At 45.2% G+C, this 57,671-nt stretch carries 42 protein-coding genes, 3 rRNA genes and 3 riboswitches (2 of these 48 running past the window's edge); of the genes, 36 read left to right on the top strand and 9 right to left on the bottom strand.

Translation table 11 applies throughout. From position 1 onward, the window contains the following. Both ACN6KS_RS03155 and ACN6KS_RS03160 read right to left on the bottom strand, forming a co-directional pair. Positions 1-84, bottom strand: partial view of a Fe-Mn family superoxide dismutase gene (locus ACN6KS_RS03155; protein ID WP_440961321.1) — the 5' end (the start) only. Its footprint begins 1,095 nt before the window's first position; only the first 84 of its 1,179 coding nucleotides appear in the window; its start codon is at positions 82-84; the stop codon falls past the left edge of the window. Positions 85-272: 188 nt separating this feature from the next. After that, positions 273-1,313 (bottom strand): alpha/beta hydrolase, encoded by a 1,041-nt coding sequence (locus tag ACN6KS_RS03160; RefSeq protein WP_076285877.1) that lies wholly within the window; start codon positions 1,311-1,313, stop codon positions 273-275. A 271-nt stretch (positions 1,314-1,584) separates the two neighbouring features. Here ACN6KS_RS03160 and ACN6KS_RS03165 point away from each other — a divergent pair, with 271 nt between their 5' ends. Beyond that, entirely contained in the window at positions 1,585-2,328 is a 744-nt protein-coding gene (locus tag ACN6KS_RS03165) for an IclR family transcriptional regulator (RefSeq protein WP_094870720.1), read from the top strand. 479 nt (positions 2,329-2,807) lie between these two features. Here the strand turns inward: ACN6KS_RS03165 and acnA are convergent, their stop codons facing one another. Beyond that, a complete protein-coding gene (gene acnA / locus ACN6KS_RS03170) occupies positions 2,808-5,549 on the bottom strand; it encodes an aconitate hydratase AcnA (protein WP_094870719.1) in 2,742 nt (913 codons plus the stop codon). Between the two features lie 270 nt (positions 5,550-5,819). Between acnA and ACN6KS_RS03175 the strand changes: the two genes are divergently transcribed. The 9 genes from ACN6KS_RS03175 to ACN6KS_RS03215 all read left to right on the top strand — a co-directional run bounded on the left by ACN6KS_RS03175 (position 5,820) and on the right by ACN6KS_RS03215 (position 13,528). After that, positions 5,820-6,851: an amidase domain-containing protein gene (locus ACN6KS_RS03175; RefSeq protein ID WP_440961322.1), complete on the top strand. Its 1,032-nt coding sequence runs from the start codon at positions 5,820-5,822 to the stop codon at positions 6,849-6,851. Positions 6,852-6,873: 22 nt separating this feature from the next. Continuing rightward, positions 6,874-7,965: a D-alanine--D-alanine ligase gene (locus ACN6KS_RS03180; protein ID WP_280788342.1), complete on the top strand. Its 1,092-nt coding sequence runs from the start codon at positions 6,874-6,876 to the stop codon at positions 7,963-7,965. Positions 7,966-8,012: 47 nt separating this feature from the next. After that, complete coding sequence (locus tag ACN6KS_RS03185; protein WP_094870716.1) at positions 8,013-8,330, top strand: hypothetical protein; 318 nt, start codon at positions 8,013-8,015, stop codon at positions 8,328-8,330. Further along, positions 8,327-9,334, top strand: coding sequence for a UV DNA damage repair endonuclease UvsE (gene uvsE / locus ACN6KS_RS03190; RefSeq protein ID WP_094870715.1), 1,008 nt, complete (start codon positions 8,327-8,329; stop codon positions 9,332-9,334). The genes ACN6KS_RS03185 and uvsE overlap by 4 nt, the downstream gene beginning before the upstream one ends. Positions 9,335-9,575: 241 nt before the next feature. Next, positions 9,576-10,460, top strand: coding sequence for an inositol monophosphatase family protein (locus tag ACN6KS_RS03195; protein WP_094870714.1), 885 nt, complete (start codon positions 9,576-9,578; stop codon positions 10,458-10,460). Positions 10,461-10,475: 15 nt separating this feature from the next. Further along, complete coding sequence (locus ACN6KS_RS03200) at positions 10,476-10,736, top strand: hypothetical protein (RefSeq protein WP_094870713.1); 261 nt, start codon at positions 10,476-10,478, stop codon at positions 10,734-10,736. Positions 10,737-10,863: 127 nt separating this feature from the next. Continuing rightward, on the top strand, positions 10,864-12,156 hold the full coding sequence (locus tag ACN6KS_RS03205) for a stalk domain-containing protein (protein WP_440961323.1): 1,293 nt from the start codon (positions 10,864-10,866) through the stop codon (positions 12,154-12,156). 100 nt (positions 12,157-12,256) lie between these two features. Beyond that, the gene (def, locus tag ACN6KS_RS03210; protein WP_094870731.1) at positions 12,257-12,808 is read left to right on the top strand and encodes a peptide deformylase; all 552 of its coding nucleotides are present in this window, start codon (positions 12,257-12,259) and stop codon (positions 12,806-12,808) included. A 174-nt stretch (positions 12,809-12,982) separates the two neighbouring features. Next, on the top strand, positions 12,983-13,528 hold the full coding sequence (locus ACN6KS_RS03215; RefSeq protein WP_440961324.1) for a hypothetical protein: 546 nt from the start codon (positions 12,983-12,985) through the stop codon (positions 13,526-13,528). A gap of 146 nt (positions 13,529-13,674) precedes the next feature. Here ACN6KS_RS03215 and ACN6KS_RS03220 read toward each other — a convergent pair whose 3' ends face one another. Together ACN6KS_RS03220 and ACN6KS_RS03225 are read right to left on the bottom strand one after the other, a co-directional pair. Then, positions 13,675-14,991 carry a glutamate-1-semialdehyde 2,1-aminomutase gene (locus ACN6KS_RS03220; protein WP_440961325.1) on the bottom strand — a complete coding sequence of 439 codons (1,317 nt, stop codon included), beginning with the start codon at positions 14,989-14,991 and terminating at the stop codon, positions 13,675-13,677. 122 nt (positions 14,992-15,113) lie between these two features. After that, positions 15,114-16,166 (bottom strand): LCP family protein, encoded by a 1,053-nt coding sequence (locus ACN6KS_RS03225; RefSeq protein WP_094870709.1) that lies wholly within the window; start codon positions 16,164-16,166, stop codon positions 15,114-15,116. A 105-nt stretch (positions 16,167-16,271) separates the two neighbouring features. On the opposite strand from ACN6KS_RS03225, the gene bcp reads away from it, so the two are divergent. Further along, positions 16,272-16,739, top strand: a complete 468-nt coding sequence (bcp, locus tag ACN6KS_RS03230; protein WP_440961326.1) for a thioredoxin-dependent thiol peroxidase — start codon at positions 16,272-16,274, stop codon at positions 16,737-16,739. Positions 16,740-16,862: 123 nt separating this feature from the next. Next, a complete protein-coding gene (locus tag ACN6KS_RS03235; RefSeq protein ID WP_440961327.1) occupies positions 16,863-21,146 on the top strand; it encodes an acyl-CoA dehydratase activase-related protein in 4,284 nt (1,427 codons plus the stop codon). Positions 21,147-21,227: 81 nt separating this feature from the next. On the opposite strand, the gene ACN6KS_RS03240 is transcribed toward ACN6KS_RS03235, so the two are convergent. Together ACN6KS_RS03240 and ACN6KS_RS03245 are read right to left on the bottom strand one after the other, a co-directional pair. Next, entirely contained in the window at positions 21,228-21,539 is a 312-nt protein-coding gene (locus ACN6KS_RS03240; RefSeq protein ID WP_094870706.1) for a zinc ribbon domain-containing protein, read from the bottom strand. Between the two features lie 91 nt (positions 21,540-21,630). Beyond that, a complete protein-coding gene (locus ACN6KS_RS03245; protein ID WP_094877181.1) occupies positions 21,631-22,581 on the bottom strand; it encodes a helix-turn-helix transcriptional regulator in 951 nt (316 codons plus the stop codon). Positions 22,582-22,732: 151 nt separating this feature from the next. Between ACN6KS_RS03245 and ACN6KS_RS03250 the strand changes: the two genes are divergently transcribed. Beyond that, complete coding sequence (locus ACN6KS_RS03250; RefSeq protein WP_440961328.1) at positions 22,733-24,004, top strand: MFS transporter; 1,272 nt, start codon at positions 22,733-22,735, stop codon at positions 24,002-24,004. Positions 24,005-24,017: 13 nt separating this feature from the next. On the opposite strand, the gene ACN6KS_RS03255 is transcribed toward ACN6KS_RS03250, so the two are convergent. Beyond that, a complete protein-coding gene (locus tag ACN6KS_RS03255; RefSeq protein WP_280788334.1) occupies positions 24,018-24,686 on the bottom strand; it encodes a DedA family protein in 669 nt (222 codons plus the stop codon). Positions 24,687-24,793: 107 nt separating this feature from the next. Here ACN6KS_RS03255 and ACN6KS_RS03260 point away from each other — a divergent pair, with 107 nt between their 5' ends. The 8 genes from ACN6KS_RS03260 (at position 24,794) to ACN6KS_RS03295 (ending at position 36,306) form a co-directional block, all read left to right on the top strand. Further along, complete coding sequence (locus ACN6KS_RS03260; RefSeq protein ID WP_440961329.1) at positions 24,794-26,206, top strand: polysaccharide deacetylase family protein; 1,413 nt, start codon at positions 24,794-24,796, stop codon at positions 26,204-26,206. 58 nt (positions 26,207-26,264) lie between these two features. Beyond that, positions 26,265-27,680 carry a DUF58 domain-containing protein gene (locus ACN6KS_RS03265; RefSeq protein WP_440961330.1) on the top strand — a complete coding sequence of 472 codons (1,416 nt, stop codon included), beginning with the start codon at positions 26,265-26,267 and terminating at the stop codon, positions 27,678-27,680. Continuing rightward, on the top strand, positions 27,649-30,057 hold the full coding sequence (locus ACN6KS_RS03270) for a transglutaminase family protein (RefSeq protein ID WP_440961331.1): 2,409 nt from the start codon (positions 27,649-27,651) through the stop codon (positions 30,055-30,057). The genes ACN6KS_RS03265 and ACN6KS_RS03270 overlap by 32 nt, the downstream gene beginning before the upstream one ends. A gap of 161 nt (positions 30,058-30,218) precedes the next feature. Beyond that, on the top strand, positions 30,219-31,757 hold the full coding sequence (guaA, locus tag ACN6KS_RS03275) for a glutamine-hydrolyzing GMP synthase (protein ID WP_440961332.1): 1,539 nt from the start codon (positions 30,219-30,221) through the stop codon (positions 31,755-31,757). A 241-nt stretch (positions 31,758-31,998) separates the two neighbouring features. Next, entirely contained in the window at positions 31,999-32,715 is a 717-nt protein-coding gene (gene deoD, locus ACN6KS_RS03280) for a purine-nucleoside phosphorylase (protein ID WP_440961333.1), read from the top strand. A gap of 129 nt (positions 32,716-32,844) precedes the next feature. Then, a complete protein-coding gene (locus tag ACN6KS_RS03285; protein ID WP_440961334.1) occupies positions 32,845-34,254 on the top strand; it encodes an MFS transporter in 1,410 nt (469 codons plus the stop codon). A 1-nt stretch (position 34,255) separates the two neighbouring features. Next, positions 34,256-35,434, top strand: a complete 1,179-nt coding sequence (gene deoB / locus ACN6KS_RS03290; protein ID WP_440961335.1) for a phosphopentomutase — start codon at positions 34,256-34,258, stop codon at positions 35,432-35,434. Positions 35,435-35,562: 128 nt separating this feature from the next. Further along, positions 35,563-36,306 carry a GntR family transcriptional regulator gene (locus ACN6KS_RS03295; RefSeq protein ID WP_440961336.1) on the top strand — a complete coding sequence of 248 codons (744 nt, stop codon included), beginning with the start codon at positions 35,563-35,565 and terminating at the stop codon, positions 36,304-36,306. A gap of 93 nt (positions 36,307-36,399) precedes the next feature. Here the strand turns inward: ACN6KS_RS03295 and ACN6KS_RS03300 are convergent, their stop codons facing one another. After that, the gene (locus ACN6KS_RS03300; RefSeq protein WP_440961337.1) at positions 36,400-37,977 is read right to left on the bottom strand and encodes a carboxylesterase/lipase family protein; all 1,578 of its coding nucleotides are present in this window, start codon (positions 37,975-37,977) and stop codon (positions 36,400-36,402) included. 320 nt (positions 37,978-38,297) lie between these two features. On the opposite strand from ACN6KS_RS03300, the gene ACN6KS_RS03305 reads away from it, so the two are divergent. The 15 genes from ACN6KS_RS03305 to ACN6KS_RS03375 form a co-directional block, all read left to right on the top strand. Next, on the top strand, positions 38,298-38,762 hold the full coding sequence (locus tag ACN6KS_RS03305; protein WP_094870687.1) for a hypothetical protein: 465 nt from the start codon (positions 38,298-38,300) through the stop codon (positions 38,760-38,762). A gap of 187 nt (positions 38,763-38,949) precedes the next feature. Beyond that, a riboswitch (purine riboswitch) is annotated at positions 38,950-39,049 on the top strand. A 123-nt stretch (positions 39,050-39,172) separates the two neighbouring features. Further along, positions 39,173-40,573 (top strand): NCS2 family permease, encoded by a 1,401-nt coding sequence (locus ACN6KS_RS03310; RefSeq protein ID WP_042184716.1) that lies wholly within the window; start codon positions 39,173-39,175, stop codon positions 40,571-40,573. A 154-nt stretch (positions 40,574-40,727) separates the two neighbouring features. Continuing rightward, positions 40,728-42,707, top strand: a complete 1,980-nt coding sequence (locus ACN6KS_RS03315) for a hypothetical protein (protein WP_440961338.1) — start codon at positions 40,728-40,730, stop codon at positions 42,705-42,707. After that, positions 42,704-44,752 carry a glycosyltransferase 87 family protein gene (locus tag ACN6KS_RS03320; protein WP_440961339.1) on the top strand — a complete coding sequence of 683 codons (2,049 nt, stop codon included), beginning with the start codon at positions 42,704-42,706 and terminating at the stop codon, positions 44,750-44,752. The genes ACN6KS_RS03315 and ACN6KS_RS03320 overlap by 4 nt, the downstream gene beginning before the upstream one ends. Next, complete coding sequence (locus tag ACN6KS_RS03325) at positions 44,749-46,527, top strand: phospholipid carrier-dependent glycosyltransferase (RefSeq protein WP_256990520.1); 1,779 nt, start codon at positions 44,749-44,751, stop codon at positions 46,525-46,527. The genes ACN6KS_RS03320 and ACN6KS_RS03325 overlap by 4 nt, the downstream gene beginning before the upstream one ends. A 100-nt stretch (positions 46,528-46,627) precedes the next feature. Next, on the top strand, positions 46,628-47,608 hold the full coding sequence (locus ACN6KS_RS03330) for a glycosyltransferase family 2 protein (protein ID WP_094870685.1): 981 nt from the start codon (positions 46,628-46,630) through the stop codon (positions 47,606-47,608). Further along, positions 47,595-48,002 (top strand): GtrA family protein, encoded by a 408-nt coding sequence (locus ACN6KS_RS03335; protein WP_256989838.1) that lies wholly within the window; start codon positions 47,595-47,597, stop codon positions 48,000-48,002. Before ACN6KS_RS03330 ends, ACN6KS_RS03335 begins: the two co-directional genes overlap by 14 nt. Before the next feature lie 33 nt (positions 48,003-48,035). Next, complete coding sequence (locus ACN6KS_RS03340) at positions 48,036-48,686, top strand: class D sortase (protein WP_094877170.1); 651 nt, start codon at positions 48,036-48,038, stop codon at positions 48,684-48,686. Positions 48,687-48,810: 124 nt separating this feature from the next. Next, a riboswitch (cyclic di-GMP riboswitch) is annotated at positions 48,811-48,891 on the top strand. A gap of 108 nt (positions 48,892-48,999) precedes the next feature. Next, positions 49,000-49,080, top strand: a riboswitch (cyclic di-GMP riboswitch). Between the two features lie 13 nt (positions 49,081-49,093). Further along, positions 49,094-49,903: a transglutaminase-like domain-containing protein gene (locus ACN6KS_RS03345; protein ID WP_440961340.1), complete on the top strand. Its 810-nt coding sequence runs from the start codon at positions 49,094-49,096 to the stop codon at positions 49,901-49,903. A 413-nt stretch (positions 49,904-50,316) separates the two neighbouring features. Beyond that, positions 50,317-51,874 (top strand): 16S ribosomal RNA (locus ACN6KS_RS03350). A 264-nt stretch (positions 51,875-52,138) separates the two neighbouring features. Beyond that, positions 52,139-55,067: ribosomal RNA gene (locus ACN6KS_RS03355) — 23S ribosomal RNA — on the top strand. A gap of 127 nt (positions 55,068-55,194) precedes the next feature. Beyond that, positions 55,195-55,311, top strand: a 5S ribosomal RNA gene (gene rrf / locus ACN6KS_RS03360). Together the 16S, 23S and 5S rRNA genes form the textbook arrangement of a ribosomal RNA operon. A gap of 238 nt (positions 55,312-55,549) precedes the next feature. Next, positions 55,550-56,305 (top strand): acyl-[acyl-carrier-protein] thioesterase, encoded by a 756-nt coding sequence (locus ACN6KS_RS03365; RefSeq protein ID WP_440961341.1) that lies wholly within the window; start codon positions 55,550-55,552, stop codon positions 56,303-56,305. Between the two features lie 183 nt (positions 56,306-56,488). Next, a complete protein-coding gene (locus tag ACN6KS_RS03370; RefSeq protein ID WP_440961342.1) occupies positions 56,489-57,076 on the top strand; it encodes an RNA polymerase sigma factor in 588 nt (195 codons plus the stop codon). Then, a protein-coding gene (locus tag ACN6KS_RS03375) for a DUF4179 domain-containing protein (protein ID WP_440961343.1) crosses the window boundary here: on the top strand, positions 57,051-57,671 show its 5' portion. It continues 570 nt past the right edge of the window; only the first 621 of its 1,191 coding nucleotides appear in the window; it begins with the start codon at positions 57,051-57,053; the stop codon falls past the right edge of the window. Before ACN6KS_RS03370 ends, ACN6KS_RS03375 begins: the two co-directional genes overlap by 26 nt.

The following is a 57,671-nucleotide window of genomic DNA, read 5'->3' on the forward strand; positions in this document are numbered from 1 at the left end:
AGTATGCTCTTTCTCTTGAGTTTTCCAAAATCCGATTTCTTCCAGAATACGTACTGGCAGCATCGGCCCGTATACATATAGCATGCCAAGAAAACCTCCCGTGATATGTCTTTATCAGTCCATTATATGAACGGTCTTGGAAGGTTATGAAGAACATAAACTTAGAGTGACTCTTGGGCTTCTTTTTTTCCTGGGGATGAAAACAGCCTCTTCCTAGGATATATTTCTTTCTGTCCCTGGAAGAGGCTGTTCGTATGGTTATTAGAACTTAGTTAGTTACTTGCCATCGCTGGCTGATCGCCATTATTATTTTTGGCCAAATGGACATTCCCTAAGAAAGCGGAGACCCGCCGCAAATACTCACGGGGATGCTCGCGGAACAACAGCTCATGATGACTACCCTCGATGATCCAGGAATCAGAGAACGGATTGTTCTGATTTGCTGCTAGTTCTTCGGCAATAGGATAAGGGGCTTTATCGTCTTTGGTTCCATGCATGAATAGGATAGGGAAAGGATAATCTTTGGACTTAACCTTGGCATAAGGAATTTGATCTAGTCCCGTACCGTTCAGTACCGGGAACAGCATTTCCATGATCGCCAGGGAAGGTTGGCGCGGCAGATCGATATTCTGCTTGATATTATGATACAGCGTGTCTGGTTCTAACAAAAAGGTGCTGTCCAGAATCATCGCGTCGATGTCCTCAGATACTAATCCTGCCTGCAGTGCTGTGCCAGCACCCATGGAGAAGCCCCAAACAACTAGCTCTTTCGCCCCGCGTTCCTTTGCGAAATCAATGGCGCCTAGAAGCTGCTGGGATTCTTTTTTGCCGCCGGTTGCAATATCCTTATTACCTTGGGCAGCAAATCCGTAATCAAACATTACGACATTGAAATTCAGACTGTGTGCATAGTGCGCGAGATCGTACATAGGTACCCAAGACTCTTCGCGGTTGGCACCATAGCCATGACTGAACACGATAGTCTTAGTGGCATCCTTGGCTGGAATATACCAGCCGTTCATCATGCGACTGCCATCCTTAGCTGGGAAGGTTACATCCTCGTAGGCGAGGCCTTTGGCCATCATAGGATTGGAATACAGTGGCGCAACGGTTGGATTGGACAGCACCCAAGCGATGTAGCCATGAAGCGAGACAAAACAAAATGCTAAAAAGAAGAATATAGATAATAGCAATGCAACGATAATATGCTTAACACGGATCATCCGCAGCGATAGTCGTGATGAACTGCCCTGTTTAGGTAGTTTAGGACGACGGGAGACTGACGTGCCTGCTCGGCTGGTTGTCAGATCCATAAGGTCCCCTCCTAAGTATGATGTGAGTACTAGTGCCTAGGATATTTTGTCGAAAATGATACTAAAGCATTAGTATATTTAATATGTTTATCGTAAGTTGAAGCACTTACAAAGTCAATGAATTGGACCGTTTTGTAATGTAACTGTAAAGTGCGGACCAGTCTTTTTCGGCTCAGTGAATATACTGGACTTTCCGTAGAGTTTTGCACTAAGATAGAGTTAATTATAATGTAACCGCGTTTCACTTGATGAAACACGAGGGGGGATTACTGTGGAGGACCGAAAGCTAACGGTACGCGCGGTAGAACGTGCGCTCGACATATTACTTTGTTTTACGCAGGACAGTGATTTAGGGTTAACAGAGATCGCATCAAAGATTGACTTACATAAGAGTACAGTCCACAGATTGCTGGCAACACTCGAGGAAAAGGGCTTTCTTATTCGCAATCCGGCGACAGAAAAATACAGGCTGGGTATACGCATCTGGGAGTTGTCTACGCATCTGCCTGCTTTTGACGAGTCGGCAGCGGTATTGCTGCCATCTATGGAACGGCTGAGAGATCGACTCGGAGAGACGGTAAGTCTTTACTTACGGGATGGTATTGAACGCGTACGTATTCAGGCGGTACAGAGCCAGCAGGCGATTCGTAGAGTCGCACAGATCGGTGCGAGGCTGCCATTATCCGTAGGTGCGTCGAGTAAGGTGTTAGCGGCGTATGCACCGCCTGAGGTGTTGAGAGCGCTGCTGGAGAGTTCGGAGTGGCCGGATTACGTTGAGAAGAGTGTATACAAAGATCAGCTTAATGAGATCATCCGGTTAGGGTATGCTACTAGTTTCGAAGAACGTGAGTCTGGTGCGGCCGCTGTGGCTGTACCTGTCACAGGCCGTAGTGGAAATGTGATTGCGGCATTATCGCTGTCAGGGCCGGTCAGCCGCTTGTCTAGGGATACGTTAGTGGAGTATGCCGCCATCTTGAAGGAAGCAGCAAGTGAAATGGGTATGATGATTCCATAGGAAAAACAGGGTGGTCTCATAAAGTGTGTTTTTCGCTGAATGAGACAGACCGTTAAGAAGCAGAACAGCGATCTCTCCGTTATTGGAGGATCGCTGTTTGTTTTTTTGAGTAAGGGGGGCTTGATTTTGTCGAATAATGGGTACCTGACGACTAACCGAGCTCAGTGTTGCCTTTGGCAATCCACTGCTTACTATGCTGAGATGCTCAGAAGCGCGTAACGTCGTAATACCAGAGCTGGAACACTAGAGTAAAAACGCCGTAACCCGTTCTAGTTTACCAGTAATCTAGGTTGTTCTTCTGATATCTCCCGAGCCATCCGGACTCAGAAGACGCTAATCTACCCCTGAACCCCTAGACTCAGGGCAAGGGTCCAAGCAAACAAAGAAGCCCCAGCAGCCAACAATCGGCTACTGGGGCGCTCCAGCGACAAGGAACTGCCTCACAGCCACTCGTGGACGCGAGACATTCCTTATTAAACCTATTCTACCGATACAGCCGAAGAATCTGTGGCATCTGCCAGCATTTGACGAAGTACAGTTTGTAGAATACCACCATTGCGATAATAATCAATATCAACCGTGCTGTCGAGTCGTGCAGTAACAGGGAAGTCAAATTGAGTACCGTCTTCACGGGTAGCGGTAACAGTTAGATCTTGGCTTGGCGTCACCTCGTTATCGAGACCGGTAATGTTGAAGGTCTCGCGTCCGGTCAGTCCCAAGCTGCTCCAGCCGTGGCCTTCCTGGAATTGCAGTGGAAGCACACCCATACCAACCAGATTGCTGCGGTGAATCCGCTCAAAGCTCTCAGCAATAACAGCTTTAACACCTAACAGAAGTGTGCCCTTGGCAGCCCAGTCACGTGAGCTTCCTGTGCCGTATTCTTTACCGGCGATAACGATGAGATTCTGTCCAGCGTCCTGATACAGCATGGAAGCGTCATAGATGGACATGACTTCGTCACTTGGCAGGAAGGTTGTAACTCCGCCTTCTGTACCTGGAGCTACTGCGTTACGAATCCGGATATTAGCGAATGTACCACGCATCATGACTTCATGATTTCCGCGGCGTGAGCCGTAGGAGTTGAAGTCTGCACGTTCTACACCATGATCGCGTAAATATTCGCCGGCAGGACCAGAGGTAGAGATATTACCTGCAGGTGAGATATGGTCGGTTGTTACGGAATCAGCAAGCAACGCCAGAACGCGTGCATCCTTGATATCCTTGATGTCTCCCAGACCGTCTGCCAGATGCTCAAAGAATGGCGGATTCTGAATATACGTGGAGTTATCGTCCCACTCATACAGCTCGCCTTGTGGAACAGGGATAGAATTCCAACGTTCATTAGCAGTGAATACATTCTCGTATTTACGACGGAACATCTCCGGACTAAGGGAGAGACCAATGGCTTCACGAATTTCAGCAGTGGTTGGCCAAATATCCTTCAGGAATACTGGCTCACCTTGTGGATCAAATCCGAGCGGTTCAGTCTGTAAATCGATATTTACAGTGCCAGCCAGTGCGTAAGCAACTACGAGCGGCGGTGAAGCCAAGTAGTTGGCTTTGACCTGAGCATGTACGCGGCCTTCAAAGTTACGGTTACCGGAGATTACAGCAGCTACGGTCATATCGTTATCAGTGATGGCTTGGCTAACCTCTTCAGGCAATGGACCGGAGTTACCGATACAAGTAGCACAGCCATATCCCGCCAAGTAGAAGCCCAGTGCTTCAAGTGGCTTCAGCAGGTCTGCTTTTTCCAAATACTCAGTAACTACCAATGATCCTGGAGTCAAGCTGCTCTTCACGTATGCTGGTTTGGTCAGACCACGTTCCACAGCTTTTTTCGCCAAAAGACCTGCACCAAGCATAACGCTAGGGTTGGAAGTATTCGTACAGCTTGTAATCGCTGCGATCACGACCGCGCCTGTGCTTAGCTTGCTTTTGGTGCCATTTTTATGTTCTATTTCTACAACTTGGGCGATTTTCTCATCGCTGAGACCATAACCGCCTTTGTCTACAGGTGTACGGATAATTCCTTCGAAATTCTCTTTCATATGCGTAAGCTCGATCCGGTCTTGCGGACGTTTTGGTCCAGCTAAGCTTGGGACGACAGAAGCTAGGTCAAGTTCAATGAAATCGCTGAACTGAGGGTCTGGCGTATTCGAAGTACGGAACATGCCTTGTGCTTTGTAATAAGATTCAACGAGCTCGACCAGATCATCTGGACGACCTGTGCTGCGAAGATAAGCAAGTGTCTCTTCATCTACAGGGAAGAAACCGATCGTTGCTCCGTATTCCGGCGCCATGTTAGCAACCGTTGCCCGGTCAGCAAGACTGATGTTAGCAAGACCAGGACCGTAGAATTCGACGAATTTGCCGACTACGCCTTTTTTACGCAACATTTCAGTAACTGTCAGTGCCAAGTCTGTTGCTGTAGCCCCTTCGATAAGGCTGCCTGTAAGCTTGAAGCCCACTACATCTGGTGTAACAAAATAGAGCGGTTGTCCGAGCATACCTGCTTCAGCCTCAATACCACCTACACCCCAGCCTACAACACCAAGTCCATTGATCATAGTAGTGTGGGAGTCCGTTCCAACAAGGGAATCTGGATAAACGACAGTTTCACCATCGATAGTTTTAGTAGTGGCTACGGAAGCCAAATACTCCAAGTTCACCTGATGAACGATACCGGTAGCTGGAGGAACTGCGCGGAAGTTATTGAAAGCGGTCTGTGCCCAGCGAAGGAAACGGTAACGTTCCTCGTTACGCTCAAACTCCACGTTCATATTATATTCCAAAGCGTCTGCCGTACCGAAAGCATCAACCATAACAGAGTGGTCAATGACAAGGTCAACGGGAACGAGCGGGTTGATCTGTTTAGGATCTCCGCCGGCTTTCTTTACAGTATCACGCATAGCAGCCAGATCTACGACTACCGGAACACCGGTAAAGTCCTGAAGTACGATACGAGCAGGGATAAACGGAATTTCTTTATTGCGATCAATGTCGCCTGACCAATCAGCCAATTGTTTCACATGTTCTTCTGTAATCGCCCGTCCATCAAATTGACGAACAGCCGCCTCAAGTAATACTTTGATCGAGAAAGGAAGGGAAGAGATAGAGCCCAATCCTTGTTCCTCAAGGGAGTTAAGATCATAATAGCGATAAGATTTGCCACCTGATTCCAGGGTGCGGGCCAACGAGAAATGATCCTTGCTTGGCATATGTGCGCCTCCTTGTTTCATCTATTGAAACTCAATTTCACATTGCATGTTATTTAATTATAACGGTTACAAAGAGGGGAGTAAAGTTTTTTTTCCTATATATAAAGCCCGAATATCGCATCTCAGAAACCATTTAGAGTTACCTCTAAAACGTAAGCTATAAGCAAAGCATATGCCCTACCATGTAAATTGAAGCGATCTGTATAGCGGCCTGTTTCCTTTCATATACATAGAGCAGTAGTTAAAAGGGAATGAAGGGGTGCGAGTATAATGGAACAACAGTGGAAGCAGAGTCTATATGTATATGTAGATCAAGTGAATAAGGCCAGGGTGGAACCTAAGTCCTCATCGCAAACAGTTTCCGTATCCGTTAAAGATCCGCGTTTTCTGGTGGAGCAAGGGGAACGTTCACGCCGTATCGCTGAATGGTATACCGCTCGTGGAATCACTCCGCTGCGTGGGGAAACGGGTGTAAAGACTTTACGGACCGTCCGGCAGACTCCGACTGAGGTGGTAGCAGAGGTTACGCTGCATAGTGCACTTTATTATGAAAAAGGAGGCGTAAACCACCGCGAGGATAGGGTTGAGCTGGAGCGGTTGACCTTTGTGCGGGACGGAGGGGGCTGGGAAATCGCTGCTATAGAACGAACCATTCCCGAAAGGAATACAGTTCATAGAGCTGAGGCGGAGTTATCAGGCAGGTTGTCCAAATGGGGGGAAGCTTTACCTGCTCCGCTGCCATCACAGCCCCTTCTAAACCGGAATATTCTTGGGGAGATTTCTGGTTCAAGAGAGGTTCGCTACAATCGTGAAGAAGCGGTGGCTTATGCCGACCGTTGGTGGAAAGACGGGAATCCGGAGTTCGAAACATTTGAGGTGGATTGTACGAATTATGTCTCCCAATGCCTCTTTGCAGGGGGCGCGCCTATCAACTATACTGGTAAAAGAGAAACGGGCTGGTGGTACAAAGGCTACCAAGGAAAACAAGAATGGTGGAGTTATAGCTGGGCTGTATCAGACAGTCTGCAGCGCTATTTGAGCGTTAGCCGGAGCAGTGGCTTGCGTGCGGAAGTTATGGAGCGGCCGGAGCAATTGATGCTGGGCGATATCATTCAATATGACTGGGATGGTAACGGGCAATATCAGCACAGCACGATCGTCACAGCCTTTGATGCTGGTGGCATGCCGCTTGTGAATGCACGTACCGTTAGCAGTCGTCATCGCTTCTGGGACTATCGTGATTCCTACGCATGGACGGATCAAACGAAATACCGTTTTTTTCATATTAACGACTATTTATAAGACAGAAAGAGGTTATAAAGGTATGGGGAACGCAAAACTAACCGTAGGGCTGGCGTACGGGGGCAAATCCGGAGAACATGAGGTATCACTACAGACGGCTTTTGCCGTGATGAACTCATTTGATTACGATAAATATGAGATTATCCCTTTTTATATCTCAAAACAGGGCTTGTGGAAAGTCGGAGAGACGTTATCGGCACCTTACAGTAAGGTAGAGCAGCTTAAGCTTTCAGATGCAACGGAAGATATGGGCACAGCTCTGAATGTAGTATTTAGTGGACTATCCGGTGCGGATAAAGCGGTGGACGTCATGTTCCCACTATTGCACGGCACGTATGGCGAGGACGGTACAATTCAAGGGTTGTTCGAAATGGCGAATATTCCTTACATTGGGGCTGGTGTTCTTGCCTCTTCGGCAGGGATGGATAAGGTTGTTATGAAGAAGCTATTCGCTGATGCAGGTCTGGATCAGTGTGAATATTGCTATTTTAATATCAGTGCTTGGAAAAGAAAAAGTCATGAGTTGATTGTGGGTGTAGAGGATAAACTGGGGTATCCAGTATTCGTAAAGCCTGCTAATCTGGGCTCAAGTGTAGGTATTTCTAAGGCTTCTGATAAGGAAAGTCTTGTAAAAGCTATAGACTTCGCCTTCCGTTATGACACCAAAGTCATTATTGAGGAATTCGTGGATGCTCGTGAGGTAGAGGTCGGTGTGCTCGGAAATGATGAGCCAGAGGCCTCTGTTCCGGGTGAAATCGTTTCTTCTGGAGAATATTATGACTACGCAGCTAAATATACGGACGGTAAATCGCAAATGATGATTCCTGCGCCAGTAGATTCTGAAGTTGCCGATCATTTGCGGGAGTCCGCGATAACCGCTTTTCGAGCGATTGAGGGTAGCGGGATTACCCGGGCGGACTTCTTCCTGCGGAGATCGGATGGTAAAATTCTAATAAACGAAGTGAATACGATGCCCGGCTTCACGCCTTACAGCATGTATCCATTATTGTGGCGTGAGACAGGTGTGTCCTATAGAGCTCTGCTAGACCGTATGATTGAGTTAGCTTTAGAGCGCTATAATTTCAAACAAGGTCTTAAGTATGACAATGAGTAATTGAAGCTACCAGCGGGTTTATACCGACTAGAAAGGGGCGAAAAAATATGGGTTTTCAAACTGAATTCAATTCCGTCTGTAAGTTCAAAAATGAACAAGAGCTGTACGAGCTGCTGGAGTACGGGCGTACCAAAATGGTGAAGCAGGGCTTTCGCGTATATCCGACAGGTCAGAAGGTGATTGCCTACACGCCTGAGAATGTAGCTGTAGCGATTGTCAAAATCTCTGCTTCGATTGCAGAGATTAATTTTCAGGGGCATGAGGTTACAGCGGTCGAAATGGAACTCGTGCGTAAACTGAATGAAGAAGAATCCAAAGTACAGACTGCACTAGCAGATGAAATGTTTTTTGGATCGCAGGGATGATAGTCCGATTTGGATATGTAGCGATGTCCACCGTTATTAAAGACTGCTCTCCATCCAAAACCATGACGATGGCCTCCTTCAAGAAGCTGGATGACCGTGAAGCGGCACTTCGTCGTCTGGAGAACCTGGCTCGGATGAATCTGCATAATACACTGCGACTAATGAAGCATAATGTGGGTTCGGACATCTTCGTGTATCGTCTCACTTCTAAGCTGATTCCTCTAGCGACGCATCCTGATTTACAGGATTGGAATCCGTTTGCTGCGCTCGCTGAGGAATTCGCGGAAGTGGGGCAATATGTGAAAAAGCATGGGATGCGGGTGTCTTTTCATCCAGATCACTTTACAGTGCTTAGTACACCCCGTCCTGAGGTGCTAGTAAGTTCCATCCGGGATTTGCAGCACCACACGGACATGCTGAATGCCATGGGTCTTCCTGCCATGGCGAAGAACAATATTCATATCGGCGGAGCCTACGGGGACAAGCCGGTGGCAGCCAAGCGGTTCGAGGAGCATTTCCGCGAGCTACCAGCAGCGCTGCAGGCGCGGATTACGCTGGAGAATGATGATAAGACCTTCACAGCCCCGGAGACACTGGCAGTCTGCCAGAATGTAGGTCTGCCGATGGTGCTGGATATTCACCATCAATGGGTGAACAATGAAGGAGAGCTCCCTTGGGAGCTGTGGCCTGACATTCAGCAGACATGGCGGAGCGAGCTTGCGCAGAAGGATGTTCCATCGGGAGAGCTTTTGCCGCCTAAGATTCATGTATCTAGTCCGCGCAGTCCGTCTGATCCACGCAGCCATGCAGATGGTGTGGAGCCTGCGCCATTGGTAGCTTTTTTAAAGCGAATAGCTGCAGATACCCCTGCTCTCGATGTTATGATTGAGGCAAAACTAAAAGATGGTGCGTTATTTGGATTGATGGAAGCAATGAAGGAGCTGGCTGATGCCGGTAACGGAATTTCCGTATTAAATGGGGCAAGTGTGAATATTGAACCTTAAACAATGAAAATAAGGCGATAGGTCCCGAATACGAGCCCTATCATGACTTGATATGTAACTTGAAATAGGGTACGTTGAATGAAACTTTATTACGATTAGATTAACATTCAAGGGATCATAGAAATGGGTATCCCTATGGCGGAACTTTGAGAACGTTTTGGCGTATTGAACGGTATTGTGAATAGGATTGCTAAAAATTTCATGCCAATGGCGATTATGTTCAAGGAAGCGGAGTGAAGATATGAGTCCTATAAAACCAGAGGGTAAGACCGAACGTGAACCCTATGTAGTAACGAGCAAGGGACATACGGCGGTAGCCATTAATGCTGCTGCCAAAGCAGGAGAGTGGATAAAGAGCAGACAGGGTCTGGTGAATGAACTTAGTACGAAAACATCGGCTCAGGATCTGGTTACGGAAGTAGATAAAGGCGTTGAACAGATGATCCGCCGATTGATTCTGACACATTATCCAGATCATGCGATCCTTGGTGAGGAAGGCGTATCCCCGGGAGCAGCAGCAGCGACGGCTGCATTGGAAGAAGCTCGTGAGCATGAATATCTGTGGATTGTAGATCCTGTAGATGGTACGACTAATTTTGTACACGGATTTCCGTTTTACTGTGTCTCCATTGCTTTGGTGATTCGTGGAGAATTATCGGTTGGTGTAATTTACGATCCGATTCGTGATGAAATGTTCGTTGCTGAAAAAGGTAAGGGAGCCTACATGCATGGTGTTCCTACCTCAGTATCTACAGAGAACGTTTTTGGAGATAGCTTGATTGCTATGGGCTTTCCGCCGGACCGTGAATTTGCGCAGCCTGTCAATATGGCAGGACTACAGAGCATTCTTCCACAGATTCGTGGTATTCGCGCAGGAGGTTCAGCTGCTCTACACTTGGCTTATGTGGCGGCAGGTCGGGTAGATGGATACTGGGAAGTAGGCTTAAGCCCCTGGGATTGTGCAGCAGGAGTACTTCTAGTGCTGGAATCAGGGGGCAGAATTACGGATACGCTTGGGCGTCCATATGATATTGGCACTCGTCATATAGTTGCAAGTAATGGTCATATTCACGAATATTTGGTTTCGTCACTGAAGAATGCTGAAGCAACAGGATATAAGCTTTAGGGAGGACGATGCATCATGAGCGAGAAGGATGATCTTGAACGCAAGCTAAGCGAAATGTTGGTTGATGGAGAGATGGAACAGGGTGACCGTATAGCTAAAGAAATCCGTGAGATCTCTCCGAAGTATGAGATTCGTATCCAGACCACAATGGATCCTATTGTGGAGGAGACGCTGCGGTACCGTAAGATTGGACGTGAACTAGACGAGCGTTATGATAAATATCTGGAACGTGCCGGGAAAAATTTGAATTCACAAGAGGATTCCAATAAAGAATAAGACATTCGTTGCTAGCTGTGATAATAATTGTGATTATCAGAGCGGTTTCCCGAATATGGGTGGCCGCTCTTTTGCGTTGCTATCAGGGATGGTAGAATGAGAATTAGAACATTTTGGGAGGGATACGATGCTAAGCAAGTGGAGAAGAATTTTAGCAGCCAGCACAAGCAGTATGCTTTTGTTATCTGTGCTGATTGGCGTAGGTGCCGGATCGGCAAATGCAGCTGACACGTCTGCAACACAAGATGCAAGTCAGGATGTCTTTCGCATCGTAGCTCTTGGCGATTCGATTACTGCCGGATATGAGCCGGGAATGACGGATGTGAATACCAAGCCTTACGGCTATGCGGAGCGACTACTGGAGCAGGGTTGGTATCATGGCAGGAGCGAGCTTACCAATTATGGTATTTTAGGACTGACTACTGCTGGATTACGTAATTACACAGGGGCAATCAAGGATGGCTCAGTGATTACGGCTGAAGGTATTCAGTCAGGTCTTCCAGATCCGCGGATAGACCAATTCATAAAATTAACCCCTCAGATTGCATCAGAGCTGAAGGAAGCCGATCTGATTACGATTACAATTGGGGGGAATGATGTAAGCCGTCTTTTCTTACAGGTTAAGGAGCTGACAGATACAGATTTCGAATCTCAGCTGGAGCAGAAGCTGGCGGATTACAATACGAATGTGAAGGCAAGTCTTGAGAATATTCGTGCGATAAATCCACAAGCAACAATTATACTGGCTGATCAATATCAGCCTGCTCCTAAGATCGCTCTTGGTGCGATGTACACTAAATTGATGACCGCAGCAGCGAAATTTACGGATTCGGCAGATCGTGTGGCTGCAAGTATGAATCAAGAAGGAGCAAATGTAGTAGTAGCTCATGTAGCGGCAAAGTTTGCCGGCTCAGAGGGATCACTCACGCATATTATCGGGGCCGGACAAGCGGATTTTCACCCTACGCAGCTCGGATACGAGATCATTGCAAAAGTATTTGCTGAATTACAATGGGGGGAATACCGCATTCCCACTGTAATGGCGATGGCTGCAGATACTGTACCGATGTCGATTGTTGTAAAGGGTGTAGAGTTAAATACGCCGAATAAGCCCATCCTTAAGAATGGTCAGAACTTCTTGGCGCTTAAAGATATTCTAAATGCCGTAGGCGCTAATGGAAAGTGGGATAATAAGACCTCCAGTGCGACTATTGAATACGGTGGACGGACTGTTGTAATCACGATCGGCAGCAAATTTATTAAGGTGAATGGACAGAATGTAGCCATTGATACCCCTGCTTTTCTGCAAAAGGTAGGCAAAGAAGATAAAACTTATCTTCCCCTTGCCGCATTGGCGACCGGACTTGGATTTGATGTTAATTATAGTAGCAAACTGCGAACGGCTTTCATAAATCCATAAATCTGCATACTATACCATAAGTACTTTAAATTAAGCCCGTAAGGCAAAGGTGGATGGAATATTGTCTAGTTCAAAATTTAGTGCTGAATATATCATCACAATGGATGATATTGTACGGGAAGGTCATCCCGTGCTTCGTACCGTGGCACAGCCGGTGGAGCTTCCTTTACAGAAGGAGGATCGTGAGACTCTGCAATGTATGCTTCAGTTTCTGAAGAACAGCCAGGATCCGGAGATCTCCGAAGAATACAATTTACGTTCGGGCGTAGGTCTGTCAGCGAATCAAATCGGACTGTTGAAGCGTATGTTCGTGATGTATTCTACGGACGAGAGAGGGAGAATTGTAGAGCATGCTTGGGTTAATCCTAAGATCATCAGTCACTCACTAACCATGGTGTACTTACCGGAGAGCGAGGGGTGTCTGTCCGTTGATCGGCCGGTGCATGGATTTGTACCTCGTTATGAATCTGTGAAGGTAAAGGGATATGATCTTGAGGGGAAGGAAGTGGTCCTTAAATTTAAGGGCTACCAAGCCATCATCATCCAGCATGAGATTGATCATCTCGATGGGATCATGTTCTACGACCGAATCAACAAGGAAAATCCATTCAAGCTTCCTCAGGGAGTGGAAATCCGTAACTTGTACGAGTAAAAGAAAATCTCCGAATCATAAAGCGTGTGGTCTTGCAGCATTAAGCTGAGGGGCACATGCTTTTTTTCTATCTGCAAGATTGAATGATTTCAAATATTTTACAAATTAATCCAAAGGAGGTACCATGTAGCTAATGGGTAGAAATTAATTTTATTATCAGAAGGAGGTTATGAAATGGGGTGGGGTAGAATGCCAATAAGAGGCGTGGTCAACGAATATAATGATGAGGTTAAGCAGATTGATGAGCAGATTTTGACTCTGATTCAGGAACGTAAAGCTATAACAGGCAAAAAACGGTTCTCCCCCGAAAGTGAGCTCCTTGAGGAGTGGTCAACTAGATTCGAGATGGACACTGCTCAGATTGTACAGTATATACACAGTCTGAATGAGGCTGTGCCCAGACGGAAATATTGGGAAGAGCCCGGTTTACTGCTCGGCGTTCTTCCAATTGTGAAGCGGACAGTCCTCGAAGATTGCGAGTATACACTTACACATGCTATGCAGTATGAAACGCTCAGTATAGTTACTGTGGAGATTAAGTATTTAAAAGAAACAGTGGAGCACGTTTATCTTAAACCGGCTCTAACATTGGAGATTTTGAGCGAGGCAGCCTATGAAATCCAGCCGCATGGAGGTCACGGAGGGGGCGCTCATACACAAATGCAATTCTTGGTCTCGCCACCGCTGCCAGCGGATCTGGATACGGTTCAATTGCCTTAATACCCGGAGGAGACCAAATGTTTCGACCTACCATGACAGAGATTATATTGGACAAGCAAATTGAATTCGAATAGTGCCAATGCAAAAAAACCTACCACCAAGCTTGGTGGTAGGTTTTAGTATGTTTAGTGGCTGTAAATAACGTCTTATTTCTCAGCCGCCATAGCGCGTAATGAATCTTCTGCTGCAATCAGCGTAGCGTCGATATCCGCATCTGTATGTGCTGTCGTTAGGAACCAAGCTTCATATTTCGAAGGGGCGAGGTTAATCCCTCGGTTCAACATGTGACGGAAGAAGCTACCGAACAATTCGCCATCTGTATCCTGTGCCTCATCGTAATTCGTAACTGGATGCTTACAGAAATGAGTAGAGAATGAACCACGGATGCGGTTAATCGTCAGTGGAATGCCATGACGGTCAGCAGATTCCTGGAGTCCATCGACGAGGCGAATCGCAAGACGTTCCATCTCATCGTATACGCCTTCTGCGCTCAGCACTTCCAGACAGGCAATCCCTGCGGAAATGGAAGCAGGATTTCCCGCCATTGTTCCCGCTTGGTAAGCTGGTCCTAGCGGTGCTACTTGTTCCATTACATGCTTACGACCACCGTAAGCACCGATCGGCAGGCCGCCACCGATGATTTTGCCGAGGGCTGTAAGGTCAGGAGTAATGTCTTCATGATTATCCAGTCCTGCATACGTCTGTGTGGAACCATAGTGGAAGCGGAAGGCCGTAATGACTTCGTCATAGATAACGAGGGAGCCGTTAGCATGAGCCAGCTTGCAGAGCCCTTCTAGAAAGCCTGGTTTAGGCATCACCATACCGAAATTACCGACGATCGGTTCAACCATTACCGCTGCGACATCTTCGCCCCATTTCTCCAGTGCCTCTTGCAGGCTTTCCAGATCATTAAAAGGAACGGTGATTACTTCTTGTGCAATACTGCTTGGAACACCGGCGCTGTCCGGAATGCCAAGTGTAGAAGGTCCTGATCCTGCTGCTACGAGCACCAGATCGGAATGACCATGGTAACAGCCAGCAAATTTTACGATTTTGCTGCGCTTTGTATAAGCACGAGCTACACGAATGGTAGTCATAACCGCTTCGGTACCGGAATTGACGAACCGCACCTTATCCATTGAGGGAATGGCTTCTTTTAGCATTTTCGCAAGTTTGATTTCGAGCTCTGTTGGAGTTCCGTAAAGAACACCATTTTCTGCTGCTGTAGTAATTGCTTTCGTTATATGCGGGTGAGCATGGCCGGTAATGATCGGTCCATACGCTTGGAGATAATCGATATATTCATTGCCATCTACATCCCAGAAGTGAGATCCACTGGCACGTTTCATAAATACAGGTGCTCCGCCCCCAACGGCTTTGAAAGAACGGGAAGGGCTATTTACACCTCCAACAATATGTTGAAGGGCTTCGTGATAAAGTTGCTCAGATGTGGAACGATTCATAATGTGATCATCCTTTCGATTGTTGATGCTCATGGCAACGGGCGAACAACGGTGTTTCCGCTGTCCGCCCGTATTATACCATTGCCTGTAGTGTCTACTTGTGAACGTTGCTTGTCAGATCTTTATTGGGTTCCGCTAGTACTACTATTTGAAGTAGTTTCTGATGAAGGTGATGGTGTAGGCGTTGGCTCAGGACCATTTAAGGTATCCTGCACAAATTCCCTTAACTTATTTTCACTGCGAATGCCGATAACCTGTGATCCGTCACTTGTAGTTTCCTCTTTGAGCAGATCCATCGGCGGAATTTGCTCACTACCGCCCATAGTACTGTCGTACCCGACGGTTGCCAGCTTCCACATATCATTTACTGACAGATTGGTTTCGATATAAGGCGTAACTTGAGACAGGATACTCGGTAGCTTGATTATGGATGTGGTCTGGATCAGTTTGTCAGCCACAACCTTGAGAAATGCACGCTGGCGCTCGGTCCGAGTGAAGTCGGAGGTAGCGTCATGCCGAAAACGTACATACTGCAGAGCTTTATTACCGTCGAGATGCTGATATCCTTTTTTAAGATCAATGTCATACTCGGGACCATCTGCAATGGTCTTGTACACCATGTCTTTCTCGACTTCATAATCTACACCACCAACGGCATCTACTAGCTTGATGAATCCTTGGAAGTCCGTGTAGACATAATATTGAATCGGGATGCCGAGCAGGTCGCTTACAGTCTGCATCGCCGTGTTAGGCCCATAAATGATAGCTGAATTAATACGTTTTTCTCCGTGATCTGGAATCGGAACGTAAGTATCTCTAAGAATTGAGAATACGGTGATTTTCTTCTTCACGGGATCAAGTGAGGCGACGAGCATTGTATCGGAACGAGGAATTTCCCCCTTCTTGACACCGCGGGCATCCACGCCCATTAGTAGTATATTAACAGGCTCTGTACCTTCCCACTTTGGAGGTTCTGGCGTGTCAACATCAACAGTCTCGGCATTTTTAAATGGTGAATCCTCGGTGTTCGACATGCTGCCAAGCTCATTGACAATGGAAGTAAAGTAATAAATGGCTCCACCGATAATAAGTAAGAGTATAATGGCCAGTGTCCAAAGCAGAGGTTTCTTTTTTGACTTACCAGTCTTTGCGTGCCTTTTCTTTCTAGGTGGCATTTCTCGTTCTTCCTTTCGCATTCACATTCTCTACATTATAATTTCTTTTGGGGATACGCGCAATTCATGCTCGATCCTCCAATATCAAGAAGGAGTGGATATAACTTGAACGTAGTAGCTATTGGACAAAAAGTACCGAATTTCACCCTTCCGTCCTCTACTGGACAAGAGGTTAGTTTAAGTGATTACTTGGGCCAAAAGGTCATTGTATACTTTTATCCTAAAAATATGACACCAGCCTGTACGCAGGAGGCCTGCGAATTCCGTGACGCCTATGATCAAATTTCTACGCTTGGTGCGGTTGTTCTAGGCATCAGCCCAGATCCCTTGGCGTCGCATATCCGATTTACGGAGAAGAATAGTCTGCCATTTCCACTGTTGTCTGATGAAGATCATAAGGTTAGTGAAATGTTTGGAGTATGGCAGCTTAAGAAGCTTTATGGTAGAGAATTCATGGGCATTGTACGTTCTACTTTTTTGATTGATGAGCAGGGGATCTTACTTCAAGAATGGCGGAAAGTACGAGTGAAAGGTCATGTAGCATCCACCATAGCAGGGATTTCCAAATCATAAAGTTTGTTAATAACTTTTTGTAAAAGTCTGTTACATTTTTAACAGCTTTCATTAGGTGTTGTCATGATATAGTTTCCTCATAATTGCTTCAAATTTGGAGCAAGACGAGGTGGTGTAGTGATCATGCTGCGTATTGGCCTTGATATCGGATCAACGACTGCGAAATTGGTTGTCATAGAGCGTAACACTATTGTTTATCAGGACTATGTAAGACATTATAGCGATATAAAAAAAGCTGCCCTCTCTCTATTAGCTGACGTACAAGTCAGATTTCCAGAGAGAGGAGCAGTCCTTACTGTAAGCGGTTCCTCAGGCTTATCTTTATCCAAACTGGGAGGCGTACCGTTTGTTCAGGAGGTGATCGCCTGTACGAAGGCGATTGGCGAGCTGATTCCAGAATGTGATACGGCGATTGAACTGGGTGGTGAGGACGCCAAGATCATCTATCTCCGGGGCGGCATTGAACAGCGTATGAATACGGCTTGCGCGGGCGGAACGGGAGCATTCATCGATCAGATGGCTTCGCTGCTACAGACCGACCCAGGGGGATTAAATGCATTGGCAGAGAAGCATGAGCGAATCTATCCTATCGCTTCACGCTGCGGTGTATTCGCCAAAAGCGATGTGCAGCCGCTACTAAACGAGGGGGCTCGCCGGGAGGATGTGGCGGCTTCAATCTTTCAGAGTATTGTTAATCAGACGATCAGCGGTCTCGCTTGCGGACGTCCAATTCGTGGACGGGTGGCTTTCCTTGGTGGCCCATTAACCTTCCTGCCAGCTCTGCGTCAGCGTTTTGCGGAGACGCTTGAACTTGCGGAGTCAGATATTCTTTTCCCCGAGCGGTCACAGTATTTCGTAGCGATTGGATCTGCTCTATCCGAAGTAAATCCGACGATCTTGCCTCTCTCAGGTTGGCTCGCGCGAATAGCAGCCGTGGATTTTTCAGCAGATCGGGCAGCAGATGCTGAATTACCACCGCTGTTTGAGAACCCTAATGAGCTTGCTGAGTTCCGGAATCGCCATGGTAAAGCTTCTGCTGCCAGATCAGACCTGGCTGTGTATCGTGGCCCTTGCTATCTGGGGATCGATGCGGGTTCGACAACAACCAAACTCGTATTGACCGGCTCTGCTGACGAAATTCTATATACCTTTTATGGCAGCAACAAGGGGAATCCCTTGTATTCTGTCAGTGAGGCACTGAAGGGAATGTATCGGGTTCTACCGGAAGGCTGTTATATTGCAGGTTCTTATGTAACAGGTTATGGAGAGGGATTAATCAAAGCCGCTTTATGGACGGACGGCGGTGAAGTGGAGACGGTTGCTCATTACAAGGCCGCATCTAAGTTCATGCCGGAGGTAGATTTTATTTTGGATATCGGCGGACAGGACATGAAATGTATCAAGATCCGCGGCGGTGCTATCGACAGTCTAATGCTCAATGAAGCCTGTTCGGCAGGCTGTGGCTCTTTTCTGGAGAGCTTTGCTTCTGCGCTTGGATTAGGTATTGAGGAGTTTGCCAAATCAGCTCTGGAAGCGGTCAAACCGGTTAACTTGGGTTCCCGCTGTACGGTATTCATGAATTCTAAAGTGAAGCAGGTTCAGAAGGAAGGTGCGTCGCTGGCCGATCTTTCGGCAGGGCTTGCGTATTCTGTGATTAAGAATGCCCTGCAAAAAGTAATTAAAATTCGCAACCCTGAGGATTTAGGGCGAAATATTATTGTTCAGGGCGGCACCTTCTATAACGAAGCTGTATTGCGGGCTTTTGAGCGCCTAACGGGGAGAACGGTAGTCAGACCGGATATTGCTGGCGTTATGGGAGCGTACGGTTGTGCACTGATTGCCCGTGAGCAAGCAGGGGCTGACGGAAAAAGCACACTGCTTGGACCGGAGGAAATAGCAGGCTTTAAGTACGAGGTATCTTCAGGTCGCTGTGGCCGCTGTGGAAATAACTGTGCGTTAACGATCAGTCGGTTCCCGGACAAGAGCTTCTACGTTACAGGCAACCGCTGCGAGCGTGGTGCAGGAGGCAGGAAAGAGAAGAACGTATTGCCAAATTTGATGCAGTATAAGTACGAACGTTTCTTTGATTATGAAGCATTACCAGAGGCAGGTGCAGCACGGGGCACCGTTGGCATTCCACGTACGATGAATATGTTCGAGAATTACCCGTTCTGGTACACTTTTTTCACTAAATTGGGCTACCGGGTGATTCTCTCTCCTAAATCAAGCAAGAAGCTCTACGAAAGCGGGATGGATACGATTCCTTCAGAATCGATCTGCTATCCAGCAAAGATGGCGCACGGACATGTGCAGAGCTTGATTGGTAAAGGCGTCGATTTTATTTTTTATCCTGCGGTGGTGTATGAGAAGAAGGAAGATGAAGCAGCGGATAATCATTTCAATTGTCCGGTGGTCGCCTCTTATCCTGAGGTCATTCGCAACAATATGGATGGGCTTAGGGAAAATGGAATCACGCTGGTCAGCCCGTTTCTGACCTTCGACGATAGATCTGCGTTAACCAAGGGACTCGTGAAGACATTTACGGGGATTCCGAGAGAAGAGATAACGTTGGCTGTGCAGGCAGGACTTGCAGAAGCTGATCGTGCCAAAAGTGATGTGCGAACCAAAGGTGAAGAGACGCTTGCGTATCTTGCCAGCACTGGGAACAAGGGAATACTTCTCTGTGGTCACCCTTACCATGCAGATCCTGAAATTAATCATGGCATAGCAGATATGATTACCGGTATGGGCCTCGCCGTGCTAACAGAAGATTCTGTCTGCCATCTGGACCGAAGTGAAGGGGATGTGGCGGTAGTTAATCAGTGGACCTATCATGCCCGAATGTACCGCGCAGCCCGCCTTGCCGCAGTACGAACCGACCTGGAGCTTGTTCAATTGACATCCTTCGGTTGTGGGATTGATGCGATTACATGTGATGCCGTGCAAGACATTATGGAAAGGCATAACAAAGTATATACGCTGATCAAAATCGATGAGATTAGCAACCTTGGCGCTGCGCGTATTCGGCTGCGTTCACTGATGGCAGCGATGCGCGAACGGGAAAAGGGAAAGGTGCTGCCACAGAAGCCGCCTAAAATACAGGCTAATGTAGCTTTCACGAAGGAAATGAAAGAAACGTACACGATCCTTGCCCCGCAGATGTCGCCCATTCATTTTGAATTGTTTGAGCAGGTCTTCCGCGATGCGGGATACCGTCTCAAGATCCTTGAAACCACTGGACCCGAAGAGACGGAAGAGGGCCTTAGATACGTTAACAATGATGCATGTTATCCCGCTATTGTAACGATAGGGCAGATTCTGTCGGCACTGAAGAGTGGGGACTATGATCCGAATCGTACCGCTGTAATCATGTCACAGACGGGCGGTGGCTGCCGGGCGACGAATTATATTTCTTTGCTCCGCAAAGCCTTAAAGGATTCAGACCTCGAACAGATTCCTGTGATTTCACTGAATGCTTCTGGAATGGAGAACCAGCCAGGCTTCCGAATCAGTCTTAAGCTGGCAAACCGGCTGATCGCTGCGGCTTGCTATGGTGATCTTATGATGCGGTTACTAAATCATTTTAGACCGTATGAGGTCGTTCAAGGGAGTGCTGAACGTTTATTCCGTAAGGGGATGGAGCGCTGTAAGGTCAGTCTAGTCAACTTCTCGTTCCGAGAATACAAACGTCTGATTCGTGAAATGGTCGCCGATTTCTGTAAGCTGCCCGTTACAGGTGTTACTAAACCTAGAGTAGGTATTGTTGGAGAGATCCTGATTAAATTTCACCCGGACGCCAACAACCGCATCATCGAGATGATTGAGGCGGAGGGCGGAGAAGCGGTAATGCCAGACTTCTTAGACTTCATCTTTTACTGCGTGTATAATCCGATTTACAAAGCCGAGCAATTCGGCAAAAGTAAACGACTAGGATATATTAATCCAATGTTGATCTCCTATCTGGAGATTTATCGTAAGCCGATAAAGGTAGCTCTTGAGGATGCCGGACTGGCTAAAGGACGGGAAAATATTTATGGTCTTGCTGAGAAAGCCAGCCGACTGGTATCCGTAGGAAATCAGATGGGTGAGGGATGGTTCCTGACTGCAGAAATGATGGATCTGCTGGATAACGGTGTGAATAATATTACTTGTATTCAGCCGTTCGCCTGCTTGCCCAATCATATTACCGGGCGTGGGATGATTAAGGGGCTTAAGGAGTTATATCCCGGCGCAAATATCGTCGCCATTGATTATGATGCTGGAGTTAGTGTAGTTAACCAAGCGAATCGGATCAAACTGATGATGTCCATTGCCAGCAGTCTGGAAGGCAATAAGGTATCTGATTTAGAACAATCCGTTAAACCGCTGCAGCAGACCCTACTTGAAGGCTCCTATAGTTTGACCTGAGCTTAATAAGGTAACATATAGACGAACTGCCTATAAAAAGCGGACCAAGAATTCACCGGGTCCGCTTTTTTGTGCTGATTATTAGTTCGTTGAAGGAGAGCTGGCTACACCTCTCCACCGTTTCAGATGAGGCAGCTGTTCGGCGAGTAATTTGCGGGCGACATCCTCGTCCATTCCTTCCTGAACCAAGTAGCCTGTACAAATGTCAGACATTTCTTGCAGCGTAATGTCAGGCTGTTTAAATGCTCCATCTTCGTAGCAATATACACAATAATCCTCGATTTTTTGGCCTTCCTTGTTCGTTCCAAGTAAATCTTCCGTAGGCATAGGCATCCCACAGCTTTGACAAAATTTTGGCTCATCTTGAACTTGTCTTACATGCTCTTGTTCCATATACAGCACTCCTTTTAAAAGTACGCGAAGCTTATGAGCAATCGCTTTAAGTACATTATAGAACTATGAATCTGACGACATACCGTCAGGTTTAAAGCGAGGTTGCGTATTTTTTGGCAACCCCAAGAGCCAACTCACCAAGCTTCTGACGAATATGTTCCGGCTCTAGCACTTCTAAAGCCGTTCCGAAGCTGAGCAAGAAACCATAGAGCCATCCGTCCTCGGGATAATGGATGGACACGTTATACCCACCATGTCCGTCCGGCTGAAGCTCAGTGGAGTCAAAGCGATCTTCCGCAAGATGTCTCCCTTCAGCTGAGAAGTGCAGAAGGATTGGCGACACTACTGAGGCTGAAGTCACCCGCTGATAATCAGTGCTCCAAGGCAGCTCATGCATGTCCCTATCTTCTCTTATGAATTCCCGCTTTTCTTTAATGAGTCCTTTCATACGATGCAGCTTGAATAATCTGAAATCCTGGCGTTGCAGACAGTAACCATACAAGTACCATGCTTGTCCTTTTAAGACTAAAGTATAGGGCTCGACAGAACGCTGACTGGATTGTCCCTCGGCATTGACATAATCAAAGGCCACAGTTCTGTTTTCTTCCAGCGCCTCTTTTAAAGTTGCGATCTTCTCTTCTAGGATAGGCTGAAGCCCCCAAGGAGAGAAATCGATGATAAGCTGGGTCGTTTTGCTTCGGAAAGCTGCGGTCTGTGAGGGCGGGATTACGCTACTGATCTTCTCCATGAGCAGAGTGTGTTCAGTTCCGCCATAAGAGGAGACGCTTTGCAGAGCGGAGAAAATATCAGCCAGCTCGCGGTCGGTCAATACATTGCGGTCTAACCGGTAGCCTTCCATAAGTCCGATACCACCACCCGATCCCTGATAGGTGACGATAGGAATTCCCGCCCCATTAATGCTTTCAATATCACGATAAATGGTGCGCACGGACACTTCGAACATGTCGGCGAGCTCCTTCGCCTGAATGAGGCGCCGGTTCATTAGTAGAATGACGATAGAGAGCAATCGATCAATTTTCAAAAGGTAGAGCCCTCCTTTTCGGATAATTTCGTTATGTAATGATGTACTACATCTTAGCAAATTCTTGAAGATAAAGCATTGTCATAATGTATTAATTCGATTAATATCTAATTAGATATTTATATAAATAGATGAAGCGAGGTTTACGATAATGGGTCACCAAACAGCTATTGCAATTTTTAAAGCTCAAAAGGGATATTCACGTCTGTTCACAGCCGGGCTAATCAATGGCATCGGTGATCGTTTTACTAGTGTTGCCGTGCTGGCATTGGTGCTGCAATTAACGGGGTCAGGGATGGCTGTGGGGATATCGCTAGGTGTACGGCTGCTTCCTTATTTGTTTCTGGCACCGCTTGGAGGTGTACTTGGCAGCAAATTCCCTCGTAAATACATTATGATCGCTACGGATGTACTTAGGGTTCCGGTTGCGCTAACCTTTTTGTGGGTAGATGGAGAAGATAAGCTATGGCTGTTATATATGGCGAGTTTTTTACTGGCGACGGGGGAAGCGATCTACAGTCCTGTTCGTAAATCCTCCATTCCTTTGTTGGTGACCAAAAACTCTTTGTTGACGGTTAATGGACTAGAGCAGCTTATGAGTGGCTGTGTACTTATATTGGGTGCATTAAGTGGGGGGATCGTTTCGATGTGGTTCGGCCCAAAGGCAGCCTTCGTAATGAATGCAATATCCTTTCTGGTCGCAGCGCGCTTAATCTACGGTATTGATATTCCACAAAATACCAATATGGTGAATGAAGATAAGAGAAAGATAGACTCTCCTGATAAAATCAAAACTAAAGTGGACCGTCAGCAAAAGACAAATAAAATGCATGCGCTGTGGATTATAATCAGCGGAAGTATCACGTTACAGGTTATTTTTGGGTATGAGCTGCTTGTTCCGATGCTGAATGGTCTGGATAATGTGCTGATTAGTGTGTATGCAGTACAGGAGTTTCAAGCGGGAGATATAGGAGTAGGGGCTTTTTACGCAGCGCTCGGAATCGGGCTTAGTCTCAGTTTTTTTGCTGGGCGATATGTAACAAAAGGGCTGCTGATTGTTGCGATTGTTGGGCTCATGGTTGAAGGATTACTGCTGATGAGCATCAGTATTAGCAATCATTTTGTGATCGCTTTTCTGCTATATATCCTGTTATCTTTTGCCGGAGGGACGGGGAATGCCTGTCTGGATACACTGGTTATGCGAGAGACGCCGTCCACTATGCAACCTGTTATTTTTGGACTGCTGTCAGCAGTGGGAAATACGCTGCTAGGATTATCTATGCTGCTCGCGGGCTGGTTATTAGAATGGGTGGATCCTCGTACACTGGGTTTTGCAGGGGGAGCAGGGTTTTCTGGGATTGCTATATTGCTGGCAGGGTATACGTTTGTACGCAGCAAGAAGAAGGAGACTCAGCGAGCTTAAAAAGAGCGGTAAATCACCGCCCCTTGGAAGGTTTCTTAATCTGCGCCTGAATCTGTGTGGCAGCTTTGCGAGGGAAAAGACGGGCGTGGATGCTTTTGCGGTAGCGGTAAATGATCACAAGAGCTGCTATTCCTGCACCACCAGAAATAATCCAAAGCGCATATGACTCAAACAAATGGAAGATGCCCATCCACTGTGGACCAAACACCTTTCCGATGCTAAGAAACAGTACTACCCAGAATACGGCTCCACTATAAGCATATAGGGCGAATTTACGGAAGGGAAGCGCGATAATACCAGCAAAATAACCAGTGAAGTGACGTACCCCTGGAATGAAATAACCGATAAAAATAAGAAAGCTGCCGTATTTCTCAAACCATTTCTGTGTTTTTTCTAGCTTAGTAGGTGAGAATAGAAACCATTTGCCATATCGCTGGATAAAGGGCATACCGGCTTTTAATCCGACAAAATAGGTGAGGGTCATCCCAGCTGTGGTGCCTGCAAAAGCAACTACAATTAGCGTAAAGAAATCAAGTCTCCCGGTGTAGGAAAGGAAACCGGCAAACGCCATAGTGGTCTCACCGGGAAAGGGTAGGGCAACGAACTCGAGAAGTAATCCAAAGAATAATACGCTATATCCATATTTGGTGAATAATTCTTGTATAAAACTCAGCATTTCCATAAGATTGTCACTCTCCAAGAGGCAGTTGCCTTATTCTATTTTACAGCTTGTCTTCATACAATCTACCAAATGGCTTTTAAGCCAATAGAATGCTGGAGGTAGAGAAGATGAAGGGTAATAAAAGCGCACACAGCCGCCGAAAGTTGATAAGCGGATTGCTCGTTATGGTTGTGATATTCATCGTTATGCTCGGATGGAGTATAGGGAAAAACTTGAATTCATGGGAGCTCCGATCCTTGCAGCCCGCTAGCGCGGAGTCTGTATCTGTTAAGAATAAGCTTACCGCAGCGGCGATGCAAGATTTGCCATCTGCAGTAGAACCCCTCGCTTCTGCATCTCCGGAAGTGCACTCCTCTTCAAGTGCGGCCCTTACTGTGACTCAACTCCCTCAAGCTAATGGGGTAGATAAAATATCCAAGGTTTCGGCAACGAGTTCTGTAATCACAGCAGCCAAAAAATCTAAAAAAACAGTCTATATTACATTTGACGACGGACCTAGCGATAACACCTTCAATGTACTTGAAATTTTACATCAGGAAGGTGTGAAGGCAACCTTTTTTGTCCTTGGTAATCAAGCGAAAAGCCATCCTGAGCTCATCGATTCCATATGGGAACAGGGCCATGCCATTGGCAATCATACCTATAATCATAATTACCATGATTTATATAGTGGATTCACGGAATTTTGGAATCAAATTAAACAGACTGAAGAGATTGTTCAGGGGATTACAGGGGTTCGTCCACAGCTTATCCGCGCCCCAGGCGGAACCTATGATCATTTTGATAATACCTACTTCAATTTATTGAAGCAAGCAGGTTATAAGGTGATGGATTGGACGGTGGATAGCGGCGATTCTAAACGGAAAGGCGTGCCAGCTTCAGAAATTTTGAAGGAATCCACAATGGATATGAAGTCTTCCCAGGTTATTTTGCTGTTACATGACGGGGGCGGTCATCAAGAGAGCGTCAAAGCGCTGCCGGACATTATTGCGCGCTATAAGGCGGCTGGATACGACTTTGACCTATTGGATGAAACGGTAGAACCGGTACAATTTAGAGTCTCTTCCAAAGCCGCTAATTTGGGGCGGAAAAAGCCCTCAGAAGCTTGGGTCGCCTCAAATATCACACCGAATGCAGAGCTCTTTGCACCTGGAAAGCCATTGGTTCTTGAGGTCGGAAAGCTGGAGACGAAGCTGAATCCCGGGGAATATTCCGTGCGAAATGGACAGTATATGGTTCCACTTCGTGCTGTAATTGAACGGCTTGGAGGGCAAGTTAGCTGGGATGTGAATAGCCGAAGCGGAGAAATAGATTGGAACGGGAAAGCGGTTATTGCCGATGTAATGAACAAACAATTGATTCTAAACCATCCTGATAACGGCCAAAAGACAATCGATGCGAGGGTAGAAATGATTGGTGGATCGATCTGGGTATCGCTACGAGAACTGCTGGAGACAACAGGCCATCCTCCGACTAATATAAGCGTTACTGAAGTAGAACGCCGAGTAAAAACATTCTGAAGGAAGAGTTGAGGCTGTCTAGTAAAAAGAAAAAACAAATGTCTGGGCACCCTTTTTCATGGGAAGAATAGATAGTAATAAGTTCCTGAGCTGGGAACAAGTCTATGACCAAAGGATGGGTGTCCCATTGTCCTCTTCATCACTAATTGATCAACTGAAGAAAGATGCCGGAAGTGTCAAAAGCTTCTCTTATCCGCGTAGCCGAAGTGCTCTGATGGAATGGTTGAGGATGCTAACTGTGGCCGGAATTATAGGTGCTTTATATGTTTGGCGAGGAGGCCCGTCTTTGCTGTTTCTCCTGATCGTTGTTGGAGTTATTATGCTCGGTGGACTTATGCTTCAGCTCTCGGGTCCACGGAAGATTAAGCTAGTTCGCACGATTACTCCAGCGAGACCTATGGCTGGAAATACACTTCATGTGAAGGTACAGCTGAGCTTCTCTTCTCGGTTGCCTCTCCCTTGGATGGCCATTGCCGATTATTGGGGTGATAGCCATCATCAGAAGCTGCTATTTCCTGGATTCAAACGTTCTTTTTCATACACATACACGATTGAAAATTTATCTCGCGGCAATCATCATCTGCTTGGCTGTAGAGTAACTTGGGGAGATTTTCCGGGTTGGTTCACGGGAAGATCTGAACCGGATGGAGGCCAGAGTTTCAAGGTGCTGCCAGCGCCTTTATATTTTGGGGGAGCTGTACCCGATAGCGGTTTTATGACGGGTGACACCTTGTATTCCCGACGGGGAAGAAGCATCAGTGATGAGGCTTTGGAATCCAGGGATTATGAGCCAGGTGATCCACTTAGCCGAATTCATTGGAAGAATAGTGCAAGAACGGGAGCGCTGCAGAGCAAAGTTCCAGAGCGGGAAAAGGCAAGAATGACCTGTATCGTATTGGCTAATGACCCGCCCAGCTACGAGGTTCCTACAGATGCGCTTAAACCTCGTGGAAGCCGTGACGATTCACCTCCGGCATTTGAGAAAGCGGTGTCGACAGCGATGGGGCTGATGCTCTCCGCTGAGCGTTCAGGTGCTTATGTTCAGTTGTTTAGCGGCGGTTGGCCAGAAGGGATGGCTAGACATGAAGGTCTGGGCAAAATCCCAGGGAGAGTACTGGATATTCTGACTGAAATTTCCCTGGACGGCACTAGAAACCTGTCGCTGCTGCTTGATGATGCTTCCCGAGGCTGGATTCCGGGGATGACAGTAGCCATTATTACGGGACGACTAGAAGAGGAATCTGCCAAGGTGATTGCCAAGTTCTTGATGCAAGGTGTGAAGGTGGAGCTTTATTATGCTTGGGACCAATCAGCACCGAAGCCAGGGGAGGCTCGCCAGCCTGTAAGGGGAACTGTCGGAGATAGTTTAGCTCGTCTTGGAGCACGAATGTTTTGTCTGGATGATGCATTGCCAGCATTCAGATTCAGGGAGGTAGAGTTCCATGAATCATCCGGAAAACCAACACTACGGTAAGGGAAAATCGGGTGATACAGAGCTGGCTATGAATGGCTTTCAGTTCAATTTGGGGCAAATAGAGAACAGACATGCCGGTAAGCAGAGAAAAGTGCCTCTGTACTATCGTTTGCTGTTCTCTTTGGCCATTATGGGGCTATTTATTGAATGGTTACTCCCTTTATATAGGTCTGCTTTATTAGAAGATACCTCCAAGATGCTACAAGTTCTAATGGTATTGGCGGCAGTGTTGCTGTTATGGGGGATATTTCAGATTCCGGGGTGGCTACTGCTAAGTATTCAATTTCTTATTACTGTTTCAGCGTGGTTTTACTTATGCAGTGGAGGCGAAGGTATAGGGTGGCTAAGGATTTATGCGGACGAAATTCCGAATGATCTCATTCTGCTTCTCTCTGGACATGTCTCTCAGTTAAGCGAGATCAGCAGGCTTTTGATATTGATTGTTGGTTGGGGGCTATTGGTATCCTCAGTACAGCAGCTTGCACTCTTCCGGGGGAGTACAGTGCTATTCACAGCAGTTACAATCATTTACTTGCTGGTCTTGGATATGGGCTTCGAAGTCAATACCGCAATGGATATTGTGATATCAATGGGTCTTATCTTTTGGATGCATGCGATGAGTGGCCTCCTGCGTCTTCGAGAACGTGAGGGAGTTACCACACTGCCTTATGCGCGTTGGGGAGGGCTGACTTTGGCGGCAGCCATTGTCGTGATGGTAACAGCTTGGTTCGGTGGGCAGCTATTGGGGGCAAGACCAACGAGCGAGCTTACGCTGCAATCGGCATTTCAGAATTTGCAGACTTGGGCTTCAGGGCATTTGCCAGAAGATAAGGCGTCTAGTGCTTCAGGAACAACAGGGTATAGTTCGAATGACGGTGAACTCGGTGCCCCGTTATCCCGCAATACTGAACCTGTCTTTACCGCTATTACTAGCGAGCGTACATACTGGCGAGGTGAGAGTATTGCTTACTATGATGGCCGCCGATGGATTAGGGGGGGCGAAGAGTTTATGCCGCTTAATCTGTCTGGTCTTGCAAAGAATCCTCCCTCGGCGCTAAGCGATGATAAGAGCAAACGAGTACTTCAGCAGCAGATTCAATTTGTTACGCCTTCCTCTGGGGGAATTCCTTTATTCAATGCGGGAATAATAATTGATGTTGAGTCGGTGGGTCTATCGAACGGCAGTAGACTGGGATATGTTCTGGCTAATATGGACAGGGAGAGTTTTCGTCTGCCGGATTCGATAGGATCTGCACGAATTACAGAGTATACAGTGAAGTCTTTACTTCCTGAGAGTGACCCTGTGCTACTTCGTGGTATAAATAGTGACGATCCACAGGAAATTAAGGGCGAGTATTTGCAATTGCCAGATTTGTTACCTGCTCGAGTGAGAGATCTGGCGGAGAAGCTTACAGCTTCTGGTAATCGCTATGACGCTGTAACGTCCATTAAGGATTACTTACAGAGTGGGTATTCCTATACGTTGAACACAACGGTTCCACCATCCGGATCTGATTTTGTGGATCACTTTTTATTTGAGACAAAGCAGGGCTACTGTGTACATTTTGCAACAGCTATGACCATTCTGCTGCGCAGTGCGGGGATTCCAGCTCGCTATGTCCAAGGCTTTGGGCCTGGGACCTTGCAGGACGATGCTATGCCGGCGAAGTATTTAGTCACCCAGGGCGATGCCCATGCTTGGGTGGAGGTCTATTTCGCCGGCGCCGGTTGGGTCCCATTCGACCCAACGCCTGGCCCCGCTCTTGCCGCAGGCTTCGCCGCGCCGGCGCTGCCTGCGGCAGCCTCGCTCGCGCCGCAAGCTGCGCGAAGTGCGGGCCTGCCCGCCCTGCCGCTGGCGGGCGGGACCTCCGCCGCGCCGCTCGCTGCCGCGGCGCTGCTTCCCGCCGCCGCTTGGCGCTGGCGGCGTAGCCTGGCTCTGCTGCTGGCCGCGCGCAGCACCAGCAGCATGAGCCGCGAGAGGCAGCTGCGAGCTGCCTCTCTAGCTTGGCACGGGCTGGCGGAGCGGTATGGACCGCCGCCGCCCGGTGTCACTGGCAGGGAGTATGTGGACTCCCTGCAGATTTACGATGCCGGACTAAGCGAAGCCGTCCGGCAGTTCGTACGCCAGTGGGAGACCCTGGCGTACGCGCCCGCGGCTCCAGCCTTCGTCGCGGCCGATCCCGCGAACGAAATGCCTACAATGTCTGCAACTTCTAAAATGTCAGCAAGGTCTATGATATCTGCGATCCCTGCAATCCCTGCAATCCCTGCAATGTCTGCGGCGCCAGCATCACCTGCAGAGATCAGCGAGCTTACTACTCATGATGCGTCCGCGTTTATACGTGAATGCCTGATCATCACCTTCCGGCTAACTTAATCGGTCAGAACAGCTGTTACTGCAATACAATTCCTTCCATGGAAAGGATTGTGCTTCATAAAGTTCAGCGCTCTCCAATTATGAGAAGTGTGTTCCCCCTTTCCTTGACGATGAGAATTAACCATGAGTATAATGAATCCAATAATCAAGGGAGGCTCGTAATGAATAAGCCAAATGAAATTATCGTCGTTCTCGATTTTGGGGGACAATACAACCAACTTATCGCGCGCAGAATTCGGGACCTGGGAGTATACAGCGAACTTTTGCCGTACAATACGCCAGTAGACAAGATCAAAGCACTTGCACCTAAAGGGATTGTCTTCTCTGGTGGCCCTAGCAGTGTATATGCTGAAGATGCTCCACATGTAGATCCAGCGATCTATGATTTAGGAGTACCTATCTTCGGTATTTGCTATGGTATGCAGCTAATGGCTCACCAACTTGACGGTAAAGTGGAACGCTCCGCTAAACGTGAATATGGTAAAGCCGATATTGATTTTGAAGAAGGTACTGCATTAGTTGCTGGGCTAGAGAGCCGTCAGACGGTATGGATGAGCCACGGAGACCATGTAGTTGAACTTCCAACAGGCTTCAAGCTGGATGCAGGAACTGAAAGTGCGCCAATCGCGGCAATGAGCAATGACGAGCGCAAATTGTTCGCTGTTCAATTCCACCCAGAAGTGCGTCACTCTGTACATGGTAATGAGATGATCTCGAACTTCTTGTACGAAGTTTGTGGTTGCGACGGAAAATGGACAATGGAATCATTTATCGATGAAGCCATTCAAGATATCCGTAACCAAGTCGGAGATAAAAAAGTACTCTGCGCACTTAGCGGTGGCGTAGATTCATCCGTAGTTGCAATGCTTATTCACCGTGCAATCGGTGACCAATTGACTTGTATGTTTATTGATCATGGCCTTCTGCGCAAAGGTGAAGCGGAAAGTGTTATGGAGACCTTCGTCGGTAAATTCGATATTCATGTTGTGAAAATCGATGCACGCGAGCGCTTCATGAGCAAGCTTGCAGGCGTTGAAGATCCAGAACAAAAGCGTAAAATCATTGGTAATGAGTTCATTTACTGCTTTGACGAAGAATCGGCCAAGCTCGGAGATTTCGCATTCCTGGCACAAGGTACGTTATATACGGATATCGTTGAGAGCGGAACGGCTACAGCTCAAACCATTAAATCCCATCACAATGTAGGCGGTTTGCCGGAAGATATGAAATTCAGCTTGATCGAGCCATTGAATACCTTATTCAAGGATGAGGTTCGTAAATTGGGTGAAGAGCTAGGAATGCCGCATGCAATTGTTTGGCGTCAGCCTTTCCCAGGTCCGGGTCTTGCTATCCGCGTATTGGGTGAAGTTACAGAGGAGAAGCTTACTATTGTACGTGACTCTGATTTCATTTTGCGTGAGGAAATCGCTAAAGCAGGCTTAGACCGTGAAATTTGGCAGTACTTCACTGCTTTGCCGAACATGAAGAGTGTAGGGGTTATGGGTGATGCTCGTACATATTCTTACACTGTGGGCATTCGTGCAGTAACTTCCATCGATGGTATGACTGCTGACTGGGCACGTATTCCGTGGGACGTGCTTGAGAAGATCTCTGTACGTATCGTTAACGAAGTAGAAAACGTAAACCGTATCGTCTATGACATTACTTCGAAACCACCTGCAACAATCGAGTGGGAATAGGATCGTTGCAACCATAGATTTCATAAAAAACTCTCCTTTATTTGCGTTATTTAGCAAATAAAGGAGAGTTTTTTATTTTCCAAGTAAATGGTTATTATGGTGACAGCGTTTTTCACAAATCTGTCATGAATATGTTTGATTGAAAGGGCTTGCATCCCTCGAAAAGTTATGATAAATTGTACTTGTCTAAAAAATAGACAAGATAAACAAGTACATTTTTCTACTAAAGGAGCCAATCAAAATGATGACTATTACCAAAGAGACACCTCATATTAAACCGAACGGAGTAGAGATCGCTGAATCAATTCTGTTGCCTGGTGACCCTTTAAGAGCTAAGTTTATTGCGGAAACCTTTTTAGAAGATTATCAATGCTTTAACGAGGTAAGAGGAATGTTAGGGTATACCGGAACTTACAAAGGGAAAAAAATCTCTGTAATGGGTACGGGAATGGGTCCAGCAAGCATGGGGATTTATTCTTGGGAATTAATCAATGTATTTGGAGTTAAGAATTTAATCAGAATTGGTACTTGTGGTGCAATGCAAGAAAACATTGAGCTATACGATGTGATTTTTGGTATGGGAGCTGCAACAGATTCCAATTATGGTCATCAATATAATTTACCTGGGCAATATCCGCTAACGGCTTCTTTTGAGCTTTTGGAGAAAGCTAAGAAAATAGCAGATGATAAAGGACAAAAGGTTCATATTGGTAATATTTTATCCAGTGAAATATTTTATAATGCGGATCGGGCAGCTAATAAAAAGTGGCAAGATGTAGGGATTTTGGGCGTTGAGATGGAATCTGTAGCCCTCTATTGGAATGCTATCCAAGCACGTGTAAATGCGCTATGCATTCTAACAGTGAGTGATCATCTTATTACGGGAGCAAAGACCACTCCAGAGGAACGCCAAACCGCATTTACTAAAATGATGGAGATCGCATTAGAATTAGCGTAAATGACCTCCTTCACTTCACTCATTAGTTGTGAAGTGAAGGAAACTTTCCATAGCTACGTAGATCGCAACAAATGTAAACGATATCATTCACCTTTGTTTTTTTACAGCATGAGATATTGGAGGTATATTATGAATCATTCAGTAGGAAATAAACCGATTGTAAACTTAAGTAAAGTCGTTCCGATTATATTACTTTTAATGATTTTTTCAATCGTTATCGATAACTCTTTTAAGATCATCTCTCCAGATTTAGTAGAGTATTTTGGCGTTTCAGCAAGTACAGTAAGCTGGCAAGTAACGCTTGCTGGATTAGTCATTGGAATAGGTGCAGTTGTTTATTCATCTTTATCGGATTCGATCAGTATACGTAATCTATTAACAACAGGTATTTTATTGATCTGTGTAGGATCTTTACTTGGTTATATTACACATACGAATTATTGGTTAATCGTGGTTTCGAGAATTATCCAAGCTGCCGGTTTAGGTGCAACGGAAACCCTGTATTTAGTGTTCATTACTAAGTATGCAACCGAGGCAGAACAGAAAAAGTATATGGGATTTAGTACAAGTAGTTTTCAGATCGCAACAGTTATTGGAACATTAACAGGCGGATTTGTTGCTACTTATCTAGCGTGGAAGAACTTGTTTCTGATTCCTTTACTAAGTTTGTTGCTGTTACCGTTTATCCTTAAATATTTGCCAAAAGAAGAAACCAAGAAAAATAACGTGGATTTTCTAGGGCTCATTATAATCGCAGTTATAGCCACTTCAATCATGCTGTATATGTCTTCTTTCAATTGGGCACTCTTTATACTCTTCGTGGTATCAGTCATTGTATTCTTGCTCTATATCAGTAAAAATAAAAATGCTTTTATTACGATTGATTTCTTTAAAAACAAACAATTTCTATTTGCGTTAATGGTTGCCTTTATTCTTAACTCTCTATATGCTGCCTATGCACTGAATACATTGTCGTTCTTATTAACCTCTGTCTATGATATCCATTTGGATACCGTTTCCTTATTGTTCATACCAGCATGTTTACTGGCGGCGTGTGTCGGGGCATTATCAGGTAAAATAGGAAGATTCTTAAATTCTAAGCAATGTGTTTACTTAGCCATTAGTTTGATTATTGTCAGCTTATTACTAGGTGTCTTCTTTATCGAATTGTCCATTGCTGTATTTGTCGTATCTCTTATTATATTTTCTTGCAGCTTTGCACTTCTATATGCACCGCTTATTGATATTAGTATTAGAGATGTGCCAACTGAAAAGTCGGGGACGGCATTAGGATTCTACAATCTATGTATCAATATCGCGATGTCCGTTGGTTTCACCTATTCAGCCTTATTAATCGATAAGAAAGATTTACAATTTGGATTTTTACGCTTTGTGACAGAGGACCAGGTGGCATTAAATTATAGCAGTATCGTCATTGTTCTTGCAGCAATCGGAGGATTGGCTATCATTTTATTTGGGCTTTTATTGGGTCGAAAATCAGAGGGGCAAACTCAAATACTAGATAAAGGAAGAGATTAAAATGAAAAAATTTAAACGTGTACACTTGATCGTCATGGATTCAGTAGGCATTGGAGAAGGAAAAGACGCGGATCAATTTAACGATGTTGGCTCCCATACCCTTTTACACATTGCAGAACATATGAACGGATTAAATCTGCCCAACCTGGCCAAATTGGGTCTATCTAATATTGAAGAAATTTTGGGTGTTCCAAAAGCAGAGAAACCACTTGCTTATTATACTAAATTACAGGAAAAATCAGTCGGGAAAGATACAATGACAGGTCATTGGGAGATCATGGGTTTAAATATTGATCAACCCTTTAATGTGTATCCAAATGGATTCCCCGACGAATTAATTAAACAGATCGAGGACATCACTGGCCGAAAAGTAGTAGCGAATAAGCCAGCAAGTGGAACGGCTATTCTTGATGAATATGGCGAGCATCAAATGAAAACAGGAGATCTGATCGTTTATACCTCTGCTGACCCGGTTCTGCAAATTGCAGCTCATGAAGAAATCATCCCATTAGAAGAGTTATATGATATTTGTGAAAAGGTTCGGGAAATCACCAAAGACCCTGCCTATTTAATTGGTCGTATTATTGCCAGACCTTATGTAGGCCAACCCGGGAAATTTACGAGAACCTCCAATCGTCATGACTATGCCTTAAAACCATTTCATAAAACCGTTATGAATAGCTTGCAAGACGGAGGTTATGATGTCATCGCCATTGGTAAAATCAATGATATTTTTGATGGTGAAGGTGTTACAGAATCCATTCGTACAAAAGACAATATGGATGGTATGGATAAACTGCTTGATGTAATTAAGAAGGATTTCACTGGAATGAGCTTTTTGAATTTAGTTGATTTCGATGCTTTATATGGTCATCGTCGTGATCCGGAAGGCTACGGAAGAGCATTAGAGGAATTCGATAAACGATTAGATGAGGTATTCGATTCCATCCGAGAAGATGATTTGTTAATCATTACAGCTGACCATGGAAATGACCCAACCTTCCCTGGTACAGACCATACTCGTGAGTTTATTCCTGTCCTAGTCTATTCCAAGCAATTAAAGGACAGTGGCGTATTACCTGAGCATGATACCTTTGCTGATATCGGTGCGACTATAGCAGATAACTTTGATGTTGATATGCCAGACAACGGTGAGTCTTTCTTGCCATTTCTTAAATAATTGATATCACGTAAAAACCTCCAAAGTTTCTGTTTGGAGGTTTTTACGTTGTGATTGAAGCAAAGAATGACATTCCTTGTCGCTTGAAAAATGATGTGTCATAATGGGGAGAAAAGGACATCAGATGAATGAACACACATAAACTAGATAAATTGAAACGGCCGCTTTATATCAATGTATATGATGAGCTTCTTCTTCAGATTAACAAAGGAGAATACCTCGTAGGTAGTCAGCTCCCTTCAGAACCGGATTTAGCCAAAAAACTCGGGGTTAGTCGCGCTACTTTACGGCAAGCTTTAGTTCTTTTGCAAGATGATGGATTAGTAAGAAATGTACGCGGTAAGGGGAACTTTATACTTGAGTCTTCTTATAAACAAGAGGATATTCAATTAGAGAAACTGAGCAACCCCATGCATAAATGTCATATAAGCATATTTGACCAAGTAGATTTACATTATCGGCTGGACCCGCAAACGGAACATACCAAACAAGTATTAAGAAGAGATTCATCTACAGTTGTAGCTTTAGAACGTTTGTATAGAGCAGGAGGAGAGCTACATGCTTACGCTTTTACTTTTATGTCCATGCAAACAGTAGAGAGGTTATCTTTGGATCTTGATAATAAAGAGAGAATGCTGGATTTTCTAGAGAACAAGGCCTATGTAGATGCTAACCATGGGAATATTGAAATAAAATATACGCATACCGTTAACTTAGCTGATCGGAAAGATAAATTAATGGGGCAGAACGAGTGCTTTTTACTACTAGAAACCCTTTACGACACAACGGAGCCAGATTATCCGTTAATGTATAATAAATTTTATATCCCACAGCAGTTCTCAAATTTAAAATTAAATATGTCTAAAGGCTAACCAATAATAATGGATTAGAAAAACTCCCTTTTATCTGCGCTATTTAGCAGACAGAAGGGAGTTTTTTTGACCCGAATTTCAAGGGTTGATTGATTAATGCAAAATAAATCCTTCCTCTTCGTCCTCATTACTTGGGAGGAAAGGCAGCTTCGGGTTCGTTTTCAATAAAGTATCCATCAACGCATGGTCAAAATTATGCTTTACTGCACAGTTGCGGTCAAAAATCATGGTTGCTTCATCTCCCGGTTTACATGCCGGCCACTGGGGGAGGGAAGGGATGTTAGGATTGCCATAGCGTGCAAAGCTTACCCAGGCACCACAGATACGTTCCTCCATCCGATCGGAAACTCCCGGAATGAGGCACACAGGAACACGTTTCGTATTATGGAATACGAAAGGGATCTCAGCGCAGTGCCATGCTATCTTGCCGCCCTCAAAAGGAAATTCATAAGCAAACAAGTAGGAGTAGGTAGGCGCTTCTTCGTGTACGGATTTCTTCTCAATAAAGTCCTTGGTTGGAATACGGAAGAAGGTATCTAAGAATAGCAGGTCAGACAAGTGTTTATCCGGATATGATTCCCTAAATTGTGTGACAATATTTTCCGTATGACTGCCATACTTTTGAGTCAGCATCTCCATGGTGGCTTCCTCAGTCGCGTCCTGCTTGTTAGGGACACCGGGACCAAAAGCGAACTCACCAAATACGCTACCAATCAATACCGGAATGGTCTTCGCATGTTCGGTGAAGCCCACCTCTCTAGGATCGCCTACATAAAATTCATTAGGCATAGGATTGCCGCCAATGTATTCCCCTTGCATTGCGAGCGCTGGTGCAACTTTATTATAAGCTGCAGCTAACTGATGATAAGGAACCGCTTCCAATTTTTCCACTTCGGCCACGCCCATATTAAGCTCTGCTAACAGTGCCTTTACTATGGCAGTGCTATCGGTCTTCCGGGTGTCCAAAAACCCATCAATTAATCCGCTCTGGATAACGCCCTTATGGAACAGACCGTCTGCTGCCGGAGTATTCATTAGTGTCCATACCTTCATACCGCCACCAGACTGTCCGAAGATGGTCACATTGTCCGGGTCACCGCCGAAAGCTGTAATGTTTTCCTGAACCCATTTTAAAGCTGCCACCATATCGGCATTTCCGGCATTAGCGGAATTGACGTATTTATCTCCAAAAGCAGACAGGTTCATGTATCCCAGAATATTCAATCGGTGATTTAAGGTTACTACGACCACATCGCCGAACTCGCTAAGCTTGTCTCCTTCATAAGCTACCTGCTCAATAGAAGAGCCAGCAGCGAACCCGCCCCCGTGTAGCCATACCATAACAGGTTTTTTGGCCTGCGGTTCAAGGCTCTGGGTCCAGATGTTCAGATGCTGACAATGCTCATCCATAGGCCAGTAACGGTGAGGAACCAGCACTTCCATGACGGGCTGATCCTGGGTTAACATGGGAGACACATAACCGTAAGCGAGTGCATCCTTAATTCCCTCCCAAGGCGCTATTTCTGTGGGCATCTGGAAGCGCTTGGCATCTGCGTACTTTATCCCGTGGAAGGTGTAAGTGCCGTTGACCTGAAAGCCTCTTATTTTTCCGGCTTTAGTCTGTACAATGGGTTCTGTTGAGGAACATACGAAATTTTTTGCTGTCATCATGGAAATCCCCCTTACATAAGATAGCCCTATTATAATAAAAGAAGGATAGTGAAAAATATAGGAAACTTATCTGCTTTATCCTTATTCTTTGCTTCTTTTCCGGAGGTCAGCAGGTCTGGTCTTAGGATAAGAAAATATTCATGATAAAAAAGTCAAGATTCCCTTATGTAGCAAAATTCCGCCCTCTAGAGGTCCTCGCTAATTTGATCCCATAGGATTTTTATGCGATAAAGTCTTATCAAAAAATGTGATAGACGCTATATAGCTGCTTTATATGAATGTGATAAAATGGGAAAAATCTATCATAGGGAGAAATTAACATGGGGTTTTCTCTTCTCGGCACACTAATGGCCTTAATTATCCTTGCACCTAGTTTGCTAATGATTAAGTTTCCACCTGAGAATGCACCTGCTGGTGTTCGAGATGCAGGACCGGTCTTTACAATTTTGGAGAGAGTAGGGCAATTGGGTTGTATCGGCATTCTTGCAATCTCAAAGGATAACTTTCAACATGTGAAATTCGGTGTGATAGCTGCCTTCATCGTCTTGTTTATCGTTGTTTATTATGGTCTATGGGTTCGATATATAGTTAAGGGGCAGCAATTTAAATTATTATGGGACCCTTTAGTTTTTATTCCGATCCCGATGGCAGTTCTCCCAGTATGTGCATTCGGATTGGCAGCGATTTGGGGGAAATCTATTTTTTTGAGTATTGCAGTAGTTTGTTTAGCGATAGGGCATTTAGCTAATTCTTGGCATAGTTATATGTACTCCAAGAATCAATAACTAGAATTATAGGGAAATATACCCATGCAAATAGTGATTGGATAGTTAATAAGCTACATAACTAGAGCTGGTTTTACAGTAGATAAAAGCTTGGAAATGTGTGATTTACGAACAATGGAAAAAATAAAGTCGAAAATGTTCGCTTTTTATCATTGACAACTTATGTGGTATCCACCTAAAATGATAGAGCACAACAACATAATTCTTTCGTATATTTCCGGGAATTGGCCTGGAAGTTTCTACGAGGTCACCGTAATGACCTGGCTACGATTAAGAAGAGCAGAGCAACCCCACATGGTCCTGGATTTAGGGCTATGGTCACGGGTACTACTCTTTTTTTCGAGCCGGTGTCTATCAGATACCGGCTTTTTGTTGCTGTCAGACACAACATACCTTAGGGGGAGAACAATTTGAATCGGTTTTTCAAGTTGAAAGAGAACGGCACCACAGTTCGTACAGAAATCATGGCGGGTTTGACCACGTTCATGGCAATGGCTTACATCTTGTCGGTTAATCCGAGTACTTTAACAGCATTTGGCCGTATTGATATGGGCTGGTATTCTGTATTTCTAGCGACTGCGCTGGCAGCAGGTATTTTCACCATCGCAATGGGCGTGTTCATAAACTTTCCAGTGGCATTGGCACCTGGTATGGGACTTAACGCATATTTTGCTTCCGTAATTCTATCTTCCGCCACATCAGAGCATCCATTCACTTGGCAAATGGGTCTGACAGCCGTATTTATTTCCGGTTTGATCTTTATCTTGCTGACTGTAACTCGAGTGCGACAGATCTTACTAACTGCAATTCCTGACAGCTTGAAACATGCGATTACAGTGGGTATCGGGATGTTCATTACGATCCTTGGTCTTAAGAACAGTGGACTCATGACGATTGGTGTTGAAGCTGGTAAAGACATTCCTGCTAACACTTTCACAGATGTCCTTTCCTTTGAAACTATCATTCACATGGGTAGCCTAGAGAATTCCAATGTACAATTGGTAATTATCGGACTTCTTCTAATCTCTATCCTGATGGTATTGAACGTTAAAGGTGCAATTTTATTCGGTATCTTGGGAACAACTGTCGCTGGTATGTTGATGGGCGTAGTTGATTTCAGCGCATTGTCCAGTCCGGCAACGCCTTGGGTTCCTGACTTCACACAATTGAACTTCTTCCAATTTGACTGGGATGGTATCCTGCACACAGGTATTGTTTCGGCGATTGCAACCTTCACATTTGTAGAGCTGTTTGATACATTTGGTACACTTGTAGGTACAGCTCAACGTGCAGGTATTATGGATAACCCTGAAGAAGGTAATAGACGTGTAGGTAATGCAATGTTTGTCGATGCAGTTGCTGTAGCAGGTGGTGCGGCATTGGGTACTTCGACTACTACTGCTTTTGTAGAAAGCGCGGCAGGTGTTGCTGAAGGTGGACGTACAGGTCTTACGGCTGTAACAACTGGCGTATGTTTCTTGCTTGCATTGTTCCTTGCTCCAGTGGTTGCTCTTATTCCTGGATCTGCTACAGCCGCAGCATTGATCGTCGTAGGTGTGCTGATGGCACAATCAATTCGTCAAATTGATTTTCAAGATATGGTTGTTGCGATTCCAGCATTCCTTACGCTTGTTATCATGCCGTTCACTTATAATATCGCTAACGGTATTTCCTTCGGTATCGTAACTTATGTAATTCTTGCTTCTGTAGCTAACCTTGCGGGTAAGAAGAAATACGATATTCACTGGATGATGTGGGTACTTGCGATTCTGATCGTTCTCCGTTATGTATTCCTTGGTAGCGAAGGCTAATATATATAGAGTATTTCTGAAATTCATCTCGGGCTCCTTCATTACTGAAGGGGCCGTTTTTTTATTTTCGATTATGTATTCTTCTGTTCAACTTGTTGTAGGTTCTGCCTTTCCATCATCCAATATTTAGATTATATTGTTGAAGAGGTGATGAATGTTGTCCACAAGATTTAGCAATTGGTATTCTTATTTTAAGAACAATCCTTGGCCTCTCTTATTGTTTTTGTTAGGGGCTGTAGTTCGTATTCTTTACTTTGGTTCTATTCCAGGTGGCTTGAATCAGGATGAGGCATCTATAGGTTATGATGCTTACGCTATTCTTCATTATGGAATAGACCGCAATGGTATTCATTTACCTATTCATCTCATTGCTTGGGGAAGCGGACAGAATGCACTTTATGCTTACTTATCTTTGCCTTTCATATTATTGTTCGGACTCACTCCAATGTCTGTACGTGCTGTTAGCTTAATCATGGGTCTACTGGGTATGCTCGTATTCTATCTTCTTTCCAAAGAGCTATTTACTTCCAGAACTGCTGGTATTGCGGCCATGTTTTTTATCGCAATTAATCCTTGGCATATTATGATGTCTAGATGGGCACTGGAATCCAATTTACTTCCCACTCTGATTCTGCTCTCCGTTTATATGTTACTTAAATCATTTCGAACTCCAAAATGGTCTTATGGCTTTACAATCATGCTTGCCCTTTCACTTTATGCTTATGGAACCTCCTATTTTTTTGTCCCGATATTTGCTTTAGGTACTGGAATTCTTCTATTCTATACAAGAGCACTAAAGCTTCGGACTATTCTATGGAACGGTGTTCTGTTTATATTAATGGCGCTCCCAATCTTCCTATTTATTATGATTAATCGATTGTCGTTAGAAGGGATTTCGACTCCCTTGTTCTCCATTCCGAGATTGACGACGCCGCGTGTGGAACAAGTAACATCAATATTCGGAGGTCAACTCTTACATACAATATCAAGCAATTTCCGGGAATTTATGAAGATATTGATTAGCGGATCGGATGGTTTACCTTGGAATTCAATTTCACCTTATGGATACGCTTATCCTATTGCGTTACCTTTTGTTCTTTTAGGACTTGTATTGATGTTCACAACATTACGAAGCCGTGGTCGTGAGAGAATGGGATGGGTCGTTGTTTTACTATGGTTGTTTGTTTCGGTATTGATGACCTTTGTTACGAACGTGAATATTAATCGGATGAATGTGATTTTCTATCCAATCATTTTGCTGATTGTTGCAGGGTTTATGTGGTTAAGCAAGAAAGTAAAAGTATTAGGAATTCTGTCGGCTGTAGCCTTTAGCTTATTTTTTGTTCTATTCACGACAGTTTATTTCCGTGATTATCCTAAAGAGATTGGACCAGCTTTCTTTGAATCTTTCGGTGAGGCTATTCAATATGCTTCTGAAGAGAGTGACGGGGACATTTACGTAACAGACAAAGTTAACATGCCCTATATTTATGTCCTTTTTTATGAGCAGATCAATCCCCATGATTTCTTAGCAACAGTTAATTATTCTAATCCTGGAGGTGCATTTCAGCAGGTAGCTTCCTTTGGAAGATATAAATTTGGAAATTCAAGCATAGCTCCGGGAGAGGCAGCGACATATATCTTTTGGAATGGTGATCCCATTCCTGCTGAAAGCGATAATTATTCAGTTAAACGCTTTGCCAACTATACTGTTCTGACCGCTAAGACTGGGGTAATAGAGGAAGTCTTGGAATTTACAAATGGAGGATTTGAAGAGGGGATATCAGGTTGGAGCTTCTCATCCGGTACGGGTGTAGCGACCAATAATCCCTATAATGGAAGTTATTTAGCCTATCTTGATCCGGGATTTGACAAAACGATTACACAATCTATCAGAATAGCAGAACCCGGAGAATATAAGCTTGCTATAATGGTTAGTGCCGGAGGAGAAGAAGGGAAAGTTGGCGTCCGAGTTAATGGGGGAGTGCGGGCAGAGGCGGAAATACCTGTTAGTGAGATCTATCAAGAGCTTATACTTCCAATGGTATCTATCGGTCAGAATGAGCAAACTGAAATTTTTATTAAAGGCGGTAAAGGCTGGATTAACATAGACGAGGTGAGGTTGGAACGATGATCAAGAGTACACGTACGGCCGTAGTGACTGTATTGATGCTGTTATTGTTTTTGCTTCCTGTAACAAGCATTTATGCAGATGGAAATCTATTGCAGAACCCTGGATTTGAGGAGGGGGGAGAGGATGCTCCTTCTAACTGGACTAAGGATATGTGGATTTCTGGAGACAACTCTGGCATACTTTCAATCCAATCGGACGAGGTCCACTCCGGTAGTAAAGCGGCAGTCATTGAGAATATCGAGCCCAATCATGTGAAATGGGTGCAGACGATTAAGGCAACGCCGGACAGTTATTATAAAATTTCTGGATGGATCAAAGTTGTAAGTACCGCAGGCGAGGGAATGGGCGCCAATATCCTTGCCGTTGGAGTAGGTGGGGGTTATCCCAGCGTAACGGATACAGCAGGAGAGTGGCAGTATCTTGAATACATAGGTCAGACAGGACCTAAGCAGAAAGAATTCGGCATAGGTGCAGCTTTGGGAGGCTATTCTAGCTTGATTCAAGGTAAGGCTTATTTTGATGATTTGTCTGTAGAACAATTAGATGCAGCTCCCGAAGGGGCTAATGTCATCTCACTGGATAGTGCAGCAGTTAATCAGGATGCGGGTGGCAAAAAAGCGGATACCCCACATAAAGTATCTCCAACTAAGATGCTGTTGATCTCAGCACTGTTCAGTGTGTTTTTTGCAGTGCTTTATACAAAAGCATTCCGCAGTGAAAAGCTAATGAAGCAACCAGAGAATGTCTATTCCAAATGGTTAAGTATTGCCATCGGAGTTGCTTTTATCCTAAGGGTTTGGATGGGTCTGACGGCACAAGGCTATCAGAATGACATGAATACCTTTATAGCTTGGGGACAGCGTATGGTTGATTTAGGTCCAGGCAAGTTTTATGAGGAAGGGTATTTTGCCGATTATCCACCAGGTTATTTGTACATTTTGTACCTGCTTAGTCTTATTCGCGGCGTATTTGGCTTTGTCCATGATTCGGGTGGAGAGAATTTACTATTTAAACTACCGGCGATTATTTCTGATTTAGTGCTGGGTTACATCATATATCAAATATCTCGCAAAAAACTGGGTACAGGGATAGCTTTTGGCTTAATGCTGTTGTTTCTGTTTAATCCGGCGGTGCTCGTTAACTCAGCAGCGTGGGGACAAGCGGATTCGTTCTTTTTGATTTTCCTGTTGCTCAGTATTCATGGCGCTGCGAACAAAAAGTTTGTTCAATCCGCGATATTGTTTGCATTAGCAACATTAATCAAACCACAAGCGTTAATATTTACGCCGGTATTGATGTTTGCTTTTTATCATCACCGTGCTTGGAAGCAGCTTGGATTAGGAGCTTTGTATGGATTAGGTATATTCGGATTGCTTGCTGCACCATTTTTCTGGAATAACGGTGGTTTAGTTGGGCTTATTAATCTGTATAAGAGTACCTTATCTTCCTATCCCTATTCTTCTGTGAATGCATTTAATTTGTATGCACTGACTGACCCCATGTGGTCATCCCTTGACTTAACCTGGCTGGGCATTACTTATCGTGTATGGGGCTTCATATTTATTTTAGTGGCAGTAGCCGTAGCAGCGTTTTATTCCTTCAAAAAAGATCGCTTGGATTTATCCAAATCCTACTTTATCGGTATGGTGCTCATTGTAGTGGTCTTTGTGCTAGGAACCAAAATGCATGAACGCTATATGTTCCCTGCTATTATTTTATGCATGTTCACTTATATAGCGAGTCGGGATCGTAGGTTTTTATCCTTATTCCTTGGATTCAGCTTAACGCAGTATATCAATGTAGCTTATACGTTGACCCATCTGAATGCAGGTGTAAATCCAGGTGCAGATGGAATCGTTTTGGTCACTTCTATCACTAACCTGTCATTAATGCTATACATGCTCTACATCGGTTACGACGTGTATGTTCGTGGAGGAGTAAAACCTCTTCCAGCACCACCAACACCTGAAGAAAAATATGAGGAAGACCTTAAAGTCGTCGAGCAAATAAGACCGCACCAGAAGGGAGGGAGACTTAAGCGATGAAGTTTAAGCGTATAGATTGGATATGTATTCTTGCCATTACTGCCGTTTACGCGGCAATTGCTTTATATAATTTAGGTTCTACTAAATCTCCAGAGACCTTGTGGGAGCCAGCTGCCAGCGGTGAAAGCTTCTATGTAGATCTAGGACAGACTAAACAATTGGAACGAGTGAATATATTCGGTGGTGTAGGTACCGGTAAGTTTAAGCTTGAGTTCAGTGAATCTCCTGATGTTTGGAGCAATCCGCTGGATGTGAGCGAGGATGTTGGGAATGTCTTCATCTGGAAAAGCCAACCTTTGAACGTTGCAGCAAGATACGTGAAGTTTACAGTCACATCTCCAGGGTTCACTTTAAATGAAATGGCCTTCTATGAGCAGGGAGGCGAAAGAGTACCTCTTCCTATAGCCGGTGTTACACCGGATGCTAATGCAGCCGCAAAAAGAGGAGAACCTGCCAATCTTTTTGACGAGCAGTCACTCATCCCAGAATATTCTAACTTTATGAATAGCACTTATTTTGACGAGATCTACCATGCACGGACAGCTTATGAATATACACACGGGATTGTGCCTTATGAGAACACTCATCCACCACTAGGCAAGCTATTGATCGCAGTAGGGATGGAACTGTTCGGAGTCAATCCTTTCGGCTGGCGTATTATCGGAACATTGTTCGGGATTGCCATGCTGCCTCTCATTTATGTAATGGCACTACGTCTCTTTAAAAAGAGCAAATATGCAGCACTTGCAGCTGGATTGTTCGCACTGGATTTTATGCATTTCACACAAACAAGAATTTCTACGATCGATGTATACGGAGTATTCTTCATCATGTTAATGTTTTATTTCATGCAGCGATATTACACTATGAATTTCTTCAGGCAGCCCTTAAGAAAAACGCTAATTCCGTTATTCTGGTCCGGTCTATTTTTCGGAATTGGTGTAGCCTCCAAATGGATTGTACTGTACGGAGGAGCTGGGCTGGCCATTATGCTAGCGATTTCGCTCTTCGAGCGCTACAGAGAATACCAAGCATCGGGACGGTTGCTCGCGGAAGGGAAGATCAAAGACAAGGAACTGCTAGGCACTTGTCGCGAAGCCGTAAATTCATTCTGGAAGAATACCATTATTACACTAGCTAGCTGTATTGCATTCTTCGTAATCATACCGGTCATTATTTATAGTTTATCTTTTGTTCCGGGTTTATCTGCTTCCGCAGAGGGCTTTACTATAAAAGGCTTGATTGATTCTCAAAAGAACATGTACAACTATCACAGTCAGCTTGTAGCTACACATCCTTTTGCGTCCTCCTGGTGGCAATGGCCGTTTATGAAGAGACCCGTCTGGTTCTTCAGTGGCAGTGAAGGATTGCCGCAAGGTCAGGTCAGCAGTATAGTGACTATGGGGAATCCGCTTATCTGGTGGACGGGTATATTCGCAATGCTGGCAACGCTGTGGATTACACTGAAACGCAAGGATAAGAACCTTTATATGATCTGGATCGCATTTTTCTCACAATATGTTCCGTGGATGCTTGTCCCAAGGGAAACCTTTATCTACCATTATTTTGCTATGGTGCCTTTTATGATTCTTGGTATTGTATATATAATGAAGTTGTTAGATAGTAAGTATCCTGAGGCTCGTTATGTTAGTTATATCTATGTGGCTGTTGCTTTACTGCTCTTTGTCGCCTTCTACCCAGTCCTATCAGGGATGCAGGTAAGCGGAGATTATGTGAAGGATATGCTGCGTTGGTTCCCATCTTGGGTTTTCTAAGATTTTTTCAAAATATCTATAACAATAAGTTTATGCTTACAGCGTTATTATGAGGAATAGAAAGTTGTAACGCTCCATAAAGCTTTTAGGAGGAATAAAGGTGAAAGCCAGATATAGTGTAATTGTACCCATGTTCAATGAGGAGCAAGTAATTAGCGTTACTTATGAACGTTTGAAAAAAGTAATGGACGAATGCGGCGATACTTATGAGCTAGTCTTCGTTAATGACGGAAGTCGTGATCGTTCGGCCCAGATGATTCGGGAGATCAGTGATCGGGATGAATGCGTCAAGCTAATTGACTTCTCGCGTAATTTCGGACATCAGGTAGCAATTACAGCTGGCATGGACTATGCCGAAGGTCAAGCGGTTGTTGTTATTGACGCTGACCTTCAAGATCCACCGGAGGTCATTTTGCAAATGATCGAGAAGTGGAAAGAGGGCTATGACGTTGTGTACGCGAAGCGGCTGAAGCGCCGTGGAGAAACGATGTTCAAAAAAGTAACGGCTAAGATCTTTTATCGGTTGCTCAGCAGCATGACAAGTGTAGACATTCCTACGGACACAGGTGACTTCCGTCTTATTGATCGTAAGGTATGTGATGTCTTGCGGGGTCTCAAGGAAAAAAATCGGTATGTCAGAGGTTTAGTGAGCTGGGTCGGCTTCAAGCAGACGATGGTGGAATATGAGCGGGAAGAACGATTTGCAGGAGAAACTAAGTATCCTCTTAAGAAAATGATTCGCTTTGCGCTGGATGGGATCACTTCTTTTTCGCATAAGCCACTTAAGATTGCTACGTATGTCGGATTCTTTCTTTCCTTCTCCAGCTTTCTCTATTTATTCTTCGTATTGTTTCAAAGAATCTTTTTCACCTCATGGACGGTTCCGGGTTGGGCTTCCATTGTAGGCGTCAATTTGCTCTTTAACGGTATCGTTCTGATGCTGCTAGGTGTAATCGGTGAGTATATTGGACGGATTTATGACGAGTCTAAGGATAGACCATTGTATATTGTCAGTGAGACCATAGGATATCGTAACGAAGAAGAAGTGGATCGCCGGAAGGATTATAATGATGTCAGATAAGAACTTGCGGACTGCTTTCATACAGTTTCTCAAATTTAATGCTGTAGGTCTGGTAAATACCCTCATTGATTTCGTAATCTTCACATTACTGAACTCACTTGGGATGGTATATGCATTGGCACAGGTGATTTCTTATAGTGCAGGGACAGCGAATAGCTTTATTTTGAATAAAAAAGTAACCTTTCGGGATCGCGATCGTGGCAAAAAAGAAGGTTTTGATAAGGTACAGTTGTTGAAGTTTATCATGCTGAATCTGGTGGTCTTAGGGATATCGCTGCTATTAATGCATCTGTTGACTGACAAGTTAGGCATTCAAGTGTTGATCTCCAAGGTATTAGTAACCTTTGTTACGGTGATCATTAATTTCTTCGGAAGTCGTAAATGGGTATTCTAAAATCAAGAGAATCAATACACGGAGGTGACAATCATGCGTAAATTCTCGTACGTGCTCATACTGGCTGGGATCCTTATCATGCTCTATCCAAAAGCTAACGAATGGTATAACGACTGGCAGCAGGATAAGCTATTAGAATCAGCTGAACTCAGCACCACTGAAAGCACTCCACCACCTGATCTGAAGAGCAGATATGCCGAGGTCACTCAGCTACTAGCGGAGGAATCCGTTCTAGATGCACAAGCACAGCCGCAAGAAACAGAAAAGCCGGAACCGGAAATTGAAGTGGGTGGCAAAGTCATCGCATTAATTGAGATCGATAAGATCGATCTGAAGCTGCCTGTATTAGAAGGGGCTACTAAAGCGAATATGAAGCATGCTGCGGCCCATATGAAAGAAACAACTCCATTAGGAGAAATAGGGAACGCTGCAATAGCTGCGCATAGAGCTAGAACTACGGGCAGATTGTTTAACCGATTGAATGAGGTTGTGATTGGGGATACGATTACGGTAAAAACTAGCGATCAGACTTATAATTACGAGGTTTATGATATTTCTGTTGTACTTCCTAGTGATGTATCTGTTCTAGACGGGAATAACAAAGATAAAATTCTTACCCTAATTACGTGTGACCCACTAGTAGATCCTACACATCGTTTGATTGTTCATGCCAAGCTTTCCTAATCGTTGACGAGAAATAACAAGAGAACTCAAATACAGAGAAATAACTATAAAATAATAGTAAATCTAGCAATTTTGTTCTTGTTTACGAGGATAAATATGGTAGTATAAGACTATAAAAGCTAAACACGATAAACGGCAAACCTATCGAAAGGTAGGGACGCAAAGCTAAAGGGCCTTCCCGAAAGGATGGCAGCCAGTTACCGAATGAAGAGGCTTTTTTTGTTTTTATAAAATATATAAGAATCTTAGATTCATATTTCTACTAGGACTGATTCTGTTAATTTGTCTAGTGAAATTAGAACAGATAGAGCTTATACGATAACGGCAAACCTATCGAAAGGTAGGGACGCAAAGCTAAAGGGCCTTCCCGAAAGGATGGCAGCCAGCTACCGAAAGGGGTTTTATCCGTGAAAAAGGTTTATTTTATGATGGTGGCGCTGTTCGTACTAATTACTGCGGTTCCGGTAAGCACAGCTCAAGCCGCAAGTGTAGATGCGAGCTGGTTGATTACATCAAAAGTGGCTCAAGGTGTTATTGGGATTAACTATGATATTCCGAAAGATAAAAGAATCAAACTCATGATCACTAAAGACAACAGCAGCTATACATATAACTTATATGCTTCTGGACAAGCGGAGGACTTCCCTTTACAACAAGGTAATGGTACTTATAAGGTTTCTGTTCTTGAGAACACCACCGGAAATAAATACAAATCGTTATATTCCGAAGTAGTAGATGTAACCATGAGTGACTCGAATTCCGTATATTTGGGCTCCGTACAGAATGTGAAATGGAGTTCTTCTGATAAAGCGATCCTTAAGGCAAAAGAGCTTACCAAAGGCAAAACAACAGATGAAGAAAAAGTTAAGGCAATCTATAACTATGTAGTTGCTAATGTACAATACGATTATTCTCTTGCTAATAACGTAACAACAGATTATATTCCGAACATTAACAACACTTTGAATACTAAAAAAGGAATCTGCTATGACTATGCTTCTCTTTTTGCCGCAATGCTGCGTAGTGTAGATGTGCCTGCTAAGTTGGTGATGGGGAATACTAGCTACGTTACCCAATATCATGCATGGAATGAAGTACTGATGGATGGGAAATGGGTTACTATTGATACTACGGTAGATGCATCGGCAGCGAAGAGTAAGAAGAATGCAGATTTTATTAAGGCTTCAAGTAAGTATACTGCAGCAAAATACTATTAATTTGCATCGTTAGAATCATAACTCTATTAAATAAACAACTAGCTTAATTATTAAGCTAGTTGTTTATTTTTCTATTAGGGGTTGCTTTTCTATGAATAGATAGGTTATTATAGTTAAGCGTTGTTGGAAAGCGTACAGGCAATGTTTGAGAGAGTGATATAAACGGCTTTCGAAAAATAAAGCTTGCATTACTGAGAACAACATGATATATTATAAGAGTTGCTGCTGAGACATTAAACGGCGCCAACGAGAACTTGATCTTTGAAAACTGAACAACGAGTGAGTAGGAAATCACGAAAGTGATATCCAAAACTGATGAGTTTCACAGCGTATTTTACGCTTTTGAAATTTCATCGTGAGAATTAATTTTCTCGTCAGATGTTTCAAAATGAGCATATCGCTCTTTTCAATACTAATTGGAGAGTTTGATCCTGGCTCAGGACGAACGCTGGCGGCGTGCCTAATACATGCAAGTCGAGCGGAGTTACTTTGAAAGCTTGCTTTCAAAGTAACTTAGCGGCGGACGGGTGAGTAACACGTAGGCAACCTGCCCCTTAGACTGGGATAACTACCGGAAACGGTAGCTAATACCGGATAATTTCTTTTTTCTCCTGAAGAAAGAATGAAAGACGGAGCAATCTGTCACTGAGGGATGGGCCTGCGGCGCATTAGCTAGTTGGTGGGGTAACGGCCCACCAAGGCGACGATGCGTAGCCGACCTGAGAGGGTGAACGGCCACACTGGGACTGAGACACGGCCCAGACTCCTACGGGAGGCAGCAGTAGGGAATCTTCCGCAATGGACGAAAGTCTGACGGAGCAACGCCGCGTGAGTGATGAAGGTTTTCGGATCGTAAAGCTCTGTTGCCAGGGAAGAACGTCCGGTAGAGTAACTGCTACCGGAGTGACGGTACCTGAGAAGAAAGCCCCGGCTAACTACGTGCCAGCAGCCGCGGTAATACGTAGGGGGCAAGCGTTGTCCGGAATTATTGGGCGTAAAGCGCGCGCAGGCGGTCATTTAAGTCTGGTGTTTAAACCTTGGGCTCAACCTGAGGTCGCACTGGAAACTGGGTGACTTGAGTACAGAAGAGGAAAGTGGAATTCCACGTGTAGCGGTGAAATGCGTAGATATGTGGAGGAACACCAGTGGCGAAGGCGACTTTCTGGGCTGTAACTGACGCTGAGGCGCGAAAGCGTGGGGAGCAAACAGGATTAGATACCCTGGTAGTCCACGCCGTAAACGATGAGTGCTAGGTGTTAGGGGTTTCGATACCCTTGGTGCCGAAGTTAACACAGTAAGCACTCCGCCTGGGGAGTACGGTCGCAAGACTGAAACTCAAAGGAATTGACGGGGACCCGCACAAGCAGTGGAGTATGTGGTTTAATTCGAAGCAACGCGAAGAACCTTACCAGGTCTTGACATCCCTCTGAATCCACTAGAGATAGTGGCGGCCTTCGGGACAGAGGAGACAGGTGGTGCATGGTTGTCGTCAGCTCGTGTCGTGAGATGTTGGGTTAAGTCCCGCAACGAGCGCAACCCTTAACTTTAGTTGCCAGCAAGTAATGTTGGGCACTCTAGAGTGACTGCCGGTGACAAACCGGAGGAAGGTGGGGATGACGTCAAATCATCATGCCCCTTATGACCTGGGCTACACACGTACTACAATGGCCGGTACAACGGGAAGCGAAACCGCGAGGTGAAGCCAATCCCATCAAAGCCGGTCTCAGTTCGGATTGCAGGCTGCAACTCGCCTGCATGAAGTCGGAATTGCTAGTAATCGCGGATCAGCATGCCGCGGTGAATACGTTCCCGGGTCTTGTACACACCGCCCGTCACACCACGAGAGTTTACAACACCCGAAGTCGGTGGGGTAACCCGCAAGGGAGCCAGCCGCCGAAGGTGGGGTAGATGATTGGGGTGAAGTCGTAACAAGGTAGCCGTATCGGAAGGTGCGGCTGGATCACCTCCTTTCTATGGAGAATCGTTTCCTGCAATGGAAACATTCAAATCGGAAGTTAAACTTCCAAAATAGGACCTTCGGGTTCGAACACTCACTCGTTGCTCAGTTTTGAGAGTTTAAGCTCTCAAGTAAGACTTGATCCTTGAAAACTGGATACCGAAACGAATTTGCGTTTTAGAACATCTTTTAGCAACTTGTGTAAACAAGTAAATGTTATTAGTGAGATTTTTCCAAGAGAAATGTCATTGTATGATATTTTCCTGCGGAAAAATCAAGGTTAAGCTAATAAGAGCACACGGAGGATGCCTAGGCGCCAGGAGCCGACGAAGGACGTGGCGAACAACGAAACTGCCTCGGGGAGCTGTAAGCAAGCTTTGATCCGGGGGTGTCCGAATGGGGAAACCCAGCTGTGGTAATTCGCAGTTACTCATCTCTGAACACATAGGAGATGTAGAGGCAGACCAGGGGAACTGAAACATCTAAGTACCCTGAGGAAGAGAAAACAATAGTGATTCCGTCAGTAGCGGCGAGCGAACGCGGAACAGCCTAAACCTAAGAGCTTGCTCTTAGGGGTTGTGGGACGTCTCACATGGAGTTACAAAGGAATATGGTAGGCGAAGAGGTCTGGAAAGGCCCGCGATAGAGGTAAAAGCCCTGTAGCCTAAACTGTGTTCTCTCCGAGACGGATCCCGAGTAGTGCGGGGCACGTGAAACCCCGTATGAATCCAGCAGGACCATCTGCTAAGGCTAAATACTACCTGGCGACCGATAGTGAAACAGTACCGTGAGGGAAAGGTGAAAAGCACCCCGGAAGGGGAGTGAAATAGAACCTGAAACCGTGTGCTTACAAAAAGTCAGAGCCCTATTAATGGGTGATGGCGTGCCTTTTGTAGAATGAACCGGCGAGTTACGTTTAACATGCAAGGTTAAGTCGAGAAGACGGAGCCGCAGCGAAAGCGAGTCTGAATAGGGCGATTTAGTATGTGGACGTAGACCCGAAACCGTGTGATCTACCCCTGTCCAGGGTGAAGGTGCGGTAACACGCACTGGAGGCCCGAACCCACGCATGTTGAAAAATGCGGGGATGAGGTGGGGGTAGCGGAGAAATTCCAATCGAACTCGGAGATAGCTGGTTCTCCCCGAAATAGCTTTAGGGCTAGCCTCGGTATAAGAGTAGTGGAGGTAGAGCACTGATTGGGTGCGGGGTCCGCAAGGATTACCAAGCTCAGTCAAACTCCGAATGCCATATACTTATTGCCGGGAGTCAGACAGTGAGTGCTAAGATCCATTGTCAAAAGGGAAACAGCCCAGACCATCAGCTAAGGTCCCCAAGTGTGTGTTAAGTGGGAAAGGATGTGGAGTTGCACAGACAACCAGGATGTTGGCTTAGAAGCAGCCACCATTGAAAGAGTGCGTAATAGCTCACTGGTCGAGTGACTCTGCGCCGAAAATGTAACGGGGCTAAACACACCACCGAAGCTATGGCTAGATACGTATGTATCTGGGGTAGGGGAGCGTTGTATGTGGGTTGAAGGTGTACCGTAAGGAGCGCTGGACAGCATACAAGTGAGAATGCCGGTATGAGTAACGAAAAGATCAGTGAGAATCTGATCCGCCGAAAGCCCAAGGTTTCCTGAGGAAGGCTCGTCCGCTCAGGGTAAGTCGGGACCTAAGGCGAGGCCGAAAGGCGTAGTCGAAGGACAACAGTTTGAAATTACTGTACCACCGTAATCCGCTATGAGCGATGGGGTGACGCAGGAGGGTAGTGACGCGGACTGATGGATATGTCCGTCTAAGCAGTGAGGCTGATGTGTAGGCAAATCCGCACATCATTAAGGCTGGGCTGTGATGGGGAGCGAAAATTACAGTAGCGAAGGTCATGATCTCACACTGCCAAGAAAAGCCTCTAGCCAGGAGAAGGTGCCCGTACCGCAAACCGACACAGGTAGGCGAGAAGAGAATTCTAAGGCGCGCGGAAGAACTCTCGTTAAGGAACTCGGCAAAATGACCCCGTAACTTCGGGAGAAGGGGTGCCCCGGTAGTGTGAATAGCACGAGGGGGCCGCAGTGAAAAGGCCCAAGCGACTGTTTAGCAAAAACACAGGTCTGTGCGAAGCCGCAAGGCGAAGTATACGGGCTGACGCCTGCCCGGTGCTGGAAGGTTAAGGGGAGTGGTTAGGAGCAATCCGAAGCTATGAACCGAAGCCCCAGTAAACGGCGGCCGTAACTATAACGGTCCTAAGGTAGCGAAATTCCTTGTCAGGTAAATTCTGACCCGCACGAATGGCGTAACGACTTGGGCGCTGTCTCAACGAGAGATCCGGTGAAATTTTAATACCTGTGAAGATGCAGGTTACCCGCGACAAGACGGAAAGACCCCATGGAGCTTTACTGCAGCTTGATATTGAATTTGGGTACGATCTGTACAGGATAGGTGGGAGCCGTAGAAATCGGAGCGCAAGCTTCGGTGGAGGCGCCGTTGGGATACCACCCTGATCGTATCTAGGTTCTAACCTAGTACCGTAATCCGGTACGGGGACCGTGTCAGGCGGGCAGTTTGACTGGGGCGGTCGCCTCCTAAAGAGTAACGGAGGCGTTCCAAGGTTCCCTCAGAATGGTTGGAAATCATTCGAAGAGTGCAAAGGCATAAGGGAGCTTGACTGCGAGACCTACAAGTCGAGCAGGGACGAAAGTCGGACTTAGTGATCCGGTGGTACCGCATGGAAGGGCCATCGCTCAACGGATAAAAGCTACCCTGGGGATAACAGGCTTATCTCCCCCAAGAGTCCACATCGACGGGGAGGTTTGGCACCTCGATGTCGGCTCATCGCATCCTGGGGCTGAAGTAGGTCCCAAGGGTTGGGCTGTTCGCCCATTAAAGCGGTACGCGAGCTGGGTTCAGAACGTCGTGAGACAGTTCGGTCCCTATCTGTCGTGGGCGCAGGAAATTTGAGAGGAGCTGTCCTTAGTACGAGAGGACCGGGATGGACGTACCGCTGGTGCACCAGTTGTTTCGCCAGAAGCATGGCTGGGTAGCTACGTACGGACGGGATAAGCGCTGAAAGCATCTAAGCGTGAAGCCCCCCTCAAGATGAGATTTCCCAATTAGTAAGACCCCTTGAAGACGACGAGGTAGATAGGTTGGAGGTGGAAGTGCAGTAATGCATGGAGCTGACCAATACTAATCGGTCGAGGGCTTATCCTATACTTAAGACGCAAATTCAATTCGGATTCAGTTTTCAGGCATCAAGCCTGGATTACGCTATGGAATTTATTCACACTTCTGTGATGAAGCAAATTTCACGCGACAGCGTCTGTTTCACAGACGCATGTTTGGTGGCGATAGCGGAGGGGTTCCACGCGTACCCATCCCGAACACGACCGTTAAGCCCTCCAGCGCCGATGGTACTTGGACCGAAGGGTCCTGGGAGAGTAGGACGTTGCCAAGCACACGAAGCCATTGTTGATAAATCAACAATGGCTTTTTTGTTCCCTTTATCGGTTGATTTAAATAATGTGGATAAGTTATGGGGAAATAACAAAAAAATAAAGGTTACTAACATGTGGATGAAATAATTAAATTTATTCATAATTGAAAGTAGTCCCCATTTTATGTGGATAGAGCAGTGGTATATGTGGATACTTCAAATAAATGCAAGGATTTTTTGCATTGTAGGGGGATAAACAATGGAGAACCATACTAATCTTGTGTGGATAGAGCAATTTTCTGTACATGCGAGTGACACGGATTATCGCTCAAAAGCGAAGTTATCCTTTATTTTGGATGTAATGCAATGCGCAGCGGACTTCGCCGTGGGTAATTTGGGGATAAGTGTAGAAGAAATGCTGAATGCAGGAATGGGCTGGATGATGATTACGTTAGATCTTGATTTTAAGCGTATTCCTCGCCCAAATGATGTGCTTAGTGTACATACCTGGAGTAAAGGTACCAAAGGGGCTTTATGGCAACGGGATTATCGTATTTTGGATGCAGATCATATAGAGATTGCCACAGCGCGTTCTATATGGGCTTTAGTAGATATTGAGAAGAGAAAGATACTCAGACCGAACGCTCTTCCAGTTCAAGTTAAGCATTATAATGGCGATTCAGTAGGCGATATGCCTGTTAAGGTAACGATCCCTACTGATATTACTATGGAAGAAGCTTATCGGTATCAGGTAAGATATAGTGGGCTGGATAGCAACGGACATTTGAATAATGCCCGATACGGAGATTTATGTTGTGATGCACTCAGTTTAGCGGAATGGGATAATGCGGAGTTCACACGCTTCCGGATTACTTATCTACAAGAAGCTAAGTTTGGGGATGAACTGGTCATTTTACGTTCAGCTGTAACGGATGATGGTATATATGTCCGTGGCCAGAATAGTGATATTGTATTTTTTGAAGCATGTATTGAGTTGAAAGATATGAATAAGTAAAAATTTTATAAATATGGAATATTATTATAAAAGCGATTTGTCCGAGCATCAATCGGGGCAATCGCTTTTTTATTTGAATATAGTTGATGATTTTAACATATTTGGAATAAATCTTTGAGCCTGTCACAATTCAAGAGTCTATATTCGTTATATAGTTGTAGTCAATAACAAGGAGGTGATTCTTTGGAACGTCGCAGCCCCGGGGTCCCTGTGAATCAAACATTAATTGAAGAGGCTATAAGTCAGGTTCTTGAAGGCAACCGAGAAGCCTATAGAACTATAATACAAGCCTACGAAAGAAAGATTTATACGTATTGTTATTATATTTTAAGAAATCATGAAGAAGCAGAGGATGCTGTGCAAGATATATTTGTAAAAGTGTATCAGGAACTCAGACGTTATGAGAAACGAGTATCTTTTAACGCATGGCTTTATAAAGTGGCCTACCATCATTGTCTGGATCAGATTCGTAAACGCAAACGACGAAAGCGTCTGTTGTCGCTATATAAAGAACAGCAGCCCAAAGCCTATTATAATCCACACGACGAGGAACCCTTGCAGAAGTTATTTATGGATGGACTGACAACCGAAGAGAGTAATCTACTGATTCTTAAGGTGGTTGAGCAGTACAGTTTTGAAGAAATGAGTCAGATTATGGATTGCAATTCGGCCTCCTTAAGGAAGAAATTTGAACGTCTACGCAAAAAGTTAATCCGGCAAAGAATGAATGAAGGAGGAAGCCCTCATGGAGAAATGGCAAGATCGAACTGAAAGTCAGAAGATGGAGTACATTCGCCAAACATTCCAAAATCATGAAATGCCGGTAGACAGTTTCAGTGATTTAATTATGAAGCGAATAGGAGACGAGGGAATGGAAAAAAGATCGTCTAAAACACGTGGTAATAGGTTCCTAAAAAAGACATTAGTAGCCGCCTCAGCAGCAGCAGTGTTGGCTGCAGGGATTATCGGGAGTGGATTTGTATCCCCAGTCATGGCTGAAACGTTGAAGCAGATTCCTGTCGTAGGAAGTATTTTTAAGGGTATCGACGATAAAGGTCTTAATGCTGCTGAAGAAAAAGGATTATCTACTGCCCCTAACCAAAGCGTTACCCATGATGGAGTGACCTTAAAGGTTACCGATGCATATTATGACGGCTCGCGGTTGGCTTTTGCGATTGAACGGGAGGGCATTGATAATGATAAGATGATGGCAGAGATGATTATTGAACCGATTGAGTTCGATCCAGAGGTAATAGAACAGCAGTATGCGAAAGTGACAATGAACAATTCCGAGAGAGGATTGTTGGGTTCAGCAGAAGTGAAATTGCCGAATGGGAAAGAACTGGAGAGCCAAATGTCGTCTTTT

Origin of the sequence: Paenibacillus nitricinens (genome assembly GCF_052056485.1) — a bacterium.
Taxonomy (GTDB): Bacteria; Bacillota; Bacilli; order Paenibacillales; family Paenibacillaceae; genus Paenibacillus_AQ; species Paenibacillus_AQ nitricinens.

Coding starts and splice junctions, on each gene's coding strand:
- ACN6KS_RS03325 (WP_256990520.1), top strand. CDS start 44,749: ATGAAGTTTAAGCGTATAGATTGGATATGTATTCTTGCCATTACTGCC.
- ACN6KS_RS03260 (WP_440961329.1), top strand. CDS start 24,794: ATGAAGGGTAATAAAAGCGCACACAGCCGCCGAAAGTTGATAAGCGGA.
- ACN6KS_RS03185 (WP_094870716.1), top strand. CDS start 8,013: ATGGGTTTTCAAACTGAATTCAATTCCGTCTGTAAGTTCAAAAATGAA.
- def (WP_094870731.1), top strand. CDS start 12,257: ATGGATGATATTGTACGGGAAGGTCATCCCGTGCTTCGTACCGTGGCA.
- ACN6KS_RS03265 (WP_440961330.1), top strand. CDS start 26,265: ATGGGAAGAATAGATAGTAATAAGTTCCTGAGCTGGGAACAAGTCTAT.
- ACN6KS_RS03195 (WP_094870714.1), top strand. CDS start 9,576: ATGAGTCCTATAAAACCAGAGGGTAAGACCGAACGTGAACCCTATGTA.
- ACN6KS_RS03235 (WP_440961327.1), top strand. CDS start 16,863: ATGCTGCGTATTGGCCTTGATATCGGATCAACGACTGCGAAATTGGTT.
- ACN6KS_RS03215 (WP_440961324.1), top strand. CDS start 12,983: ATGGGGTGGGGTAGAATGCCAATAAGAGGCGTGGTCAACGAATATAAT.
- ACN6KS_RS03250 (WP_440961328.1), top strand. CDS start 22,733: ATGGGTCACCAAACAGCTATTGCAATTTTTAAAGCTCAAAAGGGATAT.
- ACN6KS_RS03340 (WP_094877170.1), top strand. CDS start 48,036: ATGCGTAAATTCTCGTACGTGCTCATACTGGCTGGGATCCTTATCATG.
- acnA (WP_094870719.1), bottom strand. CDS start 5,549: ATGCCAAGCAAGGATCATTTCTCGTTGGCCCGCACCCTGGAATCAGGT.
- ACN6KS_RS03270 (WP_440961331.1), top strand. CDS start 27,649: ATGAATCATCCGGAAAACCAACACTACGGTAAGGGAAAATCGGGTGAT.
- ACN6KS_RS03335 (WP_256989838.1), top strand. CDS start 47,595: ATGATGTCAGATAAGAACTTGCGGACTGCTTTCATACAGTTTCTCAAA.
- guaA (WP_440961332.1), top strand. CDS start 30,219: ATGAATAAGCCAAATGAAATTATCGTCGTTCTCGATTTTGGGGGACAA.
- ACN6KS_RS03300 (WP_440961337.1), bottom strand. CDS start 37,977: ATGATGACAGCAAAAAATTTCGTATGTTCCTCAACAGAACCCATTGTA.
- ACN6KS_RS03180 (WP_280788342.1), top strand. CDS start 6,874: ATGGGGAACGCAAAACTAACCGTAGGGCTGGCGTACGGGGGCAAATCC.
- ACN6KS_RS03305 (WP_094870687.1), top strand. CDS start 38,298: ATGGGGTTTTCTCTTCTCGGCACACTAATGGCCTTAATTATCCTTGCA.
- ACN6KS_RS03315 (WP_440961338.1), top strand. CDS start 40,728: ATGTTGTCCACAAGATTTAGCAATTGGTATTCTTATTTTAAGAACAAT.
- ACN6KS_RS03175 (WP_440961322.1), top strand. CDS start 5,820: ATGGAACAACAGTGGAAGCAGAGTCTATATGTATATGTAGATCAAGTG.
- ACN6KS_RS03160 (WP_076285877.1), bottom strand. CDS start 1,313: ATGGATCTGACAACCAGCCGAGCAGGCACGTCAGTCTCCCGTCGTCCT.
- deoD (WP_440961333.1), top strand. CDS start 31,999: ATGATGACTATTACCAAAGAGACACCTCATATTAAACCGAACGGAGTA.
- ACN6KS_RS03295 (WP_440961336.1), top strand. CDS start 35,563: ATGAACACACATAAACTAGATAAATTGAAACGGCCGCTTTATATCAAT.
- ACN6KS_RS03365 (WP_440961341.1), top strand. CDS start 55,550: ATGGAGAACCATACTAATCTTGTGTGGATAGAGCAATTTTCTGTACAT.
- ACN6KS_RS03240 (WP_094870706.1), bottom strand. CDS start 21,539: ATGGAACAAGAGCATGTAAGACAAGTTCAAGATGAGCCAAAATTTTGT.
- ACN6KS_RS03205 (WP_440961323.1), top strand. CDS start 10,864: ATGCTAAGCAAGTGGAGAAGAATTTTAGCAGCCAGCACAAGCAGTATG.
- ACN6KS_RS03225 (WP_094870709.1), bottom strand. CDS start 16,166: ATGCCACCTAGAAAGAAAAGGCACGCAAAGACTGGTAAGTCAAAAAAG.
- ACN6KS_RS03200 (WP_094870713.1), top strand. CDS start 10,476: ATGAGCGAGAAGGATGATCTTGAACGCAAGCTAAGCGAAATGTTGGTT.
- deoB (WP_440961335.1), top strand. CDS start 34,256: ATGAAAAAATTTAAACGTGTACACTTGATCGTCATGGATTCAGTAGGC.
- uvsE (WP_094870715.1), top strand. CDS start 8,327: ATGATAGTCCGATTTGGATATGTAGCGATGTCCACCGTTATTAAAGAC.
- ACN6KS_RS03255 (WP_280788334.1), bottom strand. CDS start 24,686: ATGGAAATGCTGAGTTTTATACAAGAATTATTCACCAAATATGGATAT.
- ACN6KS_RS03320 (WP_440961339.1), top strand. CDS start 42,704: ATGATCAAGAGTACACGTACGGCCGTAGTGACTGTATTGATGCTGTTA.
- ACN6KS_RS03285 (WP_440961334.1), top strand. CDS start 32,845: ATGAATCATTCAGTAGGAAATAAACCGATTGTAAACTTAAGTAAAGTC.
- ACN6KS_RS03220 (WP_440961325.1), bottom strand. CDS start 14,991: ATGAATCGTTCCACATCTGAGCAACTTTATCACGAAGCCCTTCAACAT.